Source organism: Legionella sheltonii (assembly GCF_026191355.1).
GTDB lineage: Bacteria > Pseudomonadota > Gammaproteobacteria > Legionellales > Legionellaceae > Legionella > Legionella sheltonii.
The window spans coordinates 1-57,671 of record NZ_JAPHOQ010000017.1 but is presented as its reverse complement, the minus strand read 5'-3'; the positions used below and the strand labels follow the sequence as shown (position 1 = coordinate 57,671).

Sequence of the window (57,671 nt, the reverse complement as noted above, 5' to 3'; positions counted from 1 at the left end):
TATTCTGTCATCCCACAATAAATGATTTGATTAAAAATGATAAGGATATCTTTAAAAGAGGCAGAGCGCTCGGAATTAACAAGACTTCGCTTGGGTAGAAATACAAACATTGGTGAACGTGCCTACTATGTATTGTTATCAGACCAAGGAAAATCCCCGCCCGAAATAGCGAAACAATTAAATAGAAATATTATCACGATACGGTTATGGCTAAACCGGTATGTTGAAAAGGGAATTGAGGGTCTTAAGACAAAAAAAGCATCTGGTCGTCCCGCGCAAAAAGCACCGGCAATAGAATCCAGGCTTAAAGAATTGTTAGAACGCTCTCCACAGGATTATGGTTATCAGGAAAGCGGTTGGCAAATTAATTTGCTACGTGATTGGTTTGATAAGCAAGGCATTAGGGCCTGTGAAAAAACATTTGCGAAGGCCCTGAATAAACATGGCTATGTGTATAAACGTTTTTCAAAAACAATGCCTGAAAATGCTCCCTCACCGACGGAGAAGAAATCAAAAGTTGCAGAGATTGTGACAGCGATAAAACAAAACACTCCAAATGAGATGGAAGTTTTATTTGCTGATGAATCCCATTTTTCTAATCAACCATATGTTAGCCGTGGATGGTTCAAAACAGGTGAAAAAAAACAGTAAATACGGTTAAAAATAGACTGAGCAAAACACTTTTTGGTGCTTTAAATTTAAGAACGAGCCGATTTTACTGGAAACAAGCCGATTCAGGAAACAGCCAGCAATTTATTATGTTTCTGCATCAGCTTCATAAAGCAAATCCCAATAAAAAGCTTGCGATCATTTTGGATAATGGAACGATACACAAAAGTAAAAAAGTACAGAAATTTGTCAAAAAGCATGAGTGGGTAGACTTGCATTTTTTACCACCGTATTCACCTGAGTACAATCCAATAGAGCGTTTTTGGCATTGGTTGAAGCATAAAGTTTACGGTTGTAAATCATTCGCTAAAATGGAAGATCTTATTCAGCAAGTGAGAAAATTGATCTGGCACTATCATGAGGGAAGAACTATTTCCAAAATTAATTTCAATTATGAGGCTTATCTTGATTTGCGCTAGATACTTAATGCGGTACGCTTAGCATATTCTATTTTTTCTTCTTCAGTCCACTCAGAATATGGGCGAAAATGAATGATCTTGGCAATTTTTTTTAAAATCAATTTAATCAGTTTCATATTTAAAAATATCCTTATTTTTGATTGTATCTCGCATAATTTAATTATAAAAAATAAAATCACATACTCGCAATTTATTCCGCGCTATCATGATCAAATGATCCAAAATTAAAAATAAAAACACCCACCGAATGCAAACCACAAGAACCTAAAATAACACTTAAAACAAACACACCCCTCGCCATTAGCATGACTTATAAAAATTTTCATAATAATCAGTAAGTTAAGTGATAAAAATCATTTTTAATTTTACTTCAATCTCAATTTTCAATAGGTGTGCATCCACTCTTTAATATTAATCAATAAGTTATAATAAATCAACACCTAATGCACACCTGTTTATTTTTCTATTAACACCGTAAAATTCACAACACACACCTATTAAACACCTAAATAGTAATGATACAATGCCTTCTAAAATGATTTAAATCCATGTACTCAAAGTCCGTAATCTATTTACAAAGAGGATTTTATGCCCAAGGCTTATTGTTATCTTAATCAAAAAATAATTGATCAACTTGAAACAATTAAAAGGGATGAAAGGCATGACTCATCGTCTCAAACCATGAAGGAAATGATTGAATTAGGAATTAAAGTTTATCTTCATAATAAAGAAAATCCTGGGCTTGGTGAGGAAGAAAAAAGGCGCTTAGAAAAAGAAGAGGAATTAAATCGTCAACACACGACTCATCTTTTAAGATTATTGGCAATAAGCGCTGATATATTTCGTTGTGTCTATGATAAAAATAAACTTCCCGAAGGAATGGAAAATGCAGAGGAGCATATCGCAACAATTAAAAAGAAAGTAGATAATTTCATTGAGGGATTTATCAATAATTAAGCTTTATAGGTCAGTCTAATTTCTGATTAAATTTCGGGAAAATTAACTTTTATTTGGCACTTTAACCCTTAGGTTCAAAAAGAAAAATGAGCCACTCTGTCAATAAGAAAATAAGTAAAAGAGCATCTATTTTAAACTTAATTCACCCAATTAATAGAGTTCCATTTCTTCTCGCTGAAGCGTTTTAATTTTTTCAACAGATTGGTTTTTATGCTCAGGAAGTTCTATCTTCAATTGTCGTGAAATCGATTCAAGGCAATTTTTAATTTGATCTTTATTCATATCAATTTTGTTAGTGATTCCCATAATTTTATCGATACTTATTGCTTTATTTAATGATTCAATAACACCTTGTATGCCACTTTTTTTATTCACATCATTGAAGTCTTTGTCACGTGTTGGGATAGCAATTTCAACTATTTTTCCATGCTGAGTTAATCGTTCAATGGCTTGAATAATTACTTTATCGTCTTTAATGGGTTTGAGATCATTATCAAGACAAAGAACGACTCTATTTGTAAGAAGAGCCGTATCAATATTTAGAAAATTTGCCTTTCCAAGGGTGGCGATAACACGCTCTGTTTGGACTGCATCACGAACACTCAAACCCGTTTCAACCCCTTCTACAAGATAGGTGACACACTCTTTTTCCTTACCTTCATTTAAAATGACTCCAGCACCTATTTTTGCCCCATAGGTTTTCTTTGATTTCATGTTAATAGCCGCTTTATTCCCTGTTTTTGGATCCAGGTAAACCGCTTCAACTGCAACTACATTACTGTCTTTATTTCGTGCAATATTTAATAATGCCGGTCTGTATTTTACTGCCTCTGTGCTCTTGGTATAGACTTTAGGATGATAACGGATATTCTCACCAGAAATATTATGAATTTTTCTAATTTCTTTCAGGTATTTTTCAGCAAGTGTTCCGGTTATAGGTTTTGATTCTTGCGCTAATTGCCTTCCATAGTCTTGGGTTTTAGAGCCATCTGACGGCTTTTCTTTATTTGGCTTAGGATTTTGTGGCACTAATTTAATTTCTTGCCTTAAATCATCACCCGTCAATTTTGCCGCATAGGCGAGGCTTTCTTTAAAATTTAGATTTAATGTTTTTTGAATTAAATGCAGCAAATTTCCTTTTTCCATGGTTTCAAAATTAAACCAAGTTCCCCTTTTTTCACCGCTCAAACAAAAGGTCAAACTCCCATTCGTACCGTATCGATACTCCTTTTTTGAAGATAAAGCACGATTAGGCTGACCAAGAAGCGATTCAATAACAAGCTCTGCATGCTGTGATAAATTTTGTGATAATGTATTGGCATCATATTGAGTAGCGTGCTCCTTTACTGGGGATTTATCACGTTCTGGCTTTGGCGTCTTAGACAAAGTAGTATTTTGGCTGCTTTTGATTTTAGAACCCAATCGATTTAGTACTTCTAAGGCTGAGGTTTTTTCGGGATTAGTACGCAATTGTTTTTTCAATTTTTGATAGTTATCGGTATAAATCATGGCATGTAATGAGCCACGTGTTACCATAATATAAAACGAACGCAGATGATTGACCTTGGCATTCCCTGTTTCTGCTACACCAATAACAAAAGGGGATGATGCACCTTGGATAGAATAACTCGTAGCAGTATAACTGTAATCCCAATGAGCATCGTTCATCTCCTGCTTGTGCAGCACATGTTCAACACCCTGGCCATCTTTCACTGTAACTGATTCTTGCTGTATATTCGTTACTTGTACCCGTTCATTAGCAAAACGGCCTAGAGATTTGTTGGATTTCTTAAAATGAATTTTCTCTCCAATAGAAATTTGGCCTGGCGATGATTGAAACAACTCAATCTTCCAATCTTTGTTTTCTTTTTCAGGAATAAAGAGGACTTTATTTCCTTTTGTATCGTTCAAAATAACGACCTTTGCCGACTCATCTATTGAAACCACTTTGAAATACTGCTCCCCTTTTTTCAAAAAATGCTCCCCTTTTTCTAAACAATCACGATAGGTTTCACAGTAATAAAGCTCTTCGGTGGTGTAGTTGGTGCTTAATAAACGAGGAAATACCCTATTTTCAGAGCCCAAGGTAGACTCTTCAATTAAAGCATCTCGGATGAGGTTATTGGCAATTTCTCGGTTTTTATTCTCATGAATAATGACAATGGTCTTATCGCGACATTCGGGCGTGCGTGATAAATAATCACCTACAGCCAGCCCAATTGGGCTTTGTGGGTTTAATTTTTCCCCAAGGCTCGCTTTTAAGGTATCTTCATGCAGTGATTGGGATTGCTTTATAGTGCTTGATTCAATAACTGAAGAGTTTAGTTCATGATAAGGACTATTGGCATGGTGTCTTTCAATCAGATTCAAAGGCAATGCGCTCAATTGAGCCAATGCCTTATCTTCTTCACCTCCAATCAGTGTTTCAATGGCACTTTTATATCCTTCGACTTGCTGTCTCACCAAAGCGTCCATCCACGCCACTTGGATACTTCCTTCCTGCATTAATATTTTGCTTGGCTTTCCACTTTCAATACTTTGATGTTGGCTTATATCACCCATGAGCACACAACGCGCCCCTGAATCTTTCACTTTTTGTACGAGATTGGAAAAATCACGATTGGATACCATGGAAGACTCATCAAGCAATACTAAAGACTTATGCGTTAAGGTTGCTTCTTGTTCTTGTTCCATCAGAAAGCTTTTTAAGGTTTGCCCTTGGATTCCTAATGCCCTCATTTCCCTCACTGCCTGATGAGTAGGAGCTACTGCGACTAAATCAATGCCTTCTGAGGCCATAGATTGTGCTTGATTCATACAATCAATAGCTGTTCGAGTCATTGTAGTTTTTCCAGTTCCAGCATAACCTTGGATGATAATAAATTGATCGGATGTAGTCGTAATTAATTCGCAAGCCTCTTTTTGCCCTTTGGTAAGTGGAGCGGTCATTAATTGCTTTTGAGCCTCTTCACGGCTCATCAAGGGTTTCACTGTATTCATTCCCGATTTAACGGTGTTAATAATTGATTCTTCGAATAAAACCGCCTCCTTTGTGGTCAATAATCGCTCTTTTCCAGAAATTAAAGTACCACTTGCAATTAGGTTATCTAACGTATCGTTTAATTCACCAAATCCAGATTTACCAAGCGCTTTATGAATGGCTACTTTAAGCAAATCCGCACGTGAAAATGCCGCTTCTCGCTCAGAAAGATGTGCTATAGCAAAGTTTAATGCCTTTTCGCTTTCAGATTTTAGGGGTTTATCAGAAGATAAATGCATTAATGCTTTTTCAAGTGTCGTTAACAACTCTGTAGTAGTTGCATGATCAATAAGAGATATCCCATGATTCATTTGTGCTGCTTCTAAAGTTAGGGATAGTGCTGAAGTTTGAGCAGTTGTTTTCAAAGCATAGCGATTGGCTTTGTCTACATCATCAGTAATAATAGTTAATTCTTTTTTAGTTGATTCTGATAATAAAGACATGGTGTTTTTCTTAAGCGCATAAGCCGGAAGCGTCATGATTGTTTGCGCTACAGGTTTAAAATCCTCGGCATAGATTGTTTTGGCATAATCGTAATCCAAAGGAAAATTCTTCTCAGAATCCGTTATTAAATGAATCGTATTTTTTCCATTTTTTATTTTTATTCCATGCCTGGTAAACGCAGATACTTCATACTGAGTCCCGATTTTTACTCCTTCAAAACCAAGAGTTCCTGTCGCAATTAACTTATCCCCTATCCCAACAGATAGCGGTGTTTGCTCATAGATCTGTGCCGATTTTGAAATCGATTGAGCAGAAATGGTAGACTTAATGCCGTGATGATCTCGAACGACTAATTGATTTTCTTTTTCATGAATACCAAGCACAGTCAATTTTTTAGAGCCGGTACGCGAATTTTGTAGTAACACCCACCCTTGTTCATAGCTTTTAGCCAATTTTTTTTCACTGTCCGTTAATGAAAGACGAGTCAGTGTATGAATTACTTTTTCATGAGATGAAAGTTCGCCCCGCTCTTTAAGCTGGGCGCGAATCATCTCAGTGACCTCTTTCGCTTCTAGTTTTGAAATCGTGAGTACACGTGTGCTCTGTCTTTGATTCAAAGGTAAATCGCAAACCATTTTCGCTGTTTTTAAAAGTCGCGCCTCACTTGTTTTTGCTTCAATGAGATTAATATGGGTAGTTACAGAAGGCTTATCCTCAACAGTGAATGTTTTTACCTGGGCTTTATTAAGCAAATCGGCGATATCCGATTTAAAACCTGATAAAGCATTTGATTTTTCCAGAAGCACCACTTTAGCTTGACGCCTGTCAGCAATGGTTAATAAAGTACTCATCTCATCAGCAGACACGCGTTGGACATCATCGACTATAAGTAATTCTCGCTCTTTTTTACTTTTGAAAAATGGGAGTTTATGTTCTGATTCATGGCGATAATTAAACCCTGAAACGGTTTCACATAAATCCTCTTTGCCAATAGACAAAACCCACTGCCACAAGGTTGATGGAGATTTGGTGAGCTCTTGATTCATACGCAATGCAGTTAATCGGGTTGGACTTAAGATACGAATTTTTTTGGAATCTTCAGCATAATCAATCAAAGTGCTTAACAATTCACGGGATGCAGCACTTTGCTGTCTCATCAGAATAATACCTGCTTTAGAGGATAATGCTTGCGTCACAACATGTCGAATCGATTGATTTCCCGTTAACTCATTGATTTTATCGTGATTTCGTAGTATCGATTTTGTTTGTGGTGTAAAACGTGATAGTTTATTAATCAGTTCACGCTCCTTATGAATGAGTGTTTGCGTCGTAAAACTTCGATGTTCTGTATCAAGGGCAATAAGATTTTGTGTTTTAATTTCATGATCAATTTGTGCCATCAAGGATTCAAGACCCTGTTCTCCTAATGAAAAATAAAGACTACTTTGTAATAAATCGTGATAAGTAAACTTTAGTTTTTTATCTTCAAGATGAGCTATGGCCTCTTTGAAAGCCTGACTTAGTTCCATGTTATTCGTCTGATTTTTTTTACTGGGATTAAACTCCTTCGTTTGTTCTTTTAAGCGATTAAGATAAGTGGATGGATTAATACCTAATGTATTGCTTTCTTTTGTCCAACGCTGGCGTAATTCTTCAGGATCAACAACCTCCTTTGCTTTGCGAGAATGAAGAGTTGCTCTGTCATAAGCTTTTAAAGAATCAGAATGCATTTCCTGAACATGCTCTTCGATTTGTGTTCGGCGTTTCGACATTCGTTGCAACAAGTGTTGATCAAAATGTTTGATTTCAAATAAACCATGGGCATCGCCTGTATGCTCAATCTCCAATCCCATTTGGTTTAGACCTAATGCAAGTTCTGATCGATATACCAGCCCCAATAAAATCTGGTTATCCATAATCCACTCCATAGTGCCATGATTACGGTTGATACTTGAGGCCAGCGCACGCCATTTGCCATCAAGGCGCTGTGTAGCATTCATCAACAAAGCATGAACATGAAGTTGGGGATCTTGCTCTCGTGAAGTATCATGAAGAATTGTTGCAAAGCATAAATTTCCTGTTTTTTCATACTCCCTTCCTTCTTTACCCGATTTACGAGCTGAGGCTGCTTCCTTTTCAATGAGTTTTAATGCTGTTTTCACAGCATTGAGGTGTAAATCAATAAATTCTTGATGCTCACAGACCAACCCGAGATAAGATACTGATTTTGGGGCTGAGAAAGTCAAATCATAGCCACCACGATGGTTTATTTCACCGCTGTGAACGTTTACACCAATGACATCGCCACTGGGTAAAATACCTCCAACAACAGCTTTTAGTGTGTGTTCATCCACCTCCCCTACGAGGTTTTGTTTTGCAGCACTTTCTCCAACCCACTCTGTAGTTAATTGGCTTCTAAAATAATAATTTTCTTGATTAAAATAATAACTCGGGTTTCTAATCGGTTTTACTTGTAAGCTTAGCATCATGCATCCCCAATCTTAAAAAAGTGATTCCATACCCATGTCACACGCTTTCTTTTTTGCGCGCGATGAAGGCTTACGCGAAATACGTTCCTCTTTGACCTCCTCTTCTGAGCTGTGATTTTTTTTGGGTGTTGTCGCAGGTTTGGGGACGAGAGGCATGGCTCGCGGAATAAACCCTTTTGCCTTGGCGGTTCTTTTTTGATAAATAAGTTCCAGTTTGGTAATGGGGAATTGACTTGGAAGACGCAAATAACAGGTAAGAGGTGAAAGATCCATGATTTCAGGGTAGGCTACTAAAGGACGAGTCGTTCTGTTTTTCCCCAAAGAAATACCATCCCGAATTGAATTTGCGCCATAAGAATAATTTTCACGTGTGTCATCGATTTCTTCATCGCCTAATTCTTTACTGACAAGCTGTGCCATCTGGTGACTTGGGCTTGCAAAAAATGCGCGTGTATTCAATAAGTCAAAAATCTCAGCGGCACCACTGCGTCCATACACTTTTTCCAACTGGCTAAAGCTTTGCATTCCCAGCAAAAAGCATCCTCCGAATTTTCGAACTTCGGCAATGGTTTCCCCTAATAAAGGCAATTTGTGAAGGCTTGGTAGTTCGTCACAAATAAACCAAATACGTCGATTTGGATCTTCAGCGAGGCTTAAAAGAGTCAATGAAGCCATTGCGATCCACATGGAGATCAATGGTTTTAATGATTCATGTTGTTCCCCATTAGAAGAGATAAAAAGCCACCCTGATTTTTCTTGATTGAGTAAATACTCTCGAATGGAAAATGCTTCTTGTCCTGAGTCTTCCAGACCATTTAGGGACTGCATGGATTTGAGGTAGGTAGTAATTACAGAACGAATAGAAATGGCTGTTTTCTCTATTTTATTACTGACCAATGTAGCCGCGGCAGTGCCAGTCAGATAGGGTTCTAACTCACTAAACTCCCCAGTGACTAATAATTGCAGTAGTTTGGATAAGGAGCGCTCTTTATCCTCTCGCATTCGGCTTGCAACAGAAGCAAACACGGTTCGTGCGGCACTCACCCAAAAGGGATCGTTTTCCCCATGCATGGGGATTAAACTTTCTGCCATATTTTCTAAAATTTCATCTTTGGGCGCCTCAAACCATAGATCCCAATTCGCGCAACGCGCATCAAACGGATTAAGTAGAACATCATGCCCTTCTTGAAAATAGGCTTGAGTCAACGTACATCCCTTATCATAAACAATGACCCTATCGCCTCGGGCACGTAAACAATCCATTAATTTCATAATAAACTGACTTTTTCCCATACCCACCGTTCCATGCACCAGCAGATGCTGTACTTCAGAATTCAGCACTAAAGGAAATCCATCAAGGTTTAAATCAGATGCTTTACTCTGTTGAACAATTTGCTTTTTGAGTTCTTTTGGTGGTAAAAAACGTGCACCACGGATGAACTGATTTTTGGTTTGAGATTTTCCGCGATAGATAAAATAACGGGTTACAATGAAGGCAACGATTAAGGACAATAAAAACCCCAATCCAATCGATTGGACAAAGAGGTTCAAACATCGCGCCGATATTCTTGAAAAATAGTCATTATGAAGTATTTGCTCCACCGATTGAGAGGCATATCCCCCTTGAACTGGAACAGAAAAAAGATGCCGAACCCCAAAAAGATTATAAAATTTGGCGCTGTGATAACATAAAGTTTGCGCAACCATTCCATGAGACGCTCTTAGCCAGGTTACTAATAGGGTTAAGCCCACCCAAAGCATCAAATACACATCAAAAAGAGCTCTATTGACTTGGAACCACATGCGCAAATTATGAAAAGATATTTGGCCACCACGGGTATAATGTTTGTAATTGGATTCATTGCTCATTTGTTGCCTCCTGTTCTTTTTAGACAAAGCAGCAGCTTCCACTGCTTAATTTTGTGGTTAATAAATAAACTTATTGATTTGGTTTAATGATTTTTCATCACATCATGATTTGACTTCTTATCTTGGTTAAAATAGGCTTTGATAAGCGTAAAGAGTGTGCTAATCCCAATGCGATTAAGCTCCATTTCTATAATGATGTTCGTGAGAAGACCGCTTATAAGAAATCCAACAAAAGCTAAAAGCACAGCAACTCCTGGAAATAAAAAAGCTGAGGGTATAAGCACTATGGCCACATAGATGCGATAAAAAATGGTTGCTGCACTGTGCATCTTCTGCAAAAGCATCTTACCGGTTTGAAGTGTGTCTTTTAATTGGTATTTAAATAAGACGTAATGATTAAGCGGACTGTACAAAAAAAGAAACACAAAGAGACATACACCAATACCCAATAGTTCAACATACCCTAATTCTAAGAGTGCTTCACCTAAAGAAGCATGCTTAAGTATTTCCCGAATGTGAATAAGCCAAGGGAGAAAATTTCCCAACACCACTACGACATACATTTTTAAAAAGACATACAAAAACAAGCGAATATTCGCCTGGTAATATTGATTAGCAGGCATAATATCTACGTCCAAAGTTTTCAATGTTTGAATGTCTTGACCAATAGCCTCTTTTAATTCTTGAGTGTTCATCTGGTGATTATTCATGGATTAATTCCTTTCGTGGGGCTGATTTATCGTGGGAATCAACCCATTTAGATATCTTCTCTGGTAGAACCAAATTGCTCTGCCCCAATTTTTTCCCTTCTTCCATATCCTTATCTGTGGTATGGGATGCGTGTTTATATTGAGTCTGAAGTCCCCCTCCTCCCTGGTTTGTTTTATTAACGCTTGCATCAATTTGCCCCTCTATCCTGTGTTCAAAACCTTTAGCACTTGTCAAGTCAACACCCAAACTTTGTTTTTTAGCATCGTGATGCAATGCGTTACTGTTATTTTTATATTCATGGCCCATAGCCCCTTCCTTAGTCTTTAAAGAGGCAGAACCATGCTGATATAATGAATCAACATCAGAACTTTTATTAGCATTTCCATAACGAGCAATTAAGTCATCGCGTTGTTTGCTTAGGAACTCATTACCTAGAGCTTGTAATTTTTTCAAGGCATGTATCTCTCCAGGATGAGAATACAATTCATCTCGTTCAGCCTCTGTAGTGCGATGAGCAACAAAGCCTGCAAATGCCTGATTGAGATCCGTTGTAATCTGCTCCGAATTGGATTCCACATAACTTCTGGCCGTACTAATGCGTGCAGCACGTGACATCGATGCATCGTAGTTATGACTTGCGGTTTGTGCATCACGCAAATCAGCCCCCATTTGATGTGACAGGCTTGCACCTTGTGAATGGCTGTTATCCAAATGATGGGTTTGCGCAAAATGACTCACGTAATTGAGTGCCTGATTAAAATCATTCGCCTCTTTAGAAGACACAGCATGGTCTGTACCTTCATGGTATCTGTCGCTACTTGTTGAAGAGCGCTCCCCTTTGGCATGGACATCTGCTCCACCGCTTGCCCCGAATGCAAATCGGCCAATACTTCCCAAAGCGCTCTTTTCACTGGATACTTCTGCATGAACATTTAACCCCTGGGAAGTCATTCGCGCCAGAGCATCTTCTTGTGAAATACCCTCTCGTTTGGCGACCTCTGTGGCAATCTGGGTCATTGTAGACAGAGCTTGTTGGTATTGACCCGATTCATTTTCAGACACACCATCACCAAATCGCATCTCATGGCCTTGAAGTTTCGATAATTGCACCGCCCGATGAGAAAAGTTCGACAGCGCTGTTTGATAATGCTGGCTTTCATTGGTGGCTGCCTGTCTTGATTCTTCAAATGCCTGATTCAAAGAGCCACTTAGTGCTTTAGCATCAGAAATATGCACTGGACTTCGTGTCATGGCAGGACTTACATCAAATACCGCATCGCCACTGCCCGTCGTTGTTTTTAATACCCCACTTCCCATTTGCTCCGTACTCATACCATGCATGTGCGTCCAATTGGAATCATGCTTATTCGCCGATAAATTATGGTGGCTTGTGTTTTCATAATTCATATTCCAGCCACTATAATTTGCCATGGATACATTACCCGTTGCCGCAGATTGTGCTTCACTGGACGACAAACTTTGCATCATCCCGCCAAAATGCTGGGATGAGGTGCTTAAAATCTGACCTAAACCTTTGGTGATATACAGGGCAATAAAAGGAACACTGGCTGCCAGTGCTCCGGCAGTATAGGCAAAATTACTGTGGAAACTTGCTAAAGAATCAATGTTTGAAAAAGTAACTCCTCCCGTTTTTTGTCCAAAAAGAGTAATGGTCGTACTTGAAGCCAGTGAGACCAGAAAATGAATGATGATAAACATCGGCGGCCATGACCACAGATAGACTTGTGATTTTAAATAAACGCCATAAACATTCTGCATACTTGGAAACAAAGCAACGATGACTACTAAAGGGAAAATACATAAGGTTAAGATCCACATCACCGTCATGTAATAAGGCAAACGAAAACTCGCAAGCCAAAAACTGTTGGCTTCCGCTACATGCATTTTTTGCATGCTGTCCGTATTGGTGTAATTCATCAATTCGGCATCGGCTCCCACAAAAGCAAACGCATCGGTTGCCGCATCGCGTGTTGCATTGATTAGTATATTTTGAGTGAGCACGGAGGCTGCATTGTTTGAAATACGCATGTAATAATCATGTGCGGCTTCATAGATGCGACTGAATTTATCTTCGGCAGTTCGTGTCGTGTCATCTGGGGTCATTAAACGCCCCAAATGCTCCAGTTCAAGTTTTGCAGCAGTAGGTAATCGTTTTTTGAGATCAGCTGCCCCATCCCCACAACTTAAATTTCTGCCATCGTGCATGATGATCCGATAAACCGGTGAGGGATTTTCAAAATAGGTTTTGGCTAAATCCTCACTATGAACCAGGTTTTGCGGTGTTATTTGATGACTGGCTAAGAGCTTTGCTGAAAAAATGCATTGCCTGATGTAGGCCGACATGTCGGATGCCAAATCAGGCGACATCGAAAGACGAGTATTGGTTGCCGCAAGCCAGGTTCTTGATCCAAAAATCATCCCTGTTTTGATATAGTCCAGGTCCTGGGGCATATGAAATACATCGCTAAAAGCGCTGGTTACTCCATACCCCATTCCACTAATGAGTGCAGCGGGTAAAGCAATTCCTAGAGGCACATGATCCACAGTTAATGCAGTGCCCGCGCCATTTGCTTCATATTGCATATCAATAATGGCCACAGGAACGCGAATACCCAGCAAGCAATAAGACACAAAAAATGAAAGCACGACAAAGTGGACTAAGGATCCCAGTTTTTTACCCATCACATACTGATAACCTACAACGGATATCGCTAAAATCATGATGATGTCGATACCTGTCTTAAAGGTTTCTTCGCCCAATAAAGTCACGACCGCATCAAGTACCGTTTTTAAGTATTCTCCATTTTGCGGGGTATAAATTAATAACGGACTCATGCTGCCCCTCCTATATAAGCTTTCCGTAACATCGGAGTTAATGTATGGAGTGCTTGTTTTACGTTGTTCTGAACCAATTGATTGGTGGTGAGTGCCGCATTAAATCGTTCGCGAGTGTCGCTATTGAAGCGTGCCACAAATTCCTGTGCCACTTCGATGCTCTTAAATAGCTTTTCTTCATTGCTACTTCCTAAATCTTTGCCTGCAAGTGATGCACGAATCACCTCAAGCGAATTAGCAAGATATTGGGCAAGCAAATCGGTAGCCACACTCTGTGCTAACTCGTAACTGCTTTGAATGCCTATATTTTGTTGGGCGCTTGCTGAAATCATCTGAAATACTGAAGGTTGAGTCATCTCGATTAAACCCTTTTGCTCTTCTGTTAACGCGGTTTCTGATTTAATATGCTCGTATATTCCTTGAAGTAGTGTTTGCACCTGGAACACTAATGAGTCTTTACTTTGAATGGTTTGACTGCCTTCTGCATTAATCGACACACATTTCATTGGAGTACCCGTATCGGTGCATTGATAACTGGGAAGTTTCCCACCATAAAGTAAGGCTTTAATAAAGTCTTGATTCGTTGCCAAAGAAGGATAAGTCTTAATTCCCCCTTTCGCATCAAATACCAAAGTTCCTGAAATCGATAGATATACTTCAGCGATCTTTGCATCCTTTTTGATAAAATCATTAAGTTGTAATGCATCCCAAACCACATTGGTATTGACTAAAACTCGCTCTTTGTATTCAGGGTTATTTTTCGCAGCCTCTAAGTGTTGCTCCATCTCACCACCTGTGGAACATTTTTGTCTAGCTTCTGCCCAATCTCTAAATTTACCGGTGTGGCTGCCTATGTCTTCACAGAGTTTTTGATGAGCAGCCCTATTCCTTGGCCAAACTGCCGCGCTCAAATTTTCGCCCATTTCACACGAATTAAAATTGGTTCCATTAATGTCGTTAGCCAGTTTTTGCATGTACTGCATGGAGTGCGCAATTTCAGGTAACTCAGTTTCAAGAGCAAGATTTAAGGCATAACCCGCACCACTGCTTAAAATGGACTGCATGAAATCAACAATTTGTGACGCCTTAATGTAAGAAAAACCTCCTGCAAATACATCTATCCCGCCACAACCGGAACGAAAGCCAGGCACATCCACATGAGCAATCTGAATTGTTCGCACCTGATTTCTTGCATAAACGGAACCTAATGAAGCAAAGCCTGCTGCTTGTGACTCATAGGAGTGTGAGCCTGTAACATTCGCACTAAAGCCTAAGTTGTTAAAAAAATGATTCAGATCGCTACTTGCGCTCGCGTAGGTTATGGAACTCAAAAAAAACATTGAGATAACGACTATGAATTGCATCATCATTGCCCTCCCGCATTTTGCGCAAAATCAAAAGCTGTCCTTTGATGCACTTCTTCTAGACTGTCTGGTATTTCTTTACAGCCATAAAAAACTGTATCCAGATCACTGCATCTTTTTTGAGGGTTAAATGCTGGACAATCACCCTCAGATACTAAATCGAAACTATTTATTTGCGGTAGCTCGTCAAATATATTGTGACTTGCACATGCAATCGTGCAAAAAACCAATCCGATAATGAGCCCAAAAACTTTATTCATGAAATCGCTCCTCAATGTGTTGTTTTAATTCATGGACACGACGTGCCAATTGATAAGGAGAAGCCTCACCAAACAATACGGCATAGGCTTCTTTCGTATGGCGATTGACTAAAAACAGTGCGGGCACCGTGGCTTTAAAACCACCGTCCACATAAAAAGTTTGAAATAATTCTGGGGTTAATGGTTTGCCATCAAACCCCTCCAACGACTCACTATCTAAACTGTATCCTTGAACTTTGATGTGAAACGTGTTGGAAAAATCCTTTAAAATAGGTGCAAACTTATGGCAATGAGGGCATGTGCTGCGATAAATAAACACAAAATAATAGTTTTCGGACAAGTCTCGAATTTCGGAGCTTTGCGACGCAACATTTGTTTTTGGCGCTTGTTTTTTAACAAGCATAGCATTGAGTTCGTCAACCGCCTTATTGGCATATGAAGCCTTGCCAATACACAACAATAAAACCAAAAGTATTCGAACCATCATGCGCCAATCCCCTCATAACTGAATCGTTTGTAATGGGTCGCTACGTCCAATAATCGCTCCTTCAATTCAGCCACAGAGACATAACCGTAAGACAAAGGCGACATTTTTTGCGTTTTTAAATCGACCAGAAACAGTGCTGGCATATAACGTGATTGCAAATTCATCGTGTGTTGCACCACTTCCAATGGAATATTTTTCGGGTTAGGCAGTCCTTCAATCGGCTGCCCATCTGTGGTCACAGAAATCATGGAAAAATGGGTTTGCATCACAAACGGCACGAGATGGCTAATCATTTTTTGCGAAATGGAACTATTCCCCCGATAAAAAAGAATCAAGCCATAGCGTTTCGCCCCTTCCTTTACGACTCGTTCCATCAAGAGATTCATGGAGTCATTACGAATAGCAATTGCTGAGTTATCCGTAGGAAAATTCAAGGTATGATCAAGCTCAGGATGCGTCATTAGCACTTCTTGCCAATATTGCACAAACTTCTGATTATTTTTGGCATAACCTTGTTGAGCCTTCATGTATTCTAATGTCGCATCAAATGAAGGATTCATTAAAGCGGAAGCCAACTTATTTAATGTGACATGCCGTACCTCCATAAGTTGTTCATACGGTGTTTGTGGTCGTGCTGATGGTTTAAGTAGCTCTTGATGTTTTATCTTGGGCTCTTTTTCATCATTGCTATACCAATGAAAACCATGTGCAGGAACTTTTACGAAATCGGCGTTGACTTGGGCAGCCAGGATCATCAAAAGGCAAGTAAGTTTTTTCATCATGATGCTGCCCTTTGTTGTACGCGTCGTTGAATTTCATCCATGGTTTTGGCAGGATTGGGGCTGTTTAAAGTAACATCCCCCACAATACCTGCCTCTTTCATTGAGGTTCCATGAGGATAGGGATATACCGGACTTAAAAAATTGATACGCCCCATATCCAAACGTTGTAACTCATTAACACTTAAACCAGGGCATGTAGTATGTTCGGCATCGCCTAAAGCATTAGAATTAAGCTGTTTTAAGCGCCCTTCCTCCTGAACAATACGTGCCATTTTGCTATCAAAAACACAGTAGGTATTTTTGTACTCAGTACACACGCCTAATATTTTTTCAGAGCAATACTCACCCACATAATGTGCTACATAATTATTTTTAGCCTTCCCTAATTCTTTGTCTTCTTCGCGGCACAAATTAATGTGTATTTTATCAAGCCATCCATCTTTGGAGCAGCAATCAACCAAATCAAATATCCAAATTTTACATCGTAATGGGTGCCCTGAAAAAAGAGAGGCTTGGGTTTTGCCAAACTCTGCTCCTGCCTCTCCAACTACGGAAAGAGGCGCCATGGCCGCCCCAAAATCTTCATTTTGGGTTGCAGAACGCTCCGCACACTCCCCATCAGCACAAAATAGATTCTTAATACAGGGTATTGGCTTTGGGCAAACCGAATCCTGGCAGCGATATACTTGCTCATATAACGAGCAGGCATTGTTCTCGATTAAAGTACACCGTGAGCTTGATTGCAGACAGCCTTTATTTTTTTGTACCACACATTCATCGGCATGGGCTGAAACACAACGGTACGTTGCATCAATTGCCCAACATGGGCGTGTGACAGGCAGCCCCTCAATCACATGGGTCGTATTGGCTTCAGTACACTGTTCTTTTTTTATTTGGCATAAACCACTGCGTTCCAATGCACCACAATCAGTATCCCAATGCTCTTCATTGACATAGGCACGAGACGTGGCGTCAAGCGTTAAACGGATTTGAATTGGGTAGTAACGCGCCCATTTTTGGGTAAGGTGCAGTACCAATAACCCATTGTTTTGACAACTAGGATGAGTGGTGACTTTAACCCAGGGTGCTGCTTGTCCATTATTGCGAATGGAGTGAATCGTAGCCTTTAAGTGGTCACAGGGTTGTTTCAGTGCCACAGGACTGGTCACTTGACCGGAAACCGCGTTGGTAATCGCACCTGTAATAAGGTTGACACTGATGTACCCCTCCCATTTCTTTTTAACAGTAAATTCGATGTAAATGGGTTTATTAATGTGTTCTCGATTGACTTCCACCTTAAGCTTTTTAGAACATTGCCCATCAGGCAATGTTCTTGAGGTATGACATACCTCATCATGTGCTTTTAGTTCACAGGGCTTTGATGTTTCATCACAATGAATGCGATCATTAGAAATACCGTGCGTGATGGCATAACTTTCTTCCTCTATTAATTTTGCTTGTTGGATGGCTGTGCTTTGGGTATTGACTTCAAGCTGTCGCTCGCCAAAATGCTTCATGACCTCTTGGCCTCCTGCATCCTCTTTTAATGCTTGAGAGGCTACGACACTCAAATCCGTTTTTTCAGTTTCAATACCCTGGTAGTAATTTTTTTGCACAGGGCTTTCATTGTAGTCCTTAAAGGTTGTTTCAGGATGAAATTGATTTAACGCCTCACGCGTTTGTCCTCTTAACGATTTTGCATAGTTTTTTAATTGCGGAAAATCTTGTGCGGTTGTATTGGCCAAGGCCGTAACCACCAATCCATACGTCAATGCTAATCCAATGATGCATTTAAACATGTCCATGCTCCAATATTTTTTGTGCTACATCAGGCGCTGCACCTCCTTTAGTCCCTATTAATTCAAGGCTTTTTTTAAGATTTGCATTGCCGTAAACTACATCAAATGATGCATCAGGACACCTTGTTTCTGATTGACATGATGAGCCATGAGTCACCACCAATGCAGGAACAGAAGAGATGCGATATTGGGTAAACCAAACCGGATCAATCGATACCCCTTGAAAATTTAAATGACGCTTGGTAGCTTCTTGATTCAGATGTTTAAATCTCTGAATCGTTTTTTTAAAATCGCCATCAACTAATCCATTGATGACCAAAGGAATATTAAATCGCGAAGCCTCATCACCCAATGCAAATAAAAGTGACTCAGGCATGGAAAATGAGACAAACAAAACAGCGCCATCCACGTTTTTAGGTTTTTGTTGGCCTGCGATGCGATTACCTTCATGGCTTATAATCGCATCGGTAAGGCTTCTGTATTCCAATTTGGTCTGTGATGAATTCCTGCTTAAAAATTCTAAGGTGCTGCTTGGTATCGCAGATTTTTGCTCGCGGCCAAGAGCCAAGTATGCTGCAATCTCATCATTCGTATTGGCATAAACGGTTACAGACCATAATATGAAACTGAACCACACTGTTTTATTGAGCATGCTTAAACTCCTTAAATACGCTTGGATAATCAATCATTACAAATCACTCCTTTTTAAAGGAAACAGCAATTTCTTTTTTTAAAAATTAAAAACCCAAAGTTATCGCCATCACTTGGGTAGGTATGCCCTGCCTCCCACGTAATTACCGAATGTCCAAAAGGATGACAAAGGCGCGCTTCAGGCAATGTATTCACCAATTGGTAGCGGTAGCGGCTTTTGGGTAAAATGGATGAGGCGTATGTTTTACAAATAAGAGGCGCGTCTTTACCTACTGAATCAGTAATCGCACCCATCCGATGCAATTTGAAGTCCACGCGCTCTGTTAAAAGCGTTGCCGCAGAAATAGGGCTTGACTGGTTGGCCACAAACCCTGTCAATGGATAGGTTGAGCCTTGGGCGCCCTGACACCAAAATAAAGAATCGATGGGCATGCCCGTCAAGGCTGCTGTGGCATCGGCGGCACATGCTGCTCGCGCAGGAGGGCTACTGAATAAAGTTGCTTCGGGGTTGATGACAAATGCAAATTCAGAATCATTCCAGGTTGGATCAAGCTCACTTAAATACATCACATCAAAATCTTCAGTTTCCATACATCCAATCGATGTAAGCACTTGCAGCCAATACATCAAAGGATATTTGTACCAATGCACGTAATAAAAAGCTCCTTTGCCATCCGTATCAGGCATTTGGGAACCACCCAAACCTTGATCTTTAATGTGGAGCTGAATACCTAGATTGACCATACAGTAAGGCTTTCGCGTCACATCGGCCAAAGCAAAAGGCTCCCAATAGCCTATAGTAACGCCCAAGAGCTGTCCTTTATGAGGACAAGAACATAAAGGATTACCTGGATTTTTTGGATCGGGATAATGGCTATTCACCACATTAAAGTTTCCAATGGATAAAGGAAACAAGCAATTCCAGCAAATGTCTGTTATAGGATTAACAAAATGTCCCTTACATTGAGAAGCATGAAGTGGAGAATACCATCCTAAAAAGAGCAAACTGATATAAAATAAGAATCTAGGCATCATGAGCTCCAATTTCTTTAATCTGCCAATAAAGACCCTCTTGATTCACTACACTAGGTACGTTTTTGATATGGAGCTTATGAATCAGTACCCCATTTACATCAAAATAAACTCGCCCCAATAGCTCCGAAGCATCTCGAATATCTCCACCAGTAAGAATAAATTTGACCTGTTTGTAATCACGGTAGTGCTTTCTAACCCACTGCATTTGATTGGAATCATCCGCATTAAAAAAGAACAAAGTTTTATTAAATTGAATGTGTTGAAAGGGATTAATTTGCGTTCCCGCTTTAGCAAGGAGCATTCCATCAGGAGTCCAAACATCACGGGATACCGTTACGGAAGCGTCAATACAAAATGTTTTAGGCTCAACTGTTGACGGCAGATTAAGTGGCTTAGGTCGTATGGCATGTTCTGCAATCCGTTGTTTAATATCATGCTGATGACGAGCAAGCTCTCCTGTTTGTTGCATGATACTTAATCGTTTCATGATGACATGTCGGATATCTTCTTCTATAACTGGAAATACCTGCCCATAGCTCCCTAAATTTTGTCCATGAGCATGTAGGTATAAGCTCATCATCAACAACACCATCAAACCCTTTCTCATCCTAGTATTGTTCATGCTTCATCCTTGAAATGGTTTGCGCGACAATTTCATCCGTCGCATCCTGGGTATTTTGGCTGAATAAAACAGGGCTGCTTATTACCGTTACCTGATGCGATACCCCATAAGCTTTAATTACTTCCGGTAAGAGGGCTGAAAATCGCCTCATAATCTTTAATTGTTCTTGTTCGGTGAGTTTGGAACGTGCCAACATCATGGAGGGTTTTTGAATGACGCGCGTCATATCGATAACAACCAAAGAGGAGTGTTTGTGGGCAAAAGCCAACAAACAAAGCAATAGACCCAGTACAGCCAATGCCCCAAGAGCTATCCGATATTTTAAATCCCATTGATTAAGCACCATCGGCAACCCCATGATTCATCGGTTGTACCTGCGACATCGGATAATGCTCCTTGGCAACACGCATGATGGCATCCATATATTCTAAGCCCCTTGCCTGATAATTTTGCACGGCCTGAACATCATCTCCATCTGAAGATAAAAGCACGCGAATAAAAGGCGAGACAAACAACCGATGGAATGAGGAAATGCCATTGGCACGTAATAAAACTTGGGAAAAGCCCGCATCCTTTGCCTTAGGAAACGCTTTTAATATCGCCACCTCAAGTTCTGAAAAGGTCTCGTGTTTTTTCTGATGCTCTAACAAGGAGGTGTCTTGAAGGAAAATCAATTTGATTGCTGAATTTTCCCAGGCCGCACGCGCCTCAGGAAATTCAAAATAATCATCGATTCCTTGGGTAATGGTTACAAACGATGCCTTATGTTTGCGCCCAGTTCTAAACCCTTTAGTAATGAATTGAATCGCAATCGCATCGCCTGTAAAAAATGACCAGGCTTCATCAATGATGCACATCTTTTGCTTGCTTCTGTCCGAATCAAACATGCGTCTTTGAAATTGAGAAATAACAGACAGTAATACAGGAGCCCGAATACTCTGATTGTCTTCAATTTCCTTTAGGTCAACGACAATCACTCGTGCATCAGGAGCCAGTTGCGAGGGTTGATTAAACACTTGCCCGTGTTCTGCAAACGAGCAATAGCGTTGTAAATTTTTAGAAAGAATTCGTGCTGTAGGATAAGTTTCTTTATTAGACTCATAAAGTGCGATCAACTCAGTCTGCACCTCATCAACTCGTGTTTGATTCCCTGTTTTGCCAAATGCGGTCAAAATTGCTTCACGCAATGTTCCTCTGTCATCATCCGTAGCCCCACTGGTGGGGCACGCCAACAGCTCAAACAAGGCAATAATGTCATCAATTTCTCTTAAAATGTCTAAAACATGAGTAAACGGATTCATCGCAAGATTACTGTATTCCAGGTAAACCCCTCCTAGTGCCTGGCATAATTTCTTGTAACTTCCTCCCACATCAATACAACTCGTTGCTAGTTTTGTAATTTATAAAAATACATTTAAATTCAACAAATTGCCCCAACATTTAATTTTATAATTAAGAAAATAAAAACAGGGGGCTAATGTGAGTAAGCGAGGCTACAACAGGATTCCAACGCAATTAACTGAAAATGAGTTCAATGTATTTGTCTTTCCCTATCTGCAAAAAGGAAAACGCGGACCAAGGCCCAAAGTAGCACTGTATAAAATATTTAACTACATTTTGTACGTCATTCATACAGGGTGCCAATGGTATAAATTGCCGATTGATAAAATGGCTGACGGCAAGCCAGAAATCAGTTACACCCGTATTTTCAAACACTTCAGAGCCTGGCTCAAGAAAGGTTGCTTTGATCGGATGTTTGAGGCCTCTGTGGAATTACTTTCCAAAAACAATCTACTCGACACAAGTATTATTCATGGTGACGGCACAACAACTGCTGCTAAAAAAGGGGCGATAACCTCGGGTTCAGTGGACATAAACATCTCAAAGGAGACAAAGTTGTTGCTCTTTGTGACCGAAACTGCAATGTTATTGCGCCATTTGTCACTGGACCAGGGAACAAAAATGAATCCCCCATGCTACGGGATGCGTTTAAACCCCTAAAACAAATTGCCCAAGCAGTGGGCTTCTCACTGGAGGGCTCGGTAATGAGCCTTGATGGTGTTTATGATTGCAAAGCCAATCGCAAGATGATCTTTAACGCGGGCATGATCCCAAATATTAATGAAAACAAACGCAATCGCAAACGCTCCAAGCGAGGAAGAAAGCGGTTATTCAACAAAGCTATTTTTAAAGAGCGGTTTCGTACGATTGAGCGAGTTTTTGCTTGGGAAGACAAATTCAAACGCTTGCTTCTTCGATTTGAGCATCATAGCCCACATCACTATGCCATGAAAACCATAGCCTATACAATGATCAATCTGAGACATTTTTTTAGTCCCAAATAGAGCTCTGAGCAAAGCATAATTTTTCTTATGGGGTGTTTGAACCCAGGCGATAACTCGTCTCAAATAAAACTAAACAGAGCGATAATTGATCTTAATGGGCAAATAAGTTCATTCCTGGAGGCTTCTTCATGAACAATCACTACAGGTCAATTTTAATTCATCCTTTGAGGCAATTTTAAAGCCATTTACTAGCAACGACTTGGCGGTAATAAAGCAACTTGCTGATTGTTATTGGGTTGGGCGAAAACAAAATCTACTGATCACCGGTCCCACGGGTACCGGTAAAACGTGGCTTGCATGTGCTTTAGCTAATCAAGCGTGTCGTAATAATTTTACGGCACGTTATTTACGTTTACCAAGACTATTTCAGGCACTTGAATTAGCCCGAGGTGATGGGAGTTTCCCTAAATTACTTGCTTCATTAGAAAAAATCCAACTCCTTATATTGGATGATTGGGGTTTGGCTCCGATGAATGATGAGCAACGCCGTGATTTACTTGAAATTATGGATGACAGGCACAATCAGTCCTCAACCATTGTGACTAGCCAACTACCTGTTAAGCTCTGGCATGAGGTTATTGGTGATTTGACATTGGGGGATGCTATCTTGGATAGACTTGTTCATAACTCTCATCGAATTGATATGAAAGGTGAGTCAATGCGAAAAAAAATAACTACAAAATTAGATAATCTGGAGGATAAGTCATAAACTTTAAAAAAGCGTCGCTTTGCTCCGGTTTGATCGCCATCGAATGGAATCAGTGATCGGTATCAAATGGAATCTATGATCGCGATGGAATGGAATCTTTGATCGGCATCAGTGGAATCTGCATGCCGACTGTGATCCTATTCGTAAGGCGACATTATATACAAAGAGAAATTTTATCCCCTTTTGTGAAATTGATTTCGTTGATAATTTTGGCAAAGAAATTATGAACCAAAGATCTAGAATGGGCATTAAAAATGGAATTATATTGATGGAACGGTTTCCAAAATTCAACTACATGGTTACGCTTGGAACAGGTTTTTCTAATTTTGACTCATTTGATTTTATTAAAAGATATCACGATAGGATAAATCTCATAAAAAATGATTTTATCAATTTGATTAAAAAAGATGCTTATACATTTTTACCAAAGCCCATTTATGATAATTAATCATCTTTCCATCTGTGCCAAATAACTGGTGCCACACTCTCTATATCAACATTGAACAGAACAGGCTCAGCTGTTGTTTCATTTGGATTTAAGCAAGTTAAATTATAACCTCCAGAATTGCTTCTAATTAGCCTTCTAAAATATCTTTCACCATTTTTCAAATAAATAATACAGTCTTTGTTAACAGAAAGCCCTATTTTATCGTCATAACGCATCTTTCCACCAATATAATCTCCTGGCAAATAGAATGGTCGCATATCGTCATTAGATACCAGCATAACAACTGCATTTGGGTGACTTTCTTTGAATAGATTTGCATCTCTTACCATTGCAAGCTCATCATCTTCAAAAGAAATTTCTTGATTCGTAGGGGTAGCAAAATAATGACTTACGGTTACTGTTGATTTTGGATCAAGACCAATACCCTCCATAATCCAGTCTTCACTTACAATCAACCCCTCATTTCTATAAGCTTCTACACATCGCTGCGCTCCTGATTGTGTAAGCTTTGTAGTTCCATTTTCCCAAGACTTTAAAGTAACTTCGGGTAAACTATATTTTTCTTGCATATACGCTCTACTTACTCTAAGAATAGAGCGTATATATTTTAATCGATTTCCTGGGGTTTTATTATCCTGTTTGTTTATTGTATCCATAGTCATCTAGTCAATACCTGATTAGGTATAAACATATATTTATGCAAGGGTATAATTGTTAACAAGTTTTTCATGTTACATGACTTTAAGTTCATAGTATTAAAATAGATATCCAAATATCCCATATTAGATAATATGAGATATTTTCTCAAGCTATAATTAACCCACAGGAGGCGAATAAATATTTTCGGTGCGAAAGTTACATATAACGGTTCGTATAGACTGAAATAACGAGTGTCCATACCTATGGACACTCGTTAAAAAAGATATTTCAAATCACTTCTAGGTAATTTTTTAAATGCTCTACCAATTTTTTTAAGCTCTCGCTATCTAAGCCAATAGTTGGCAAAACAATTTTATTGTGATCCACCTTAAATAATATTTTATTCTTAGAAGAATATACATTCTTAGAAATTTCTTTATTTTCTTTTTCTAGAAGTTTTTTGATTTTTGATGAACCAGCTCCCTTTTGAATCTCGCTAGCAATTGATAGTAACTCTACAAGTACATTAGGATCGCTATCCAACAATTGTTTTATAAAGCATGCGGTTTTTATAGTGACTTTCCTCATATCACCAACAGCTTCCCATAACTCACTAGGTATTGATGAAAAAGAAAGTAAATTGCTCAATGATGATTTAGACATACCTAATCTTTTTGCAAGTGTTCTCTGTGAGATTTTTTCTTCGCTAAGGATTTTATGATAACTTACACTCTGAGAATAGTGTGATAACTCTTGTTTTATATTTTCTGCCGCCTGTAAAATAAACGCATCTTCATCTGTAAGATTTTTAATTACGGCTTTTACTTTCTTATTTATAAGAGAACACGCTCGCCATCGTCTTTCACCCGCAATGACTTCATATTTATCATTTACCTCTCTCACCACAATAGGTTGAACTTGCCCATTTTCTGAAATATTAGATGCTAACTCATGAAGATCTCCCATTTCAAAGTTTTGCCTATCCGCATATTTCCAATTAATACAATCCAAAGGATCAATTTCTTTAATAACTTCATCATTACTGTTATGGAAGTATTCTTTTTTTTCAGCAGTATTAGTAATAAATAAAGATCCGAAATCTTTTGTATTTGATTTATTTTTCATAATTTTCTCATTATAAATTTTGAATTAACTCATCCAGTACTTTATTAAACTCAACTAGAGGCTTCTCACCCTTTCTTTTTTCTTTTAGGGCATATTCTTCTATTGAATTTAAATAACCAGGAGTTTGACTTTCAATAACAGCTGTACACTGGGAAATTTCATTTTTTAAAACTAAGTCTCCGAAAGCTTCATGGAGCTGATCTCTAATATTTTTATAAACAATAGTGTTTCTATTAACTCGGTTAAGAATGATTCCTGCCAGCTTAAGTGAAGGACTTAATCCTGGTTGTTGCGCCACTTTTATTTTTTGCATCAACGACAACAACCCTTGCATATGATATGCCTCTGGGTACACGGGGATAACAATATTATTAGAAGCAATTAACCCAGAAATAAAAACTGTTCCAAGAGAAGGCGGAGAATCAATGATGACATAAGTGAATCCATATTTCAGTGCCATTTTTTTTATGGAGTCTCTTAGATTGAAAAATACTTCAATGGCTGTTTTTTTATCGATATCTACTAAATTTTCATCCGATCCTATTAAATATAGGTTTTTTTCTATTTCTATAGGATCTATTTCTTTACCTAAATGTACAAGCGTAGATGATTGTTGCGGTGGATAATTTTCCTTTCCAAGCAAAGTAAATGATAGATTCCCTTGTGAGTCATTATCAATGACTAAAACCTTCTCACCTCTTTTTGCCAACATTTTTGAAAAATTTAAAGATAGAGTTGTTTTTCCACAACCACCTTTTTGATTTGCAAATACTATAACCTTTAACTCTTTATTTTCAATTGTAGGTTTTTCCATCCAATACTTAAATAACCTTATAGCTCTATCAGGAGCATCTTTATATCCCTCAGTGCCTTCTGATAAAAGCCATTTTTTTACTGAGCTAATAGAATATCCAGTAATCTCTGCAATATCATTCTGAGTCAATTTAAATTCTTGTTTCCAGCCATGAATCAAAGAATTATTATGGTTCATTTTTTATTCCTATAATTGAAATCAACTTCAATTATAGTTCACTCAGGAATACTTTCAATAGTAATTTGGTTTTTTTTGACTATTATTGTTGACATAAATAAAAATGATCATTAAATTAGTATTGGCAATACCAATAGAAATTTTTAGAGATTAGAGATTAGAGATTAGATTTCATGAGTGGTGTGCGAAACCACCCATGAATTGTATAGCAATTAGCTTGGAACAAAGCTAAACACCAAAAATACTGAAGGAAATTAGAAGTTCCATCGAAATTTTTGGATCCATCCACTGACTATTTTAGCTTTGTTCCCCTAAAAAAACAATAAAGATAAGGACATTATCTATGGGGAACCTTTGTTCAATTTTTCACGTGAGATTTAAACATCTCATGAAAGTGATTCCATCTGCTCGAAAAGCGCAACTTGTGGATTACATACTGCTAGGTTGGCAAACCAGCACCTACACCTTAAAAAACTCAAGTAATAAATGGTTCATGAAGCCCTATACTGAAATCGTTGAAGACACCGGTATTCCCAAAAGCACGTTAGAACGGTACATCAAAGAATTAGTTGAAGAGGGTTTTATTGAACGACGCCAGGCGCTTTATAGCAGAACGAAAGAGCAGGGTGGCTTTGAAGTAAAAAAAGGCAGCTACATTCATATTACCGATAAATTGCTCGCACTGATTAAACCTTCCCAACCCGCTCCAGAGACACCTCAAGAAAACACAACAGATATCCACAACGAACCAAACGATTCTTATCAGCAAGATAATGAAGATCAGGATAATATCAAACCAGAATGCAATGAATTTGATATAAATGAGGGGATCGATCCCCTCAAAATGAGGGGATTATATATAAGTGATCTTTATGGTTCTTTTTCTATTAATAATATTATTTTTAAAAAATTAACCCACTCTGTGGATAAAACAACACGCATGCGATTAAGCCAGCAATTCGAATCCATTCAGAATTTACTCTATTCAGAAATCAAGGAAGAAATCCCTGATGAAGTCAAAAAACTGGTTTTAGGCACGTTCTTCAATCTAACTTTTGAACACAAAAAGCAACTTTCATCTCCAAAACAACTCGCAGCCGAATATTTGTTTGCACTGCTTAACAGTGAGTTTTATTTGCCGGACGTGGCTTGTTTTAAACACCGGAATAACATCCTTTCAAAAATGATTCGGGAAAATCGTTGGCGTACCCCTAAAGGATTTTATAAGCACTTCTATTTGGGACAAGATTTTAAAGATCAACAGGAATTGCGAGAAGAACGATGGCAACAACAAAAAAATAACGAAATGAATCCTAATCAGGAGATGATGGAAGAGCAAAAAGACGAACGACTCATTCAGCTAGAGCTTCAAATGCTTGAAAAAAGCACGTTACTGGATACGCTCACGCAAAGCATTTATCAGCAATCAAGTGAAGAAGTTATTGTTACGATTCGAGAGCGCATTCAAGAGGTAAGACGAGAACTAGAGCACCTATGGCATCAGCAGTTTCTTATTGAACAAGAATGTGAGCAGCAGGATATTTTAAACCATACAAAGCTCTGTGCTTGAAGTGCATGGAATGAGAAATTGGAAGAACTTTATGCATCAATAAATACTTTAAGTTAGTCACTGTCGCGTAATGTTTGGGGCAAGTTTGAGGAATAAAAATTGAAGGAATTTTTTTGATTTTCAATCAGTAACAAAGTATCATAATTTGAAATAGTTTTTCAATATTAAATAACATATAGGATGCTGGTGCAGGGAATGAACTATTTATTAGATATCAAAAATGGATTGCCCATAGAGTCCGATAACAGGACCATTGCCAGCAATCAGCAATCAGCAATCAGCAATCAGCAATCAGCAATCAGCAATCAGCAATCAGCAATCAGCACTAGATTTTTCCTTATTTTCATTTTACTCCATTATATTTTATTGTGTTTCTTTCCTTTACTTAGGGGCTTGTTTCATCTCGTTGCTCTTCTTAAATCCTATGGGGTACGTTTCTGCCTTCATTCTCTTGTTATTCCAATCGATTGCCGCTGACTGGTTACTATTTTCACTTAATGACTCGTTTTACTTTGCAAGGAGCGCTTATGAAGTATCGTTTATTTCTTTCTATAGCAACAGTCAGTGTGCTGGGAAGCACAGCATTTGCGGGTACCATGGGGCCTGTTATTCCCTCCAAAGACTGGACCTGGGTTGCTTCAATAGCCGCGGGGCCCGTTTGGGCAAGAGGCGGTGAGACACAGACTTTTTATTTGGCGCCAGAGATTGAAAAGACCTATGCGGCTAGAAAATCGACTAATGCCATTGCCTCGGGTGAACTGTTTGTTGGCATACAAAAAGAATTGACTTCTCAATGGCTGGGGCAATTGGGATTGGCAGCTGCCACTACTGGCAATGCCAGACTTCAGGGCGTGATATGGGATGATGCCGACCCTCAATTTGATAATTACAGCTACCTTTACAAAGTCCGAAACTCTCGCGTAGCAGTAAAAGGCAAGCTGTTGCTTGATAAAGGCTATTGGGTCATGCCCTGGGTGAGCGCAAGTCTTGGGGTGGGGTTTAACCGCGCTCATGATTTTACGAATACGCCTTTGATTTTTGAGGCGCTTCCTAATAACAACTTTGAAGACCACACAAAAACCGCTTTCACCTACACGCTGGGTGCTGGGGTGCAAAAATCCATTAGCGAACATTGGCAATTGGGGGTTGGTTATGAGTTTGCCGACTGGGGTAAAAGCGAACTGGGTCGTGCTTTGGGGCAGAGCCTAAACACGGGATTAGCCCTTAATCACCTCTACACCAATGGGGTTTTGTTTAATTTGACTTACATCGCATAAGGACAAAGGTCATGCTACGATACAGCAACAAAATTTTTTTAAAGAGAATACTGGCTTTCTTGTGGTTAGGATTCATGATTACAACGGCTTGTGCAGGGACTCCATTGTGGACCTTTGAGCCACTGATGCCCACCACGATTACCGTGCCTGCCAATGGTACGGCCATGGTGCAATACCGAGTCACCAATCAATCCAGCAGGCCACACACCTTAGCCATGCAGCCCATTCGTGGCGTGACGCAAATCACCGCGGGGCTCAATGTGTGCGGCAATCCTTTTGTTCTCAGAGGCAAAAATTCCTGCATACTGTCTTTACAGATAAACGGTAGCCAGTTAAGCAGTCCGATTACGGATGGCCCCGTGGTTTGTCAACAAGGAAACCTGAATCAGTGTTATCGGCCCAGTAGCGCCAATATTTTGCGCATTACCCGTGGTCCTGCAACAGGGGCTACGATTACGGTGAACCCGTCTTCTTTAAATTTTGTTGCGGGAAATAATGGGTTAGTCACTGTAACCAACAGTATGGGCTCGCCAGAACCGGCAGAGAATGTAGTTGCAACCATTCCAGGAGGCAGTAACATCAGCGTACAAAGCACGACGTGTGGGGCGAGCCTTGCAATTGGGGCAAGCTGTACGATTACCTTTACTGCCCCCGCAGCGGAAGGCCCAACTAACGTTGGCATCAGCGGCAGCAACACCAACACTACAACTGTTGCAGTGACCGTCACGCCCGTACCAATGGCCACCATCAGTGTTAATCCGACCACATTACTGTTTGCTGAAAATTCAACCGGCGATGTCACCGTGACCAATAATGCAGGCTCTCCGGTTGCGGCAGAGAATGTAGTTGCAACCATTCCAGGAGGCAGTAACATCAGCGTACAAAGCACGACGTGTGGGGCGAGCCTTGCAATTGGGGCAAGCTGTACGATTACCTTTACTGCCCCCGCAGCGGAAGGCCCAACTAACGTTGGCATCAGCGGCAGCAACACCAACACTACAACTGTTGCAGTGACCGTCACGCCCGTACCAATGGCCACCATCAGTGTTAATCCGACCACATTACTGTTTGCTGAAAATTCAACCGGCGATGTCACCGTGACCAATAATGCAGGCTCTCCGGTTGCGGCAGAGAATGTAGTTGCAACCATTCCAGGAGGCAGTAACATCAGCGTACAAAGCACGACGTGTGGGGCGAGCCTTGCAATTGGGGCAAGCTGTACGATTACTTTTGCTTCAGGCACACAAGAAGGACCAACGACTATTCCTATCGCCGGAGACAATACCAACACAGTGAATGTCGATGTGACGGTGACCAGCCAACCGCAAATAAGTATCACCAACCCTGTACAACAAAGCAGGGTCGTTGCAGTATCAGGAACAGCGCTTTCTTTAGAGGTCACCAATGATGCGGGCAGTGCCGTGAATGCCAATGCAATTACAGTCAGCAATAAGGCAGCCTGCCCTAATCTGTCCGTTGACGATAGCAATTGCACCAGTGTGGCCCCTGGAGCCAGTTGCACGCTGGAACTGACTTCCAACTCCCCTTACGCACCGTGCACGATTACCGTCAGCGGCAGCAACACTGCCAACAGCCCCACGACCTTAATCGCCTTCTCTTATCTGGAGGGATTGGTGTTTCAAGAAAGCGCGGGCAGTGGCAAAGTCGTCATTGATGTGGCGCAAGGTTTTAACAGCCAATGGACAGGTGCTTTTTCAAATATAGCTGGCGCAACAAGCCTGGATGATGGGGTTGGCAATACCAATGCTATTGTCGCTGATACAGCTTGTTCAAGTGATCCCAATAACTGCGCCGCCCAACGTTGCCGAAACCTCAGTGTTGACTGGTATCTTCCGGCAAGAAATGAGCTGTCTGCAGTCCATGGCGCATTGTGTTCCAATCTTGCAATTCCCTGTAACTTTGGCGGGTTTTCGTCCGCGTTCTACTGGAGTTCGTCGCAGGTCGACTTCCGCAGCGCGTGGGTCGTGGACTTCCCGTCGGGTAACGTCGTCTTCGACGATAAGGACAACGTTCAACCTGTTCGGTGTGTTCGGGCTTTTACCCCTTAACCCCTTTATCCCTTTTCTTTTGAGGCAGCGTAGCTGCCTCATGATTTCTTTAAAGACGAATGATTTGGATTTTTATTAATGGCTTTCTATACGGAGTTACCGGTTTATAAGGACAGTTATCAGTTGGTTCTGAGAGTGTTTGAGGTAACCCGTGATTTTCCAAGAGAATATCGATACACACTGGGCCAGGATATGAAGCGCGATGCCCTTCATTTGCTTCGTTGTATTTACCGGGCCAACAAGCATCAAAACAGGATAGAGCATTTGGAGGTGTTTTTAGATGAGATGGAGTTATTGAAATTGGAAGTTCGCTTGTGTGTTGAGATGAAGCTGATATCACTTAAAAGGCAAGCCCAGTTAAGTGAACTCTTGACACGCATAGGCAAACAGGTGACTGGCTGGCGTAATGCCAGCCGAAAGCCAGAATCATGAAGGCTACGGTGTTCATGAGCGAGCATGCTTTTGTTTAAAAGCGACAAAGGGACTGTTGTATAGCAGCAGTTGATTCGTGTCTGCATAAGATGCCTTATGTAGACCAAAACGCCTTTGTATTGCGTTTGGCGGGTTTTCGTCCGCGTTCTACTGGAGTTCGTCGCAGAACGACAACAACAACGCGTGGAACGTGAACTTCCCGTCGGGTAACGACAACAACGACAATAAGAACAACGAACAACCTGTTCGGTGTGTTCGGGGTTTTAAACAAAGCAAAGTCACAATCGGTGTGGGCATTTAACAGGTCCACACCACTTTATTGGGATAAACTATGGGAGAAGAAGAACATGATCATATGGAGCACGGCGCGACACTGGAATCCTTGTTCCAGGCCTACTTTGATTGCCGCAAGAACAAGCGCAACACCATGAATGCGCTCCGCTTTGAAACGGATTATGAAAGCAATCTCATTGCTTTGCGAGAGGAACTCAATTCCAGCACCTGGCATCCTGGACGCTCCATTGCTTTTGTGATTCAACTCGTTGCTAGTTTTGTAATTTATAAAAATACATTTAAATTCAACAAATTGCCCCAACATTTAATTTTATAATTAAGAAAATAAAAACAGGGGGCTAATGTGAGTAAGCGAGGCTACAACAGGATTCCAACGCAATTAACTGAAAATGAGTTCAATGTATTTGTCTTTCCCTATCTGCAAAAAGGAAAACGCGGACCAAGGCCCAAAGTAGCACTGTATAAAATATTTAACTACATTTTGTACGTCATTCATACAGGGTGCCAATGGTATAAATTGCCGATTGATAAAATGGCTGACGGCAAGCCAGAAATCAGTTACACCCGTATTTTCAAACACTTCAGAGCCTGGCTCAAGAAAGGTTGCTTTGATCGGATGTTTGAGGCCTCTGTGGAATTACTTTCCAAAAACAATCTACTCGACACAAGTATTATTCATGGTGACGGCACAACAACTGCTGCTAAAAAAGGGGCGATAACCTCGGGTTCAGTGGACATAAACATCTCAAAGGAGACAAAGTTGTTGCTCTTTGTGACCGAAACTGCAATGTTATTGCGCCATTTGTCACTGGACCAGGGAACAAAAATGAATCCCCCATGCTACGGGATGCGTTTAAACCCCTAAAACAAATTGCCCAAGCAGTGGGCTTCTCACTGGAGGGCTCGGTAATGAGCCTTGATGGTGTTTATGATTGCAAAGCCAATCGCAAGATGATCTTTAACGCGGGCATGATCCCAAATATTAATGAAAACAAACGCAATCGCAAACGCTCCAAGCGAGGAAGAAAGCGGTTATTCAACAAAGCTATTTTTAAAGAGCGGTTTCGTACGATTGAGCGAGTTTTTGCTTGGGAAGACAAATTCAAACGCTTGCTTCTTCGATTTGAGCATCATAGCCCACATCACTATGCCATGAAAACCATAGCCTATACAATGATCAATCTGAGACATTTTTTTAGTCCCAAATAGAGCTCTGAGCAAAGCATAATTTTTCTTATGGGGTGTTTGAACCCAGGCGATAACTCGTCTCAAATAAAACTAAACAGAGCGATAATTGATCTTAATGGGCAAATAAGTTCATTCCTGGAGGCTTCTTCATGAACAATCACTACAGGTCAATTTTAATTCATCCTTTGAGGCAATTTTAAAGCCATTTACTAGCAACGACTTGATACCGTATAAGACACGCCAAAGATTAATTGCATTTTGACAGATATCGGCCTTCTCAGAAGCACTGGGTGCGATATTAATCGCCGCATCCGTAATCATGAGTGGTTTATGGTAAGAGGGAACATCCATGATATAGGCATGGCTAATCCGGTATTGGGTGCGTAAGTTGGAGGTGGCAGGCACAATGGCGGCCAACAACTCATGGGTGGTCAAAGCGCCTTTCATGATGGCATCGACTGCGCCAGTCGCTGCTAACTCCGCGGCTACCCTGGCTGCAGCATCACTATGCTCCGTATCAATAAGTTCCCACTCAGAGACATCAATTTTAGCTTCAATAGCGGCTGACTTAATTTTTTCTATGGGGCCAATTAATACCGGGATCATAAGTTTAGCCTTTACCGCATCAGCGACTGCTTCCAGCACACTGGCTTTTACTGGATGGACCACCGCGGTACGAATCCTTCCCATGCATTGGCAGGTTTGAATGATGGCTTGAAACCGGTCATGGCTATGAATTTCCACCTGGGGCAGACTCGCTTTAGCAACCCTTATTTTTTGCGTTGGTGCGAGCACAGTAGCCAAACCTTCGACCACAATTTCGCCGCGTTGATTTACCCCCTTACAATCCAAGGTGACAATGGCTTGCTTCGCTCGTTTGTCACGGACAATAAGCGTGATGGTAAGCGTATCGCCAATGCGTACCGGTTTTTTAAATTGGATATCTTGCTCAAGATAAATCGTTCCAGGTCCCGGCAAAATGGTGCCAAGAAGTGCTGAAATCAGAGAGCCTGACCACATGCCATGACCTACAATACCATGAAAAATGTCGCTTTGAGCAAATTTGGGATCCATGTGTGCCGGATTCACATCGCCTGACATCACCGCAAAAAGTTCAATATCTTCTTGGGTGAGCGTCTTACTTAGGCTCGCCTGCTGTCCAAGGGTGAGCTCATCAAACGTGACATTCTCTAGAAATTCCTTATCCATCGTTATTCCTTTACTTTTGCATCACGTAGGTACCAGGAGCTAAAGGCAGTGCTTGCTCAAGAGCAGGCGGAGCAACCCGTTTTGAGGTATCGTGTTGCACCAACCAATCATGTAAGGCGTGCCACCAGGAGTCGCCTTTCTTTTCTGCTTTCTTTAACCAACGAGAGGGATTTAAATAAGCATCCCCCTGCTTGCGTTCATGAATATGATAATAATGTCCCGGACGCCCTGGCTCACTGACAATCCCCGCATTATGCCCACCGCTGGTCAAAATAAAGGTCGTATCACTATTGACCATCAGATGAATTTTATACACCGATTGCCAAGGGGCCACATGGTCTTTTTCAGTACCCACAGCAAAAATCGGCAATTGAATGTTTTCGGCAGCGACCGGCTCCCCTTCAACGCTAAAGCGTCCTTCCGCAAAATCATTATTGAGGAAGAGCTTTTCAAGGTATTCACTATGCATCTTATAAGGCATGCGGGTGGCATCCGCGTTCCATGCCAGCAAATCAATGGTACCACGACGCACCCCATGCATGTAATCTTGAATCATTTTAGACCAAATCAAATCATAGGCACGCAGCATCTGAAAGGAACCAGCCATTTGCTTGGTATCAAGGTACCCCTGCTCCCACATCATACTCTTGAGAAAAGCAACTTCACTGTCGGTGACAAAAAGCATTAATTCCCCAGCCTCGGTGAAATCCCCTTGGGCAGCCAGTAGTGTGAGACTATTAAGCCGATTATCCTCATTGCGAGCCATTGCCGCTGCCGCAATCATTGCCAGGGTGCCACCTAAACAATACCCCATCAGATTGATTTTGACTTGGGGCAGCAGTGCAGAAACCGCATTAATGGCGGCCATAGCCCCTTGTCGATAATAGTCATCCATGCCTAAATCACGATCAGCACCATCAGGATTGCGCCATGAAACAATAAACACGGTGTGTCCTTGACCAACAAGCCATTTGACCAATGAATTATGAGGAGATAAATCCAGAATGTAATATTTCATAATCCACGCAGGCAGTATCAATATCGGCTCTTTAAAAACCGTTTTAGTTTGGGGCTCATATTGAATGAGTTCGATTAAATGGTTCTGAAAGACAACACGTCCCGGAGTCACTGCTACACCCTTCCCGGGTAGGAACTGTTCTGCTCCAGCAGGCGGTGCACCAGTTAGCCTATCGAGCAAGTCCTGAATCGCTATTTCAGTGCCACGAATCAAATTAAAACCATTGGAGTGAATCGTTTCATAGAATAAATCAGGGTTAGTCCAGACAAAATTAGAAGGGGACCAGGCATCAAGGAATTGTCGTGCCCAAAAAGAAACCGTACGTTCAACTGGTTTAGGTAATCCAGGAACCTGAGTGGCACGCCTCCACCAATCTTCAATTTGCAGAAATTGCTCAGCAAACAGCCGCCAAGGCATCGCCTCCCAGCTTTCTTTATGAAAACGAACATCCTCACCACCCGCAGCGCGATCCACGCAGAGCACATTATTCATGCAATCATGGGCATGCACCGCAGGATACAGTGCTAATTCCAGTAAGAGTCCTGGTGACTGTTGCAATTGAACAAGCCAAGAAAAGAAGGCAATCCGCAAAGCTGCCGGACTCATTCCTGCGGTTGCCTTACCAAGACTTGCCTGAAAAAATTGAGTGAGAAAACTAAAAAAATGAGCGAGCTCATCTGAATCAGTAGGCGAGCAACACGGCATGGAGGCATTTGATGACCTCAGTTCTTTCTGGGAAGTGGATGTCCCCTCGTTAGCGCAACATTCTTTTCTTGGTCCATTCATGTGCTCTATCCTTCCTTGGTTTCCTTATACAATATTGTCTTAGGTCACTGAAACAAAAAAACCTCTTACAAATTCAATGAAGCTATTAGAATCATAGCATAATCATGATGCAATAAACTCTATAGTCCTCCGTCCTAGCATTTATATTTTGTTTCATGAGCAATTGCTATTTGTCTGGACCGTTCTGGTGAGTGTCTTATCTCATTTCTTTTCTAATGGACACCTCCTATTTAAAAAACATCCCAACTTAACTAAAACACCTTCCTCTATTTAATTTATGTCGTGAATTTGCGTAACGCAATATTGCGACTCGTAAACTTACGAGTTAAAATGAATTAAAAATAAGGATACTTCGATGCGCTCAAGAGACTATTTCGCTTTAGGTGTTGCCGTTGGCTCATCTTTTTGTAACCGAACTCAAGAAACAAACTTACTCACTGATAATATTAAAAATGGAAAAGTTATAATCTAACACCCAATCATACCGATGATTTCATATGTAAAAGTATACTATGCTTTTTTAGCACCAAAGAAAAATCACCCATCTCAGCAATAAATAGAAAAACAACAGTCAACTCAAAACAATATCCACAAATCAATCATCTCGAATTGAGAATCAATCCCAATCACAAAGTGTTTTCATAAATATTATTACTATTTGACAGGTGATGCAAAAGTGTTACACTTAATATATGCACAAATTAGGAGTAATCATTATGCCCACTAAAAATCCTAGAATAAATATTACCTTTGAAGAGTCAACAGCCGGCTTACTTGCTTATCTGGCCGAGCTAGAACATAAATCAATTTCGGGATTAGCTAAAGAGCTAATCCTGGAAGCCTTAGAACGGCGAGAAGATAGAGTATTGTCTGCTATTGCGGAGTTTCGAGATCATGCTAGAGTGAGAAAGGTGAGACATGATGACGCCTGGAAGTAAACTGTATCAAATTGAATATGTAGAAGATGTTGTCAAATACGACATACCTGAGTTGCCAACTACAGCTAAAAAAATCATAAAAAAAGCGATTGAAGAGCGATTGATGATCGATCCTATTGGTTTTGGTAAGCCATTGCGTTATAGCCTTAAAGGGCACAGACGTTTGCGAGTCAGTGACTATAGGGTTGTTTACCGCATTGAAGCAGAAACAAATACAGTCGTTATTATTGCTATAAAACACCGAAAAGAAGTTTATGATAATTTTTAATTGGGAAATAGTGTCTTAGTTAGGCTATCGTTTTGTTCTTCAACTCGGAAAACCACGATTATCTGCAGAATTTTACCTACCATCAAAAAAGAAAATCAAAACAAGTCTTGTCATTGGGGTGCTATTTTCGGTATAGATTGGGGTATGACAGGGTATTGATCTGGACCCTCAATAACAGCACTTGCTACATTTAATCTCGATCCCCTTTCGTTATAGGCATGATAGTAGGATCCTATACTTATTGGTTTAAGTAACCTTAGAGGGAAAGACTAGGGCATACTGCTATAGTGAGCTTGTTTTCAGGGAAAGAAAAATAAGGCAAGTAATATGGCTCAGACTTATAGTTTTTATGTAAACCTAAAAATACCCTCTAAAGCAAATGATTGTTGATTGTGACTTGTTGTAATGCCGTTTTTATTCAGAAAAGAACTAACGTTAGAAAAATCACGTCGAGTTTCTGCACGAAACTCAAGATTTTTAATGGGAAAATAGCTTAATGTTATAGTGAGCTCATCCCAAGTTTGCGCTACCCCCGTACGATAACCATTTCTATCAGAAAAAATTTCTCCACGTAGGGATGTTCGCCATTTGGGATTTAATTGATAATTCACATATCCAGCAATGCCTTGCCACACTGCTTCTGCTATGGTGCCATTAGGAAGTGCTGCTTTCGTTTGTAGTGCGCCATCGTAGTTGACGACGAAACATAATTTTTTAGTAATATTTAAAGTGGCAATTAAATCAATCAGCGTGCGTTGTCCTTTCGGGCCACTCGATGTTCTTTCCGCGATACGCTGTTGGCCTGAATAAGCATAAGCGGCTAAAGAAAACATGGGGTTAAATGTATAAGAGGCTCCCAGTTCCATGGTTTTCTGACGGCTGGTATCCCGAACTGATCTATCCCCACGAATTATGAGTTGAAATAAAGAGCGTCTCATGATCAAATGAGCGTCATTAAGACTCATGGAAATTAAAATGTTAGCTGTAGAAACCTATCTTTATAATTCGCTTACAGAATCATGTCCTGAAATTCATATATCACGATTGAATGCAGTAATGGATGTAGCATCAGGCTTAAGACATAGCCAAAACCTTTCATTAAGTGAATTAGGGAGGAACTTGCCTGGAGATGCAAAATTAAAAAATAAGATAAAGAAAGTTGATAGGCTGGAAGGCAATAAGGCACTGCATAATGAACTTTTTTCCATTTATCAAGGGTTATCAAGCTTTGTTTTTACTTACATCTCGCAAGATACAACCTTACCTTTGATTGTAGATATTTGCTGCTTAAAAGACGACCGAGAAATTCAAATGCTCAGTGCAGAAATAGCGTTAAAAGGTAGAAGTCTTCCTCTTTATCGAGAAGTGTATAGAGATACCGAAACAAAAGGACGAGCTAAGGACTTTTTAAAAGAGTTGAGTCTTTGTTTGCCCAAAAATCGTCGAGTAATCGTAATCATGGATGCCGGTTTTTATGAAGAATGGTTTAAAGAAATAGAAGCGCTGGGCTGGTATTGGCTAAGTCGTGTAAGAGGAGTTAAATCGGTACAATTATCCGAAGAACTGGGATGGAAACTCATTAAAGAACTAATCCCTGATATTAAATCTAAAACGACACATTATGAGCATGCTCTATTAACCAAAGAGCATACAAGACCTTGTAGGGTGGTTACAACCTATCGTAAGCCTAAGGGAAGAAAGGTAAAGACATCACGAGGAAAAACCACCTCGACACTGTCTAATGGAAGTTATAGTCAAGCTAATAAAGAGCCATGGATTTTGGCTACTAATTTACCATTGGATGTAGGGCCTACTGATATTATCAATCTCTATTTTAAAAGAATGCAAATAGAAGAATCGTTTAGAGATGTTAAAAGTCATCAATTCGGACTAGCAGGACGTTATGTGCGTACTCATTCAGTAGATAGATGGGGAGTAAAAATGCTTCTTGCTGCTATTGTGCAAATTACTTATTGGGTTATTGGAGTAATTGCACATAGTCAAAATAAACAACAATACTTCCAAGCCAATACGGTCAAAGATAAGAAAATATTCTCTTATTTTACCCTGGGTAAGCTTATGATTGAGCATAATCAGCTCTGTTCCTTAGCCCCTGACCCTAGAACCTTACAAGAGATTATAGAACAGGAGCTTAACCGTGTTTGGTAATTTCGTGGGGATCTTTCAGATCCCGAAGACTGTCCCAACCATTATTGATACCACCGATTAAGGTGAGCTTATCGTTTGGAATATAGGACACTCTTAATCCCGTAACGGTAAAAGGCTCTGCATAGCCCCAGAGAATAGAGCGAGAAAAATTAGTGTCATTATAAGAAAAGAGATTTTCAGCCCCAGCTAATTCAATAAAACTGCCTCCCATAAACGTCAAAGGACCACTCGCATACTGCGCATAGGCTTGTGGCATCGCAAAGGAACGAAGATTCCAACCATAGGGTGCGAAAATATTGGGATCACTTCCCACTACAGGGGTCATTAAACCGCCAAATCCCTGTTGGGGTTGATACGCCAAGGTGATGCCTGCTTGTTGGAGCGTCACTCCATTCGGGTTGAGGTCAAAAACGCGATCATAGGTGCCACTCGTGAATTTATTACTATCCTGAAGATAATTATAGGAACCATCAACATAACCCGAAAACTTGAAATCTGATGGGCTTTTCGCTTTCGGTTGAACTTGTTGCATCGTGCCTAAGGCTACCTCGGGTACTAAAAGAATAAATAGGATGAAGACAATGAGTTTTTGCATTATTTAATAATCCTAGTTATAAAACACCAGGTACATTTTTTGAGGAGTGTTCTTGATAGTCACCACTTACTCACCAGACTCCTTTATTTCAATTATTTTTGCTGCGCCTAAAATCTTTGTTAGTACCTCAAGACATTCATTGAGTTGTTGCTTTACATCACTGTTGTTTTCCATCTTTAACACTCAGCCATTTTTTAAAATCCTTTAACAATGCTTCTGCTTGAGCAATACAAGTTATTACTGCACTCTCAGGAATAATATCGCCAGAATAATCTGCAATATTGCGTTGTTTACGCATAGCATCCAATATAATCACTGTTTTTTTATCAATACCTAAAGTCTGAGGCAATAACTGAATCATCGTTTGATGATGTCCTGATTTAGAGGTCAAGGTTCGATATCCATGAGATTGAAGTGCTGCATTTGCTATTTGCATAATTGCTTTATAGGCAGCATCAAAGCGATTCTCCGCGCTAACCAAGTCAATTTTTGAATCCACAATATTACGTTCAGCAGCATGCAAAAGCCGATTTATGGTATCTGGGTGAGGTGGTATTTTTTCCAGGCTGATGCCAATTAAATTATCCAAGGTCATGTTCAGCTCCCATAATAAATAGCTTGGGATTATTTAAAACCTCCTGAATGAAAAGATCTTGTTTTTGTAAAGATGCCTTCCATTGTTCCCTGGAATATATTTTGGGATTAATTTCTCTCCCTAAACTAGCTTGAGCAGCATAAAGAGCCGCAACTACTTCTGTAAAATCAATCTCACCAATAATAAGCACATCAATATCACTTCCCAAGTTTTCAGTTCCTTTGGCCACCGAACCAAAAACAAAAGCCACTTCAATTTTTTCAGTTAATGGCGCTAAAAAATCAAACAACACATCCACCAAACCAGACGTTTTTTTTAAAATGCTAGCAAGCTCCGTATAAATGGGAAAATTACGATTGGCTTGATAATAAACTTGATTGCCGCTCTGCTCGCGTAGAAGTACTTTAGATTTAGCAAGTTTGGATAGTTCTCGATGAAGTGTACCTGCAGTAGTATTCGTTAACCGTGCGATCTCTCGAACATGATAACGCTCATCAGGATGAAGCAATAAAAGTGCTAGCACACGCCGCCGATATTCAGAAAACAATATTGAAGTATCAAACATGATTTTTATGTTGAAGCCAACTAAGCTTCAATCATAGCCTAAAAAGCTACACCATTCAATCAGATAAATAAGAAAACCAGAAAAATAAATATCAGTTATAAATCGACGCCCCACTGAAGAGCATCAACACTACAACCAATGACCTCAACGCTCTTGGGTCAAGACTTAAGGGCTCCGTCTTGGAGAAAGCATAAAATGGTATTTCCCAATTACGTAATCGTATTATTGGATACGAAATGGGATCTTGAATAGTTCTTTTCAATAATCAATAAACCCCTGCTCTTTATTACCACGGCTTCATATTAAAAGGAGAGGGGTTAAAAATTTCTTGTTCCCCATCTTCAGATTTATTATGTATCTCATTAGCTTCTTGTGTGGAGGATTGATCTTTATTAGACGGCCTGGGTTCCCTCGAAAGTGGATTTGGAGCAAAGCTTTGCTCTTTTGTTACCTCATCTCTTTCTTGTGCTTTCGGACTGGGTACGGGTACTAAATTATTTGCTAGCTGTTGGATAAATGAGACCATAAAAAAGCGGGGTGCATTTAGCTAAACCCTTTTAATTTTTGAGTTACGGTCAAAACTTACATTAAGACAATAGTCTTTTGTAGGGCACGACATGAAAATTTATACGTTAAGAATTGTTCTACGTGGAATTAGCCCGTTAGTATGGCGACGAATTAAAGTTCCAGGGAGCACCTCATTAGCTCAATTACATTATGTTATCCAAACCATTTATGGATGGGATGATGAGAACCTGCATCAGTTTCACATTTATGGCAAAGATTATGGCATCAACTATGAGGGTGGTCTAGGCTACTCAGATAATGCCTACAGGGTGTATCTGGATGACTTTGCATTTGATTCGGGAGATAAATTTAATTACGAATACAATTTTTTTGAGCATTGGATACACGATATTCGCATAGAAAAAGTCGCGGAGTCCACTGATAATGTTGAGCTTATTTATTGCACCAAAGGCTCTGGTATGCCTGGTGCTGACAAATCTGATGAAATGAAAATCTTGGCCAAGGTATTGAAACTCCTTGTTGGGAGACCATAAAAAAGCGGGGTGCATTTAAGCCACCTTTTTTATGGTCTCCCACTTCTGATAATTCTTAAAAAGTCTTAAACACGATAAGAATTTTTAAGACTTTCATTGTTAATGATTAGGCTATCCTATAGAATAATTCTTAAATCCTTTAAGAATTATTAAGAACTTATGAAAAAACACAACAATTGGCATTATGCCCGCCCCGAACTAGCTAAAAAATATCTCGATCTATTTGAAATAGGTCTAACCTCTGCCCGAGGATTATTTGCTAGACGAAGAATGGGAAAAACCGAATTTTTGAAACAAGATTTTATACCTGCAGCTCAAAAGGCAGGTTATATTGTCGTCTATAGTAATCTTTGGGAATTAGAAATTGATCCTGCAACAGCTTTGGTTTCCGAATTCTATAAGACAATTGAGCCAAAAGGATTTAATAAAATTTGGACCGGTTTAAACAAGCCTATAAATATTAAGAAAGTTAAAGCCTCAGGAAAAATTGCAGGCCTAGGGGAAGGGACTCTTGAGGCAGATTTAGCAGAAACAAAAAAAGTAACCAGTACTTTATTAATGGAAGCAATGAATGCTTTCGATAAAACAAAAGATCAAATGATTCTGGTAATAGATGAAGCCCAAGTTTTGGCATATGAAGAGAACTCTCATTTTGCTCATGCTCTAAGGGCAGCATTGGATATCAGGAAAGAACGTATAAAAGTAATTTTTGCCGGAAGTTCGGAAACCACTCTAAGACGTATGTTTGGAGTTGCATCAGAACCATTTTATAACTGGGCGCCTCTAGAACCCTTCGAATTATTAGGAAAAGATTTCGTATTGGCTATGGTCGAAAGGGTAAATAAAATATCAAAATACCCAATGAGTATTCATGATGCTCTTGATGCATTTGAAAAACTGAAGAAGACTCCTGAGTTTTTTAGAAGATACATAGAATACTATTTAAGTAATCCGGAGGAGGGCTCGGCCGCAGCTTTAGCTGCTACTAAAAGCAGGGTATTTAGTGATGATAATTTTAAGCGTCAATGGGAAACGTTATTGCCGGCCGATAAAATAGTAATGTCAATGATTGCCAATGGAATAAGTGACTTACATGGAAAACTAGCTTTGCAAAAACTCGGTGAAGCCCTTGGAATTGATAGTGTTAATAAGAATACCACTCATAATGCACTAAGAAGATTATCGAATAAAAATTTGATTACTAAAATTGATTTTGGAACTTATCAGTTCGAAGATGAGGCTTTTGCTGATTGGGTAAAGCATTTAGCTGATTAATTTTGAAATCAGCCCAATTAACAAATTAATTTGATATTTCCCAGGGAAGAATAGGTATCAAAAGTATCGCTTCTGAGGATAGCCACGGGTTTTTTATCAATAGAACTCAATGAAAAATTCACAATTGTCCATATTTCATTTGTTTGATCATTTACAAAATATACACGGTCTCCAATTTTAAAAGGATTGGTGGTTATTTTACTTGCCTCTTCAATAGATTGGGGTAAAAATTTGCTTGTATGAGCCATTTAATGGATGCCTTTAAATTTTAATGAAATGTAAATTTTTTGAGAATTATATATGTCAGCCTAATGGTTTGTACTAAAAGATGTAGCTCCTCAGCATGCTGCTCTTACCTACTGCCTATAGCTGGCACTCACTCGATTACGACCAGCTGCTTTGGCTGCATAAAGCGCACTGTCAGCTGCACTAATAAGTTCATCTCCAGTTCGGCCATCTTTAGGGAATGTTGCAACACCAAAAGAGGCAGTAACTGAGATAGCTGAGGCGCCGTAAAGTATGGGAGCAGCAGCCATGGTGCTTCGCACTTGCTCAGCTCGCTCGATTGCGAGAGGTTTCTCTACTTTCGGTAATACCAGGAGAAACTCTTCGCCGCCATAGCGGCAATAGATGTCGCCGTGGCGAGCATGTTGCTTCAGAAGAGTGCCAAAAACTCGTAATACTTCATCACCGGCAAGATGACCAAAGTGGTCATTAACCATCTTGAAATGATCAAGATCGCCCATAATTATACTAATGGGATAATTATTATGTTCAGACAGGATCAGTTCTCGATCTAAAGTTTCCTCAAGATAGCGACGGTTATAAAGACCAGTCAGGGCATCATGTATTGATTGGTCAAGCAATCTTTTTTGTAATGCTTGCAATTCATGTTCAGCACGGATGCGTTCTGTTACATCCATAATTAGTCCAATGAGTGCCGGTTTGCCATTGATTTCCATGATGCTACTATGAACCTCGACATCAATGACTTCACCATTTTTACGCAAGCCATGAAATAGATAAACAACTCGCTTCATTTCTCCAGAGAGTCGTTTTCGGATATTCTCTGATACGAGTGGTCTATCCATTTCGTCGGTGACATCGAGTGGCCCTAATTCCCGAACTTCCTCTGCACTATAACCAAAAATTTCATTAAATTTGGCATTTGAATAACTGAATTTCCCATTCTCGATGATTACAATGCCTACTAGAGACTGGCTCACCAAACTATGGAATTTTTCTTCTGATTCACGTAAGGCACGATTTATTTTTTCATTTTCGCGTAATGCTTGTTCTAGTTCTGCTGTGCGGATACGTACTTGTTCTTCTAAGATAATGGCTGTCTGGAACAGACTGAAATCAGAACTTCGAACACTAGTGCTACGCTCTGCGCGATCCATCAAGGCTTGTATTATCTTGTTAAGACGAGCGATTTCACTCTTTAATTCCTCTTCGCTGGAACTGGAATTTGGTAGTGCCGAATCAAACATTATCCACCTCCTTTGAATTTGAGCCAATCGCAACTCCAACTAGAGTCTGATTAACATGCACGCCTCGGAATTGTTCGCCATAAGTATTAAAACCAATAGTGTTGTTTTGCTGAAAAATGTCGTTAATACGATTTATTATTTCAGGAGAAACTTCTAGCTTGCGTAGAATACAATCACAACCGAGAACAAGTTGGGGTGGACCAATTTCAGAACGGAGTTTGCCAAAATTTTCCTCTAGATTATGCAACAAATCTACTCCTTTAGCTACTCGAAGGACCAATCCATTCTCAATGGCGCAGAAAAAAGTCAGACTGCCATCGGAATTGGCTTTTTGGATAGAACGCACGTAGTTGGTGCCGTCGATCATGACGACAATTGGCGAGGCAGCGAATCGCATCGGATCAAGACCATGCGCATCAATACCGAGTATTCGCGCATATTCTTGTGCCGCTGGTAGGCCGTTGATTTCCTTAACCCTACGGTGGGTGGTATCCGCTTCTGTGACAACCAGTCTTTTTTCAGTGGCAATAAAATGCTGTGTTTTGAATATCTTAAACGGTAATTTAGTAGTAACCAAGGTCACGATAGCGCTGTCTGAATGAAAATGCCCCTCGAAATAAACATAGGTAGAATTGAAGTTAAGGCTATCACCGGCCGAGCCACCAACTAGAGGAATTTTTCCTAGCTCACTTTGCAATATCCGTGTGACGGGTTCTTCACGTATTGATAAGCCATCAATTAACAAAAAGGCAAAGCTGTTTTGAGTATCCGCTTGTCGTTCCATACGTTGCAAGAGTTCTTGGGTAAAGTGCTGGCATTTAGAAATTTGGAATTGTTGCAAGTTAGTAAGAAGGCCGGCTACAGCCTTAAAATCAGTAGCTGAAAAACTAACTCCTGTCAGGCTGTGATCTCGATACCCGGCAGGCCCAATTTCTCCTGCTGTAGTACAACCTACAACTTGTATGCCTGTAAATAAATATTTCATTTCATCTGCCAAGACATCCAGATCATATTCGCTTGAGCAAAAGAAAATTACTAATTCCATGTTTGGCTGTTTTACGGCTTCGTAAAATTCGCGCGCAGCTTTGCGCGCATCAGTCAGACAAGATTGAGCTAGACGTATGGAAGGGTTATTCCCCATCGTTTTCTCCTAATTTGTTCCATTGAATAACTTATTTTATTTATAAAGTATAGATGGGTTAAATTACAGGTGATATACATGGTAGTATTCAGCGAAGACCTTCGTTTATTTTGTGTTATTAAATTCACCTTAAACGGGCAAGCTTCGATGATTTGAAATATCATCTTCAATATCAATAGATTATTCAAGCAATAAAGGCCAATGTGGGGTTTTGATTTCGATGTCTAATAATAGATGAGTAGTCGAGAGCTCAAGCTATGCTTTACGTAAAAATGACCAATATTATATTGCGAAAACATTATGGCTGCTCCTGTAATTGCATACTCATTCCGTATTATTGCTTATGATTAATCGATTTACAGGAACAGTTGAACTTCAACCTAGTGGAAATAGATCTTATTTTAGCTCTTGTAGGGGTGGTGGGTGAGTAGAATGGGCCAGCTCACTCTTACCAAACCCTTCTCAGGTAGGTTCGAGATCTGGCGCGGTAAGGTGATCTCCCATTTCCAAATCCCACCACGTCGAACGCAGCATGCAGATTTCCCGCACTACGCTCTCCTAACATCTTCCTATCAAAGTTGCAAGGGACACTCAAATATGCGGTAAAAAACGAATTTCTGTCAAAACATGATGCTGACTTAAATGAAGAGTTTGATGTGATACGTTCAAACAATTAATCAATCTGAATCTTATCGATTGCTCCTATAGAAGATGTCTACATAAAGTATGTTTCAGGGCATATTTGGCCTTGTTTTAACCAAGCGCGGTTTTGATGACGCAAAATTATGCGCCGAATGCCATTCATAATGAAAATGAACTGAAATAACTTGCAACTGGTTATTGATGAGACAATAACGCATAGTACCATCACCCTTGGGATTTCTATTTATCCCAGTGATGGTGCTTCATTAAAGGGAGCTAAATGATACAGCAGATCATTATATGCAGCTTAAAAACAAGGTAAAAATTGAACCGTAATTTCTTCTGAACTACTAAATGGTGGTTGTTCAGATTTAATCAGCCTGAAAGGCTCTTGTTTTGAGTAAGTTCAATGAATAACTTACTGATGTACTTAGATATCCCCTAATTTCAGACCAAATATTTATCACTTTTAATTTCATTTACCCCCCTGCAATAAATTGTTCATTGCCTCAATAATTCTGGATAGCTAATGATGATTCATGTTTTTCGTCTTTATATCCTTTGAAAATTAAATTGGTTCAAATAATAAAATGGCTAGAAACTTATATATTGTCCAATACAACTTCATCAAATCCTCTTAATAAAATTAAAAAAAATTGTACGGATTACAAAAAATGTACTTAAATTTTTTAAAGAGCAAGACGAAAATATTTGTTATGAAGCAATGGAGTTACTATGAACAAACGAATCTGTTCTGCATCAAGCAGTATTACCCTAAGAGCTCGTATAAAAAATACCCCAGGAACTTTTGGCAAATTAGCAGCAGCGATTGAAAAAGAAGGAGGGCAACTCAATGCGATTGATACCGTTCGTGTTGAAGAAGACTTCCAGATTCGTGATCTTACCATTTTTACATGCGGTCCAAAACATGCTGAAATCATAGTGAATCAATTGCGTGCGATTCCTGAAATAGAGGTGCTTCAAGTTTCTGATCGTACTTTTCTAGCGCATCTGGGTGGAAAAATTAGAATTAAAGGTCGTATTCCATTAAAAACTCGAGATGATTTGTCAATTGCCTATACGCCAGGGGTTGCTCGAATTTGTGATGCAATCTATAAAAAACCAGAAGCTGTATTTAATCTCACCATTAAAAAAAACATGGTCGCTGTTATTTCAGATGGAACCTCAGTATTAGGTTTGGGAAATATGGGACCCTATGCAGCCATTCCAGTTATGGAGGGAAAAGCATTATTGTTTAAAGAGTTTGCCAATGTCGATGCATTTCCTATTTGTTTAGATACTCAAAATGTGGATGAAATCGTTGCCACCATCAAACATATTGCTCCAGTATTTGGTGGGATTAATTTGGAAGATATTTCAGCACCTCGTTGTTTTAAAGTGGAAGAACGACTTAAAAAAGAGTTGAATATCCCAGTATTTCATGATGATCAACACGGTACAGCAGTAGTGTTGGCTGCGGGGATGATTAACGCACTCAAAGTGGTTCAAAAAAAACTGGAACAGATTAAAGTGGTTGTAGTGGGCATTGGTGCTGCAGGTACGGCGTGCACTAAAATGTTACTCAATTTAGGGGTAAAAAATATTATCGGTTGTGACTGTGACGGTGTGATTTATCAAGGTAAATCAGGATTACACTCATGGCATCAATGGTATGCTGAACATACCAATCCTAATCTTGAAAAAGGTACGGTGCATGAAGTAATCAAAGGAGCCGATGTTTTTATTGGGGTTTCAAAACCCGATGTCATTACCGCCAAAGATGTAAAAAAAATGAATAAAGATGCAATTGTTTTTGCAATGGCAAACCCTATACCCGAAATAATGCCTGAGGATGCAAAAAAATACGCTACTATTGTTGCAACAGGACGAAGTGACTATCCCAATCAAATTAATAACGTATTGTGTTTCCCCGGCATGTTTCGAGGGATCTTGGATTGTATGGCGACTGAGATTAATGAAGAAATGAAACGTGCTGCGGCTTATGCAATCGCAAACTCTATAGAAGAGCAGCATCTAAGTTGCACTTACATTATTCCTAGCGTATTTGATACTTGTGTTGTAAAAAATGTTGCTCAAGCGGTTAAAGAAGCAGCTATTAAAACAGGGGTGGCGCGTAAATTAATAACATAATTTAAACCTTTAGCGTAACTGCCTAAAATCCCCATCTGATTTATGTACCAAATTTAATTTTTTTCTTATTGTTTTCCCTTGCGACTGGTAGCTCTCTAAGATGCGTTGCGGTATTTACTCTGTTTTATCGAGTTATTGCGAGTTTGGAAAAAGTAAGTTCTTCATCGGGGTCGTGGGTGAGTAGAATGGCCGGATCATTCTCAGCAACAAGCCGTTTATTCATGTATTAAAATCAATACATGAATTCGCGACACGGTAATAAGTTAATTGTATTGTGTTTGTCAAAAGCATGTGAGTCGATTCTCTTCGTTGATTTAATACTCGTCTTCCAGAATTATCGACTCCATGTAATTGAAAAATATTCTTAGCTATATCTATACCTAATACGCTAATATTCATTATTGAACCTCTCATCCAGTTTTAGTTTCAAATTCGAATACTAAGCCGGCAAATATTATTTGCCAACTCAGTGGGTGAGATGGTTCATAAATTTGTGGGGATGACAAATAAAAAATGAATAAATGGAGTCTTTATTTTATAATTTTTTTTAGTGTTTTTATAACGGTGGTCACACAGGCAGCTCAGACACAAGAAACAAGTACCAGCATTAGTTCTAACCCAGCAGCAGACACTGCTGTTACAGGAAATGGAGCATTACAAGATTATATTGAAAAAACATTAGATATCAAAAATAATTACGGTTTCCGATTTGGCGGCATGCTATTAGGTGATGCTAACAAATTATTTTCCGGTGGAATTCCCTATGCAAAACATTGGACCGGTGATGAATTGTTTTTATTTAATGTGACATTAGATACTGAAAAGATGGGGGCTTGGAAAGATGGATTATTTGGCGCGCAATATCTTCAACTCGATGCGCAACAAGTCAACCAACAAGCAGGATCTATTGAAGGGTATAATTCTATTGTAGCTGTTAATCCCATACGTCGTTCAGAGCTTTATCAATTTTGGTATAGACAAGAACTTTTTGATAAAAAATTGATAGTTCGCATAGGTAAATCCGTTCCTACCATAGACTTTGGAAATGTTATTAGACCTGTTCCATTAACTTTATCAAAAGATATGCCTAGCTTAACTGGATTAATTTATACCCCTATTTTTATTAATTCCTCACAATTAGGAGTAACACCTGGATATTATAATTCAGCTTATGGGGTGACTGTGAACTTTGTACCTGTTAAATCATGGTACTTACGCTATGGAGTATATGATGGTAATTTAGCAAGAGGGATACAAACGGGATTGAAGGTTTGGCCTACTCTGAATGGATCCTATTTTCATATTGCGGAAACCAGTGCGGCATGGTTATTAAAACAAAATAGTTACCCAGGTAAAATAGGTGTTGGCGGTTGGTATGAAGATGGATTAGTGCGTTCGGGCACTCTTAAAGAAAAGAATACATCGGGTGTCTATTTTTTTGGTTCTCAGCGACTGTGGTATAAATATAGCGAAAATGATTTCAGAGGTATTTCTGGGTTTTATCAATATGGAATTAATTTTTCTAATGTTTTACCTGTTAATCAATATGTAGGTGGAGGTCTTACCGCATTTGGGCTCATCCCAAAGCGTGATGTTGATAGCATGGGTGTTGGTGCCTCTTTAGGATGGTTAAATAAGAGAAATTTTTCTCGTGCCACTGAATTGATGTACCAAGCTTATTATCAAGCTCAAATAATGAATGGATTTTATATAGAACCAGCTGCCACTTACATACCCACTCCTGGTGCAGGCACACCTGCTGCATGGACAGGTACATTACGTGCCCTATTGCTATTCTAACATTATGGATCGTGAAAAATGATATTCGCATGACTGGCATGGCTGCTTGGGACGTGACTCATGATGATGATGAAAAAACTTGAGCTATTACAGCGTTCCTCGAAAAATTACCGCAAATGAGCCCTACAGAATATGCAACATTGAATCAAAAAGCAGGGTTTCCTATACCCGAACCCGATTGACCTTTCTGAAGAGCCAGGTACTTTAATTATTACACAGATAAAAAAGTACTGAAGACAAGATATTATTTTTCATGATAACATACCACTCATTTCATAACGTACATGAAAAAAGAAAACTTTTACCATTGAAAGAGCTCTAGGATGATGATGTATAAGGGATTTATTTTTTGTGTTCTATCACATGTAGTTGTTATGACATTTCCTACACATAGTTTTGCGTTTGGGCAAGAAATTCATCCAAAAAATTCAACGATAGCGCAAGCTGATTCACCTACAGCAGATAAAAAAACGGCCACATCAACTGCATCTGGAAAATCTATATACAATAAAACCTGTGTTGCATGTCATGGAGTTGATGGTAGAGGTGTTGCACCCTCCTATCTTGATTTTACTCAAAAAGGAGGGGTTTTGTCTCAACCCTATAATGTATTACTTCAAAATATAATTCGTGGCATTGGAAGTATGCCTCCAAAAGGAGGGTATCCTGCTTTAACGGATAAGGATATGGAAGCCGCCCTTGATTACATAATGAGTCATTTTGCTCCTGAACCTATTCCTGAATCTACAGGTAATGAAGCTCAAGATATCCAGCTGATGAAACAGCAGATCATGGAATTAAACAAAAAACTTGAACGATTAGAGGCAGCACAACTCAACCGACAAAATAAAACTGTAGAACCGATTACTAAAAATAATGAACCCAAAACGAATCAACCTATAATACCAAAAACAAATGCACCATCCTCAAATGGCGAAGTGGTCTACAAACAAAATTGTGCTGCGTGTCATGGAGCTAATGGTAAAGGTGTAGCTCCCTCTTTCCCTGATTTGACCAAAAAAGGAGGGGCGTTAGCACAATCTTCAGACGTGTTACTTCATCATATAATCTATGGTATTGGAAGTATGCCTCCGAAAGGCGGTAATCCTTCTTTATCAGATGCTGATTTGAAGGCTTCTTTGGATTATATTAAAACTGCTTTTGCTCCCGAACAAAAAAGTCAAACCATTCAGTCTACTACCCCTATCCAACAACAAACAAATAAGACAAATCAGAACACTGAATCGAGTTCGCAAGGTAAAAAACCTTTAGAGCAGAAGCCGGTAGAGAAGAGTGAACAACAAAGTAACAAAGGGGTATCCACTGAAAATAAGGAAAGTAATGTAACAAGCACATCCTATTTTTGGCCAAATCCTGATTTTTCTGCGCTTCTTACAGGGAGTGCCAGTGCAGGATATAGTGTTCCCAATAATCGCAGCGGAAGTTTTGATATTATTACTTTTAACCCGATGGTTCTAGCTAGATATAAGGACCTGCTTTTGCTGCACTCAGACCTTGATTTCTCCCTTGATGATGATGGCAATACCACTGTGGAGTTAGGCAATCTTAATCTCAATTTATTTTTAAACGAGGTTGCGGTTTTTGGAATTGGAAAATTGGATAGCCCTCTGGGTTATTTTGTACAAAATCTATCTCCCTCCTGGGTAAATAAACTACCCACAGCTCCGACAGGTTTTGATAGTGATGAAGCCGCACCGCAAACACAACTGGGAGCACAACTTAGAGGAGGTTTCTATCTTTTATCCAGACTCAAAATGAATTACATTGCTTTTGTTGCTAACGGTCCCCGTGCTTTTGCGGATCCAATGACTGGATTAATTGATTTCATATCGACCGACAGTTACCCTAATAATTATGGTACGTTTATTGGAGGAGGAAGAGTAGGGATTCTACCGATCCCCAATTTGGAGATTGGGTTTTCAGGTGCTGGAGGAAACGTAGCATTATTTGATGTCAATACAAACTTGACGTTTGGCGAACGTGGGCGTGATTATACATCACTAGGAGCAGATCTTTCATTCCAATGGAAAAGCTGGGATTTTCGAGCCGAAGTAATTCAACAACAAATCGGTGCGCAAAACCTAAGTTTATTCCCTCAAAGCGCAGGCTGGAAGGCTTGGTACCTGCAAGCGGCCTATATGATTCCTGCAACAAAACTGCAACCTATTGTACGTTGGGGTGGATACACCTCACCCGTTTCAAGTCAAAGCCAACATCAAGTGGCACTTGGATTGGATTATTGGCTTGCACCGAGTATTGCATTGCAAGCCGCTTATGAATTCAATAACGGCCAACATGGTACAGATAGCGATAGTAATCTGTTCTTGATTCAATTAGTTTGTGGTTTTTAATATGAGGGACAAGCGGATGCAAAGTCGTTTTTGGATAAAATTGGTCTTAATCACTGGAATTCTATTCATCAATGAACCCTCTATCGCTTACGCGGGTAAACTCTTTTCCAAGATGGGTATGCATCAAAAAACGGGGGTTCAATTATGGGCAGATAACTGTGCACGCTGCCATAATAATCGTGCACCGACTGAGTTTACTCCCAACCAATGGAATACCATTATGTTACATATGCGCATCCAGGGCGGATTAACTGGAGAGGAAGCAAAAGAAGTTTTAGCTTATTTAACTGATGCATCCCTTTCCGAATTTAAAACGGGTACAACAACGACTGCAAGTCAACAAAACAACCAGGAAAGTCAAGCGGCTAAAACAAACATTACAAAAACAGGAAAACCTACAGCTTCAGGAAAAGACATTTATCAAAAAAACTGTGTGGCCTGTCATGGAGTTGACGGTAAGGGGACAAGTCCTGCATTCCCCGATTTTACCAAAAAAGGAGGAGTGCTATCTAAGTCATCCAGTGTTTTACTGCAAAATACGATCAAAGGTATTGGAGGTATGCCTCCTAAAGGGGGTAACCCTTCTTTATCAGATGATGATTTAAAAGCCGCTCTAGACTATATTGAAAGCACTTTTGCCAAGTGAGGTCAATCAATGCGAAAAATATGGATTGTTATAGGGATTGTTGCAGTACTCTTTTTGCTTGGATTAATAGGTATTGGCGGCACTATTTTTTATCAAATCAGTAAAAATATCGGACAATCAATTCCTGTCTATGAGCAGCCAATTAATTTTCCTAGTTATCCAACTCTAAATTTAAAAGGAAAATCCCCAGCAGAAATAAAACAAATTAAGGACGGGGAGCTTCTTGTAAAAGCAGGAGATTGCATTACCTGTCATACCAATACTTCAGAAAGCGGGAAAGTATTTGCCGGAGGATTCCCCATCCAAACACCCTATGGCATTATTTACGGTACAAATATTACCCCAGATAAGAAGACTGGTATTGGACAATGGAACGATTCTGATTTTATTAAGGCGATGAGAAAAGGAATTTCACCAGCTCATACTTATTATTATCCTGCATTTCCTTATCCTTATTTCAATAAAGTTTCGACACAAGATTTACTGGCAATCAAAGCTTATTTGAATGCCATCCCTGCTGTAGAGCAACCCAATCTGGAAAATAAAATGATTTGGCCATTTAACTGGCGATTTATTCAACTGGGTTGGCGATTATTCTTTTTTCATAATACAGGACCTTACAAAAATAATCCTGAAAAAACTCCCAATTGGAACCGAGGTGCTTATTTAGTAGAAGGGTTGGGACACTGCGGAATGTGTCATACTCCTTCTTATTATTTATTTAATCAAGATCTGGTTCTAGGTGCACCCATACAAAAATATAATCTGGCAGGTGCTTGTGGAGAAGGTTATTTAGCCCCAGATATTACCCAATCAGCATTGGATGATGTTCCAGATAAAATACTGCTTAAAGCATTTACTGAAAATCAGTTTGGTGGCGAAAAATTACATGGACCTATGGTTGAAGCAGTACATAATAGTTTGAGGTACCTGCCTCAAAATGATTTGCTATCGATTATTGATTATTTAAAAAGCATCAAAAGCCCTACAATTCCTACGCCTGTACTTAAAAATGTCAGTTTAGGTAAAAAAATCTATAAGTTACATTGTTCCGTTTGCCATAATCTCGGTGCCAATGGAGCACCTAAATTAGGTGATTACATGACCTGGAATCCCTTAATCAGGAGCGGTATAAAACATCTTTATCATATATCGATTGTGGGAAATGCAAGCATGCCCGCCAATGGTGGCTGCTCTGGCTGCAGTAATAAGGATATAGAGGCTGCGGTGGATTATATGGTGGGGTGTGCAACAAAAGATTCTTTAAACGATTCGAAGAAATGTCAGTAATTTTTGGCTTGTCTATGCATCCATGAAATATTGTTGAGTAGCCGACCTTTACTAGGTGTTTGTTAAGTTTCCCTAATTTTGTTGAGCACATAGGGGACTTACAGGCATTATGTGAAATTTGAATACTAAAATCCCGATTGAAGAATTCTTATTTGCTTTTACTTTCGAAAATTATGGTTAAGCTTATATGACCCATTTTCCGGCTAAAACCAATCCGTCATGTCGATGCCTTGAACAGCAGAACCTGGTAGTAATTGCCAAAAAACAGTTCCCGCTTCACGAGACAGTCGGCATGACGCTTCGGTAGCCACGCGGTCACGTCGTCGTGATTCCAAATATCAGGGGCGAAAGGTTCAAGAATGGCTAAAAATGGCAGGTAAATATAACGCAAAGGATGCCACCATTTCGGCTTGGAAAACTCAACAATCAAAACGGTTCCACCTGGTTTGACAATGCGGAATGCTTCGTCGAGCACGCGCTCACGCACGTCACTCGGCAATTCGTGTAGCAGGAAGAACAGCAAAACCCGGTCATACCCTTCATTTGGTAGATCGAGCTTCGAGGCATCCATATTGAGGAGACGAACTCTGTTCGGCTGTGATAATTTGTGGTTTAGATTCTCAAGTTGAGGCCTCACAACATCGACGACATCTAAGCTTCCGTCAAATTCTTCGATTTTTTCATACAGACGAGGGGTCAGCGTGCCATAGGTGCAAGATAGCTGGATAGTGCATCCGGCTAGTTCATCGCCGAATGCGGCGAGGGCAGCGTCGCGCAGACGCTTATAGTTAAACCATAGTATAAGCTCGATGAGCCACTCACGGTCCCAGAATTTGATCGCCCAGGGCTGAACATAAGCCCACCAATAGGTTTTTTTGAGATAATCCGGCGTTTCAATATCTAGGGACATGGCCTCAAGCCCTCCTTTTGCTTTGACATTATTTTCTTTTTTTAATTTGTAAATTTAACATCAATTTATTATGCAGATATACTTATTTTATAAAACGCAGTGAGGAACAAACCTATAACCGAAGCATTTATTCCAAGTATCGCTCTTTGCATGGATGGCGGCGACGTACATGCATAACAAACTAATCCTAGTTAAGGGTCATTAATATAAACTAAAATGAGTCTCGATCCTCATAATAAGGTATTTTGTTTACTGCACGATATGATGACAAAAATAAATTATGCTATTAAAGATTGGGCATGTAAAAATTTTATGACAAAATAGTATAAGTACATGAGCAAGAATAAGGATAAGCATCACATGAGTGATATCATGTCATTTAAAATAAAAAAAATAGTCTTTCGTAAAATTATTTTCTCGGTAATTTTTTCCCTCACGACACTCAATGCCTATGCGGGTATGCAATCCTATCACCTCAAATACCACAAAGATTCCAAAATAAATAATGTATCCCTATCCAATACTGAAGTACTCATAGAGTTCCACCGGTATGGCAATTCACTGGGAAGGCTTTTAACAAAAACGAATAATACTCAAGACATCACCATCGACAACACCTTTGGGAGCAATTTGGTTATTCACGTGCTATTCATCGATAAAGAGGGGAAAAGACTAAGATGTTGGGGCGTATCTAATGCTAAAACAAATATCATTGAGATTCAGTGTGATAAAGTGGTTTCGTTGAAAAAAGTAAAGGGAGAGACTGAAGAGTCCATTGACTCCACTAATTAAATGACGGTGAGTAAATTAACAACTATTGACACAGAGAACCACATCGCAGGACACTATATATCCCCATTATAAGGAAAGAAACAAAAATGACTAATAAAATTCGTGGTAAAGTCAAATGGTTTAATAAAGACAAGGGATTTGGTTTTATTAAAAGCAGTGACAAAGACTTCTTTGTCCACTTTAGCTCGATTCAAGGTGGCGACTTTAAAACACTTCCTGATGGAGCAACTGTTCTTTTTAAAATAGGAAAAGGACAGAAAGGACCTCAGGCCGAGGAAGTAGAAGTAATTAAATAAATGACCATTATTGGCCTATAAAGTTCAGATTTATGTGTTGCTGATTAGGGCACCTAAGTGTACGGCCTGCTTTCAAAAACTTCTCGGCCCGCAATCAGCGCATGAAATTGGCCCAAAT

The 57,671-nt window shown here is 39.7% G+C and carries 50 protein-coding genes and 4 pseudogenes; 26 read left to right on the top strand and 28 right to left on the bottom strand.

Going from position 1 to position 57,671, the window contains the following annotated elements:
• Positions 1-36: 36 nt before the first annotated feature.
• The 3 genes from OQJ26_RS17185 (at position 37) to OQJ26_RS17175 (ending at position 2,045) form a co-directional block, all read left to right on the top strand.
• Positions 37-651 carry an IS630 family transposase gene (locus tag OQJ26_RS17185; RefSeq protein WP_265703218.1) on the top strand — a complete coding sequence of 205 codons (615 nt, stop codon included), beginning with the start codon at positions 37-39 and terminating at the stop codon, positions 649-651.
• A 17-nt stretch (positions 652-668) separates the two neighbouring features.
• Positions 669-1,088 (top strand): IS630 family transposase, encoded by a 420-nt coding sequence (locus OQJ26_RS17180; protein WP_322783961.1) that lies wholly within the window; start codon positions 669-671, stop codon positions 1,086-1,088.
• Positions 1,089-1,676: 588 nt separating this feature from the next.
• On the top strand, positions 1,677-2,045 hold the full coding sequence (locus OQJ26_RS17175) for a hypothetical protein (RefSeq protein WP_265704937.1): 369 nt from the start codon (positions 1,677-1,679) through the stop codon (positions 2,043-2,045).
• 150 nt (positions 2,046-2,195) lie between these two features.
• Here OQJ26_RS17175 and traI read toward each other — a convergent pair whose 3' ends face one another.
• From traI to OQJ26_RS17105, 14 genes are all read right to left on the bottom strand, one after another.
• On the bottom strand, positions 2,196-8,018 hold the full coding sequence (traI, locus tag OQJ26_RS17170) for a conjugative transfer relaxase/helicase TraI (RefSeq protein ID WP_265704936.1): 5,823 nt from the start codon (positions 8,016-8,018) through the stop codon (positions 2,196-2,198).
• Between the two features lie 12 nt (positions 8,019-8,030).
• Positions 8,031-9,887, bottom strand: coding sequence for a type IV conjugative transfer system coupling protein TraD (gene traD / locus OQJ26_RS17165; RefSeq protein WP_265704935.1), 1,857 nt, complete (start codon positions 9,885-9,887; stop codon positions 8,031-8,033).
• Between the two features lie 83 nt (positions 9,888-9,970).
• On the bottom strand, positions 9,971-10,597 hold the full coding sequence (locus OQJ26_RS17160; protein ID WP_265704934.1) for a hypothetical protein: 627 nt from the start codon (positions 10,595-10,597) through the stop codon (positions 9,971-9,973).
• Positions 10,590-13,454, bottom strand: coding sequence for a conjugal transfer mating-pair stabilization protein TraG (gene traG / locus OQJ26_RS17155; RefSeq protein ID WP_265704933.1), 2,865 nt, complete (start codon positions 13,452-13,454; stop codon positions 10,590-10,592). The genes OQJ26_RS17160 and traG overlap by 8 nt, the downstream gene beginning before the upstream one ends.
• Entirely contained in the window at positions 13,451-14,824 is a 1,374-nt protein-coding gene (locus OQJ26_RS17150) for a conjugal transfer protein TraH (RefSeq protein WP_265704932.1), read from the bottom strand. The genes traG and OQJ26_RS17150 overlap by 4 nt, the downstream gene beginning before the upstream one ends.
• Entirely contained in the window at positions 14,821-15,078 is a 258-nt protein-coding gene (locus tag OQJ26_RS17145) for a hypothetical protein (RefSeq protein WP_265704931.1), read from the bottom strand. Before OQJ26_RS17145 ends, OQJ26_RS17150 begins: the two co-directional genes overlap by 4 nt.
• Positions 15,071-15,565 (bottom strand): type-F conjugative transfer system pilin assembly thiol-disulfide isomerase TrbB, encoded by a 495-nt coding sequence (trbB, locus tag OQJ26_RS17140; RefSeq protein WP_265704930.1) that lies wholly within the window; start codon positions 15,563-15,565, stop codon positions 15,071-15,073. The genes OQJ26_RS17145 and trbB overlap by 8 nt, the downstream gene beginning before the upstream one ends.
• On the bottom strand, positions 15,562-16,347 hold the full coding sequence (traF, locus tag OQJ26_RS17135) for a type-F conjugative transfer system pilin assembly protein TraF (protein WP_265704929.1): 786 nt from the start codon (positions 16,345-16,347) through the stop codon (positions 15,562-15,564). The genes trbB and traF overlap by 4 nt, the downstream gene beginning before the upstream one ends.
• Positions 16,344-18,146 (bottom strand): type-F conjugative transfer system mating-pair stabilization protein TraN, encoded by a 1,803-nt coding sequence (traN, locus tag OQJ26_RS17130; protein ID WP_265704928.1) that lies wholly within the window; start codon positions 18,144-18,146, stop codon positions 16,344-16,346. The genes traF and traN overlap by 4 nt, the downstream gene beginning before the upstream one ends.
• Positions 18,139-18,798, bottom strand: coding sequence for a type-F conjugative transfer system pilin assembly protein TrbC (gene trbC, locus OQJ26_RS17125; RefSeq protein WP_265704927.1), 660 nt, complete (start codon positions 18,796-18,798; stop codon positions 18,139-18,141). The genes traN and trbC overlap by 8 nt, the downstream gene beginning before the upstream one ends.
• Before the next feature lie 53 nt (positions 18,799-18,851).
• Complete coding sequence (traU, locus tag OQJ26_RS17120; RefSeq protein ID WP_463605698.1) at positions 18,852-19,832, bottom strand: conjugal transfer pilus assembly protein TraU; 981 nt, start codon at positions 19,830-19,832, stop codon at positions 18,852-18,854.
• Entirely contained in the window at positions 19,822-20,454 is a 633-nt protein-coding gene (traW, locus tag OQJ26_RS17115; protein ID WP_265704926.1) for a type-F conjugative transfer system protein TraW, read from the bottom strand. Before traW ends, traU begins: the two co-directional genes overlap by 11 nt.
• Positions 20,441-20,800, bottom strand: a complete 360-nt coding sequence (locus OQJ26_RS17110; protein ID WP_265704925.1) for a TrbI F-type domain-containing protein — start codon at positions 20,798-20,800, stop codon at positions 20,441-20,443. Before OQJ26_RS17110 ends, traW begins: the two co-directional genes overlap by 14 nt.
• Positions 20,790-21,824 (bottom strand): TraG/VirB4 family ATPase, encoded by a 1,035-nt coding sequence (locus OQJ26_RS17105; protein WP_265704924.1) that lies wholly within the window; start codon positions 21,822-21,824, stop codon positions 20,790-20,792. Before OQJ26_RS17105 ends, OQJ26_RS17110 begins: the two co-directional genes overlap by 11 nt.
• 109 nt (positions 21,825-21,933) lie before the next feature.
• On the opposite strand from OQJ26_RS17105, the gene OQJ26_RS17100 reads away from it, so the two are divergent.
• The 3 genes and pseudogenes from OQJ26_RS17100 to istB all read left to right on the top strand — a co-directional run.
• Positions 21,934-22,455: a transposase gene (locus OQJ26_RS17100; protein WP_265703925.1), complete on the top strand. Its 522-nt coding sequence runs from the start codon at positions 21,934-21,936 to the stop codon at positions 22,453-22,455.
• Positions 22,374-22,799 (top strand): annotated as a pseudogene (locus OQJ26_RS17095) (transposase family protein); the annotation flags it as partial. The gene OQJ26_RS17100 and the pseudogene OQJ26_RS17095, both read left to right, overlap by 82 nt.
• A 196-nt stretch (positions 22,800-22,995) precedes the next feature.
• Positions 22,996-23,508: pseudogene (gene istB, locus OQJ26_RS17090) on the top strand (IS21-like element helper ATPase IstB); the annotation flags it as partial.
• 444 nt (positions 23,509-23,952) lie between these two features.
• On the opposite strand, the gene OQJ26_RS17085 reads toward istB, so the two are convergent.
• The 3 genes from OQJ26_RS17085 to OQJ26_RS17075 form a co-directional block, all read right to left on the bottom strand.
• Entirely contained in the window at positions 23,953-24,618 is a 666-nt protein-coding gene (locus OQJ26_RS17085; protein ID WP_061718045.1) for a S24 family peptidase, read from the bottom strand.
• 265 nt (positions 24,619-24,883) lie between these two features.
• On the bottom strand, positions 24,884-25,720 hold the full coding sequence (locus tag OQJ26_RS17080; protein WP_265704923.1) for a ParB/RepB/Spo0J family partition protein: 837 nt from the start codon (positions 25,718-25,720) through the stop codon (positions 24,884-24,886).
• A 10-nt stretch (positions 25,721-25,730) separates the two neighbouring features.
• Complete coding sequence (locus tag OQJ26_RS17075) at positions 25,731-26,711, bottom strand: ParA family protein (RefSeq protein ID WP_265704922.1); 981 nt, start codon at positions 26,709-26,711, stop codon at positions 25,731-25,733.
• A gap of 388 nt (positions 26,712-27,099) precedes the next feature.
• On the opposite strand from OQJ26_RS17075, the gene OQJ26_RS17070 reads away from it, so the two are divergent.
• The 8 genes and pseudogenes from OQJ26_RS17070 to OQJ26_RS17035 all read left to right on the top strand — a co-directional run.
• On the top strand, positions 27,100-28,281 hold the full coding sequence (locus OQJ26_RS17070; RefSeq protein ID WP_265704921.1) for a helix-turn-helix domain-containing protein: 1,182 nt from the start codon (positions 27,100-27,102) through the stop codon (positions 28,279-28,281).
• Between the two features lie 195 nt (positions 28,282-28,476).
• The gene (locus OQJ26_RS17065) at positions 28,477-28,758 is read left to right on the top strand and encodes a hypothetical protein (RefSeq protein ID WP_058453025.1); all 282 of its coding nucleotides are present in this window, start codon (positions 28,477-28,479) and stop codon (positions 28,756-28,758) included.
• A 50-nt stretch (positions 28,759-28,808) separates the two neighbouring features.
• Positions 28,809-29,558 (top strand): outer membrane protein, encoded by a 750-nt coding sequence (locus tag OQJ26_RS17060; RefSeq protein ID WP_058453026.1) that lies wholly within the window; start codon positions 28,809-28,811, stop codon positions 29,556-29,558.
• A gap of 125 nt (positions 29,559-29,683) precedes the next feature.
• Entirely contained in the window at positions 29,684-31,627 is a 1,944-nt protein-coding gene (locus OQJ26_RS17055; RefSeq protein WP_265704920.1) for an Lcl C-terminal domain-containing protein, read from the top strand.
• Between the two features lie 78 nt (positions 31,628-31,705).
• Complete coding sequence (locus tag OQJ26_RS17050; RefSeq protein ID WP_058453028.1) at positions 31,706-32,059, top strand: four helix bundle protein; 354 nt, start codon at positions 31,706-31,708, stop codon at positions 32,057-32,059.
• 331 nt (positions 32,060-32,390) lie between these two features.
• Positions 32,391-32,669, top strand: coding sequence for a hypothetical protein (locus OQJ26_RS17045; RefSeq protein WP_265704919.1), 279 nt, complete (start codon positions 32,391-32,393; stop codon positions 32,667-32,669).
• Between the two features lie 27 nt (positions 32,670-32,696).
• On the top strand, positions 32,697-33,218 hold the full coding sequence (locus OQJ26_RS17040) for a transposase (protein WP_265703925.1): 522 nt from the start codon (positions 32,697-32,699) through the stop codon (positions 33,216-33,218).
• Positions 33,137-33,562, top strand: a pseudogene (locus OQJ26_RS17035) (transposase family protein); the annotation flags it as partial. The gene OQJ26_RS17040 and the pseudogene OQJ26_RS17035, both read left to right, overlap by 82 nt.
• A 204-nt stretch (positions 33,563-33,766) precedes the next feature.
• Here OQJ26_RS17035 and OQJ26_RS17030 read toward each other — a convergent pair.
• Positions 33,767-34,750: pseudogene (locus OQJ26_RS17030) on the bottom strand (bifunctional enoyl-CoA hydratase/phosphate acetyltransferase); the annotation flags it as partial.
• A gap of 10 nt (positions 34,751-34,760) precedes the next feature.
• Positions 34,761-36,554: a PHA/PHB synthase family protein gene (locus OQJ26_RS17025; protein WP_265704917.1), complete on the bottom strand. Its 1,794-nt coding sequence runs from the start codon at positions 36,552-36,554 to the stop codon at positions 34,761-34,763.
• Between the two features lie 716 nt (positions 36,555-37,270).
• Between OQJ26_RS17025 and OQJ26_RS17020 the strand changes: the two genes are divergently transcribed.
• Together OQJ26_RS17020 and OQJ26_RS17015 are read left to right on the top strand one after the other, a co-directional pair.
• Positions 37,271-37,492, top strand: coding sequence for a hypothetical protein (locus tag OQJ26_RS17020; protein WP_265704916.1), 222 nt, complete (start codon positions 37,271-37,273; stop codon positions 37,490-37,492).
• On the top strand, positions 37,473-37,760 hold the full coding sequence (locus OQJ26_RS17015; RefSeq protein WP_265704915.1) for a type II toxin-antitoxin system RelE family toxin: 288 nt from the start codon (positions 37,473-37,475) through the stop codon (positions 37,758-37,760). The genes OQJ26_RS17020 and OQJ26_RS17015 overlap by 20 nt, the downstream gene beginning before the upstream one ends.
• 347 nt (positions 37,761-38,107) lie before the next feature.
• On the opposite strand, the gene OQJ26_RS17010 is transcribed toward OQJ26_RS17015, so the two are convergent.
• On the bottom strand, positions 38,108-38,725 hold the full coding sequence (locus OQJ26_RS17010; RefSeq protein WP_265704914.1) for an outer membrane beta-barrel protein: 618 nt from the start codon (positions 38,723-38,725) through the stop codon (positions 38,108-38,110).
• Here OQJ26_RS17010 and OQJ26_RS17005 point away from each other — a divergent pair.
• Positions 38,724-39,929 (top strand): IS4 family transposase, encoded by a 1,206-nt coding sequence (locus OQJ26_RS17005; protein ID WP_265702028.1) that lies wholly within the window; start codon positions 38,724-38,726, stop codon positions 39,927-39,929. The genes OQJ26_RS17010 and OQJ26_RS17005 overlap by 2 nt on opposite strands.
• On the opposite strand, the gene OQJ26_RS17000 is transcribed toward OQJ26_RS17005, so the two are convergent.
• From OQJ26_RS17000 to OQJ26_RS16990, 3 genes are all read right to left on the bottom strand, one after another.
• Positions 39,913-40,524: an outer membrane beta-barrel protein gene (locus OQJ26_RS17000; RefSeq protein ID WP_265704913.1), complete on the bottom strand. Its 612-nt coding sequence runs from the start codon at positions 40,522-40,524 to the stop codon at positions 39,913-39,915. The two genes, OQJ26_RS17005 and OQJ26_RS17000, sit on opposite strands and share 17 nt — an antisense overlap.
• Positions 40,525-40,681: 157 nt before the next feature.
• Complete coding sequence (locus OQJ26_RS16995) at positions 40,682-41,119, bottom strand: DNA-binding protein (RefSeq protein WP_265704912.1); 438 nt, start codon at positions 41,117-41,119, stop codon at positions 40,682-40,684.
• Positions 41,106-41,684 carry a nucleotidyltransferase domain-containing protein gene (locus OQJ26_RS16990; protein WP_265704911.1) on the bottom strand — a complete coding sequence of 193 codons (579 nt, stop codon included), beginning with the start codon at positions 41,682-41,684 and terminating at the stop codon, positions 41,106-41,108. Before OQJ26_RS16990 ends, OQJ26_RS16995 begins: the two co-directional genes overlap by 14 nt.
• Before the next feature lie 617 nt (positions 41,685-42,301).
• Here OQJ26_RS16990 and OQJ26_RS16985 point away from each other — a divergent pair.
• Positions 42,302-42,745, top strand: coding sequence for a plasmid pRiA4b ORF-3 family protein (locus tag OQJ26_RS16985; RefSeq protein WP_265704910.1), 444 nt, complete (start codon positions 42,302-42,304; stop codon positions 42,743-42,745).
• A gap of 159 nt (positions 42,746-42,904) precedes the next feature.
• Positions 42,905-44,020: an ATP-binding protein gene (locus tag OQJ26_RS16980; protein ID WP_265704909.1), complete on the top strand. Its 1,116-nt coding sequence runs from the start codon at positions 42,905-42,907 to the stop codon at positions 44,018-44,020.
• Between the two features lie 17 nt (positions 44,021-44,037).
• On the opposite strand, the gene OQJ26_RS16975 is transcribed toward OQJ26_RS16980, so the two are convergent.
• From OQJ26_RS16975 to nosP, 3 genes are all read right to left on the bottom strand, one after another.
• On the bottom strand, positions 44,038-44,268 hold the full coding sequence (locus OQJ26_RS16975; RefSeq protein WP_265704908.1) for a hypothetical protein: 231 nt from the start codon (positions 44,266-44,268) through the stop codon (positions 44,038-44,040).
• A gap of 108 nt (positions 44,269-44,376) precedes the next feature.
• The gene (locus OQJ26_RS16970; RefSeq protein ID WP_265704907.1) at positions 44,377-45,513 is read right to left on the bottom strand and encodes a sensor domain-containing diguanylate cyclase; all 1,137 of its coding nucleotides are present in this window, start codon (positions 45,511-45,513) and stop codon (positions 44,377-44,379) included.
• Positions 45,506-46,654: a nitric oxide-sensing protein NosP gene (gene nosP, locus OQJ26_RS16965; RefSeq protein ID WP_265704906.1), complete on the bottom strand. Its 1,149-nt coding sequence runs from the start codon at positions 46,652-46,654 to the stop codon at positions 45,506-45,508. The genes OQJ26_RS16970 and nosP overlap by 8 nt, the downstream gene beginning before the upstream one ends.
• A 1,377-nt stretch (positions 46,655-48,031) precedes the next feature.
• On the opposite strand from nosP, the gene OQJ26_RS16960 reads away from it, so the two are divergent.
• The gene (locus tag OQJ26_RS16960) at positions 48,032-49,447 is read left to right on the top strand and encodes an NAD-dependent malic enzyme (protein ID WP_265704905.1); all 1,416 of its coding nucleotides are present in this window, start codon (positions 48,032-48,034) and stop codon (positions 49,445-49,447) included.
• Positions 49,448-49,666: 219 nt separating this feature from the next.
• Here the strand turns inward: OQJ26_RS16960 and OQJ26_RS16955 are convergent, their stop codons facing one another.
• Positions 49,667-49,846: a hypothetical protein gene (locus OQJ26_RS16955; protein WP_265704971.1), complete on the bottom strand. Its 180-nt coding sequence runs from the start codon at positions 49,844-49,846 to the stop codon at positions 49,667-49,669.
• Between the two features lie 114 nt (positions 49,847-49,960).
• Here OQJ26_RS16955 and OQJ26_RS16950 point away from each other — a divergent pair, with 114 nt between their 5' ends.
• The 4 genes from OQJ26_RS16950 to OQJ26_RS16935 all read left to right on the top strand — a co-directional run bounded on the left by OQJ26_RS16950 (position 49,961) and on the right by OQJ26_RS16935 (position 55,555).
• The gene (locus OQJ26_RS16950) at positions 49,961-51,247 is read left to right on the top strand and encodes a carbohydrate porin (protein ID WP_265704904.1); all 1,287 of its coding nucleotides are present in this window, start codon (positions 49,961-49,963) and stop codon (positions 51,245-51,247) included.
• Between the two features lie 323 nt (positions 51,248-51,570).
• Positions 51,571-53,619, top strand: coding sequence for a c-type cytochrome (locus OQJ26_RS16945; RefSeq protein WP_265704903.1), 2,049 nt, complete (start codon positions 51,571-51,573; stop codon positions 53,617-53,619).
• A gap of 16 nt (positions 53,620-53,635) precedes the next feature.
• Positions 53,636-54,265: a c-type cytochrome gene (locus OQJ26_RS16940; protein ID WP_265704902.1), complete on the top strand. Its 630-nt coding sequence runs from the start codon at positions 53,636-53,638 to the stop codon at positions 54,263-54,265.
• Between the two features lie 9 nt (positions 54,266-54,274).
• Positions 54,275-55,555 (top strand): c-type cytochrome, encoded by a 1,281-nt coding sequence (locus OQJ26_RS16935; protein ID WP_265704901.1) that lies wholly within the window; start codon positions 54,275-54,277, stop codon positions 55,553-55,555.
• Between the two features lie 217 nt (positions 55,556-55,772).
• Here OQJ26_RS16935 and rquA read toward each other — a convergent pair whose 3' ends face one another.
• Positions 55,773-56,465 (bottom strand): rhodoquinone biosynthesis methyltransferase RquA, encoded by a 693-nt coding sequence (rquA, locus tag OQJ26_RS16930; protein WP_265704900.1) that lies wholly within the window; start codon positions 56,463-56,465, stop codon positions 55,773-55,775.
• A 360-nt stretch (positions 56,466-56,825) separates the two neighbouring features.
• Between rquA and OQJ26_RS16925 the strand changes: the two genes are divergently transcribed.
• Both OQJ26_RS16925 and OQJ26_RS16920 read left to right on the top strand, forming a co-directional pair.
• Positions 56,826-57,257, top strand: a complete 432-nt coding sequence (locus OQJ26_RS16925; protein WP_265704899.1) for a hypothetical protein — start codon at positions 56,826-56,828, stop codon at positions 57,255-57,257.
• 86 nt (positions 57,258-57,343) lie between these two features.
• Positions 57,344-57,553 (top strand): cold-shock protein, encoded by a 210-nt coding sequence (locus OQJ26_RS16920; RefSeq protein WP_265704898.1) that lies wholly within the window; start codon positions 57,344-57,346, stop codon positions 57,551-57,553.
• The last annotated feature ends 118 nt before the right edge of the window (positions 57,554-57,671 follow it).

What these genes read in the sequence shown, in the direction of transcription:
- OQJ26_RS17010 (WP_265704914.1), bottom strand. Translation starts at nt 38,725, where the DNA reads ATGAGTCTTAATGACGCTCATTTGATCATGAGACGCTCTTTATTTCAA.
- OQJ26_RS16935 (WP_265704901.1), top strand. Translation starts at nt 54,275, where the DNA reads ATGCGAAAAATATGGATTGTTATAGGGATTGTTGCAGTACTCTTTTTG.
- OQJ26_RS17025 (WP_265704917.1), bottom strand. Translation starts at nt 36,554, where the DNA reads ATGAATGGACCAAGAAAAGAATGTTGCGCTAACGAGGGGACATCCACT.
- OQJ26_RS16970 (WP_265704907.1), bottom strand. Translation starts at nt 45,513, where the DNA reads ATGTTTGATTCGGCACTACCAAATTCCAGTTCCAGCGAAGAGGAATTA.
- OQJ26_RS16995 (WP_265704912.1), bottom strand. Translation starts at nt 41,119, where the DNA reads ATGACCTTGGATAATTTAATTGGCATCAGCCTGGAAAAAATACCACCT.
- OQJ26_RS16990 (WP_265704911.1), bottom strand. Translation starts at nt 41,684, where the DNA reads ATGTTTGATACTTCAATATTGTTTTCTGAATATCGGCGGCGTGTGCTA.
- OQJ26_RS16980 (WP_265704909.1), top strand. Translation starts at nt 42,905, where the DNA reads ATGAAAAAACACAACAATTGGCATTATGCCCGCCCCGAACTAGCTAAA.
- OQJ26_RS16955 (WP_265704971.1), bottom strand. Translation starts at nt 49,846, where the DNA reads ATGAATATTAGCGTATTAGGTATAGATATAGCTAAGAATATTTTTCAA.
- OQJ26_RS16985 (WP_265704910.1), top strand. Translation starts at nt 42,302, where the DNA reads ATGAAAATTTATACGTTAAGAATTGTTCTACGTGGAATTAGCCCGTTA.
- OQJ26_RS17015 (WP_265704915.1), top strand. Translation starts at nt 37,473, where the DNA reads ATGATGACGCCTGGAAGTAAACTGTATCAAATTGAATATGTAGAAGAT.
- traG (WP_265704933.1), bottom strand. Translation starts at nt 13,454, where the DNA reads ATGAGTCCGTTATTAATTTATACCCCGCAAAATGGAGAATACTTAAAA.
- nosP (WP_265704906.1), bottom strand. Translation starts at nt 46,654, where the DNA reads ATGGGGAATAACCCTTCCATACGTCTAGCTCAATCTTGTCTGACTGAT.
- OQJ26_RS17110 (WP_265704925.1), bottom strand. Translation starts at nt 20,800, where the DNA reads ATGGTGCTTAATCAATGGGATTTAAAATATCGGATAGCTCTTGGGGCA.
- OQJ26_RS17150 (WP_265704932.1), bottom strand. Translation starts at nt 14,824, where the DNA reads ATGATGATGCAATTCATAGTCGTTATCTCAATGTTTTTTTTGAGTTCC.
- trbB (WP_265704930.1), bottom strand. Translation starts at nt 15,565, where the DNA reads ATGATGGTTCGAATACTTTTGGTTTTATTGTTGTGTATTGGCAAGGCT.
- OQJ26_RS17045 (WP_265704919.1), top strand. Translation starts at nt 32,391, where the DNA reads ATGGGAGAAGAAGAACATGATCATATGGAGCACGGCGCGACACTGGAA.
- OQJ26_RS16950 (WP_265704904.1), top strand. Translation starts at nt 49,961, where the DNA reads ATGAATAAATGGAGTCTTTATTTTATAATTTTTTTTAGTGTTTTTATA.
- OQJ26_RS16960 (WP_265704905.1), top strand. Translation starts at nt 48,032, where the DNA reads ATGAACAAACGAATCTGTTCTGCATCAAGCAGTATTACCCTAAGAGCT.
- OQJ26_RS17085 (WP_061718045.1), bottom strand. Translation starts at nt 24,618, where the DNA reads ATGACTATGGATACAATAAACAAACAGGATAATAAAACCCCAGGAAAT.
- OQJ26_RS17060 (WP_058453026.1), top strand. Translation starts at nt 28,809, where the DNA reads ATGAAGTATCGTTTATTTCTTTCTATAGCAACAGTCAGTGTGCTGGGA.
- OQJ26_RS17080 (WP_265704923.1), bottom strand. Translation starts at nt 25,720, where the DNA reads ATGAAAAATAAATCAAATACAAAAGATTTCGGATCTTTATTTATTACT.
- OQJ26_RS16975 (WP_265704908.1), bottom strand. Translation starts at nt 44,268, where the DNA reads ATGGCTCATACAAGCAAATTTTTACCCCAATCTATTGAAGAGGCAAGT.
- rquA (WP_265704900.1), bottom strand. Translation starts at nt 56,465, where the DNA reads ATGTCCCTAGATATTGAAACGCCGGATTATCTCAAAAAAACCTATTGG.
- OQJ26_RS16920 (WP_265704898.1), top strand. Translation starts at nt 57,344, where the DNA reads ATGACTAATAAAATTCGTGGTAAAGTCAAATGGTTTAATAAAGACAAG.
- OQJ26_RS16940 (WP_265704902.1), top strand. Translation starts at nt 53,636, where the DNA reads ATGCAAAGTCGTTTTTGGATAAAATTGGTCTTAATCACTGGAATTCTA.
- OQJ26_RS17145 (WP_265704931.1), bottom strand. Translation starts at nt 15,078, where the DNA reads ATGAATAAAGTTTTTGGGCTCATTATCGGATTGGTTTTTTGCACGATT.
- OQJ26_RS17185 (WP_265703218.1), top strand. Translation starts at nt 37, where the DNA reads ATGATAAGGATATCTTTAAAAGAGGCAGAGCGCTCGGAATTAACAAGA.
- OQJ26_RS16945 (WP_265704903.1), top strand. Translation starts at nt 51,571, where the DNA reads ATGATGATGTATAAGGGATTTATTTTTTGTGTTCTATCACATGTAGTT.
- OQJ26_RS17020 (WP_265704916.1), top strand. Translation starts at nt 37,271, where the DNA reads ATGCCCACTAAAAATCCTAGAATAAATATTACCTTTGAAGAGTCAACA.
- traD (WP_265704935.1), bottom strand. Translation starts at nt 9,887, where the DNA reads ATGAGCAATGAATCCAATTACAAACATTATACCCGTGGTGGCCAAATA.
- trbC (WP_265704927.1), bottom strand. Translation starts at nt 18,798, where the DNA reads ATGCTCAATAAAACAGTGTGGTTCAGTTTCATATTATGGTCTGTAACC.
- OQJ26_RS17175 (WP_265704937.1), top strand. Translation starts at nt 1,677, where the DNA reads ATGCCCAAGGCTTATTGTTATCTTAATCAAAAAATAATTGATCAACTT.
- traU (WP_463605698.1), bottom strand. Translation starts at nt 19,832, where the DNA reads ATGATGCCTAGATTCTTATTTTATATCAGTTTGCTCTTTTTAGGATGG.
- OQJ26_RS17050 (WP_058453028.1), top strand. Translation starts at nt 31,706, where the DNA reads ATGGCTTTCTATACGGAGTTACCGGTTTATAAGGACAGTTATCAGTTG.
- OQJ26_RS17000 (WP_265704913.1), bottom strand. Translation starts at nt 40,524, where the DNA reads ATGCAAAAACTCATTGTCTTCATCCTATTTATTCTTTTAGTACCCGAG.
- OQJ26_RS17075 (WP_265704922.1), bottom strand. Translation starts at nt 26,711, where the DNA reads ATGAACCATAATAATTCTTTGATTCATGGCTGGAAACAAGAATTTAAA.
- traF (WP_265704929.1), bottom strand. Translation starts at nt 16,347, where the DNA reads ATGATGAAAAAACTTACTTGCCTTTTGATGATCCTGGCTGCCCAAGTC.
- OQJ26_RS17160 (WP_265704934.1), bottom strand. Translation starts at nt 10,597, where the DNA reads ATGAATAATCACCAGATGAACACTCAAGAATTAAAAGAGGCTATTGGT.
- OQJ26_RS16925 (WP_265704899.1), top strand. Translation starts at nt 56,826, where the DNA reads ATGAGTGATATCATGTCATTTAAAATAAAAAAAATAGTCTTTCGTAAA.
- OQJ26_RS17070 (WP_265704921.1), top strand. Translation starts at nt 27,100, where the DNA reads ATGAAAGTGATTCCATCTGCTCGAAAAGCGCAACTTGTGGATTACATA.
- OQJ26_RS17055 (WP_265704920.1), top strand. Translation starts at nt 29,684, where the DNA reads ATGCCCACCACGATTACCGTGCCTGCCAATGGTACGGCCATGGTGCAA.
- traN (WP_265704928.1), bottom strand. Translation starts at nt 18,146, where the DNA reads ATGTTTAAATGCATCATTGGATTAGCATTGACGTATGGATTGGTGGTT.
- traI (WP_265704936.1), bottom strand. Translation starts at nt 8,018, where the DNA reads ATGATGCTAAGCTTACAAGTAAAACCGATTAGAAACCCGAGTTATTAT.
- traW (WP_265704926.1), bottom strand. Translation starts at nt 20,454, where the DNA reads ATGAACAATACTAGGATGAGAAAGGGTTTGATGGTGTTGTTGATGATG.
- OQJ26_RS17065 (WP_058453025.1), top strand. Translation starts at nt 28,477, where the DNA reads ATGAACTATTTATTAGATATCAAAAATGGATTGCCCATAGAGTCCGAT.
- OQJ26_RS17005 (WP_265702028.1), top strand. Translation starts at nt 38,724, where the DNA reads ATGGAAATTAAAATGTTAGCTGTAGAAACCTATCTTTATAATTCGCTT.